The sequence below is a fragment of the Kribbella antibiotica genome, assembly GCF_004349055.1.
Taxonomy (GTDB): Bacteria; Actinomycetota; Actinomycetes; order Propionibacteriales; family Kribbellaceae; genus Kribbella; species Kribbella antibiotica.
Window position 1 is genome coordinate 1 of the sequence record NZ_SMKX01000001.1, and the last position, 57671, is coordinate 57671.

Consider the following 57671-nt stretch of genomic DNA (forward strand, 5'->3'; position numbering starts at 1 on the left):
GGTTAGGGGGCGATGGTGGGGAGGCGGAGGGTAAAGGTGGAGCCGGCGTCGAGGGTGCTGGTGACGGCGGTGGTGCCTTGGTGGGCTTCGATGAGGGAGCGGACGATGGGGAGGCCTAGGCCGCTGCCGCCGGTGTGGCGGTTGCGGGACTGTTCGGCGCGCCAGAAGCGGTCGAAGACCTTGGGGAGGTCTTCGGGGGCGATGCCGGCGCCGGTGTCGATGACGTCGATGACGACCTCGGGGCCTTCGCGGCGGGCTTTGAGGGTGACTGTGCCGCCGGCTGGGGTGAAGCGGAGGGCGTTGGCGACCAGGTTGCCGATGGCTTGCCGGAGGCGGACTGGGTCGGCGTCCAGCTCGATGTCGCCGTCGGTTGCCGAGGACAACGTGATCTCGGCGTGTTCGGCCTGGCTGAGGTAGGTGGCGACGACCTGGTCGAGGAGGAGACCGAGGTAGACGCGTTCGGGGTGGATGCGGAGGTTGCCGGCATCGGCGGTGGCGAGATCGCGGAGGTCGTCGATGATGTGCTGGAGTAGAGCGGCCTCTTCGCTCAGCGATGCGATGAACGCTTCGTCGGGTTGGGCGACACCGTCCTCGACGGCTTCGAGCCAGCCGCGGATGTTGCTCAGCGGGGTGCGCAGCTCGTGCGCGATGTCGCTGACCATTGCCCTGCGCAACGATTCGGTTGTGGCCCGGCTGTCGGCGAGCTCGTTGAAGGCAAGCGACAGCTGGCCGATCTCGTCCTGGCCGCGAACCTTGACCCGGATCTTCTCGTCGCCACCGCTCATCTGCCGGGACGCTTTCGTCAGTGCGCGCAACGGTTGCACCAGCCGGATCCCGCCGAGCACTGTGATCAGCACGGTGATCCCGAGGATCGCTGCCGCGACTCCCGCGATCCGCTTCTGATTTGCCGCCGACAGGTCGAAACCCGCCGACGCGCTACTCCCCGGTGCGCTCACAAACAGCAGTGCCAGAGGAGCGACGTACGGCGTGAGCATTGTTCGGCGTGCTGACAGTAGGCAGTTCTCGACGGCATCGGGCGTGGGGAGTGGTGGCACGACCTTCGGGGCACCGGCGGGTCGGACGGGCGACAGTTGCCCGCTCGGGATGGTCCAGGACAGGTCGGCCTGGAGTTTGATCAGGGCGACCGACCCGCGCGCGGTCAGGCAGGTGTTGACGTCCTTCTGCAGCCGCTCGTAGTACTTGAGCTGCGGCGCCTCGATGACGTTCAGGTTCGACGCGAGGCACCGGTCCAGGAAGTACGGCGCTGCGCCCTCGATCCGCGGTCGGCCGGTCGGATCGACGACGATCTTGCCCAGACCGGTGTCGTCCTGGATGCACTTGAGAACGCGCTTCGCCAGCATGTTGTACCGCGACTTCTGCTCCCGAGTCAGCGCAAAAGGACCGACCACGTGCGGGTCGATCTGGTCGCCGCCCGCCTCCGCAGCGGTCAGCGCGGAGTCGACTTGGAGTGGATAGATGGCAGCGGATTGCTTCCGGCTCGGCGGCACTGGCTTGCCGGCGATCGGGGTGCGGTCGCGTTTGCTGAGACTGATCTGCCGATTGGTGCTCTTGCTGAGCTCGTCGAGCAGGGGGTCGACTCCGTCCCAGCTGCGGTGCGTGGCGGCGTACTCGAGCAGGGTGTTGTAGATCTTTGCGTCGTCGGCCAAGGCCTGGCCTTGCTGCTCCTGGATGGCGACCGTCGTGCTGCGGGCCGCCAGCCAGGCCGTCGCGGCGATCGAGCAGAGCGCGATCAGGACGGCACCTCCCAGCAGCCGGACCAGAAGGCTTCGTCGCGCAGCCATGTCAGCCGTCGGTCAGCTTGTAGCCGACCCCGTAGACGGTCAGCAGCCGGACCGGCCGGCGCGGGTCCGGCTCGATCTTCTTCCGCAGGTTCAGTACATGGGTGTCGATCGTCCGCGTGGTGATGTACTGGTCGATCCCGTGCATGTTTTCCAACAACTGAGCCCGCGTGAAGACCCGATGCGGGCGCGCGGCCATGGTCGAGATCAGGCGGAACTCTCCCGGCGTACAGGAGATATGGGTGCCGTCGGCAAACAGTTCGTGGCGATCGAGATCAACCGCCACCTCACCGACCCGCAGAAGCGTGCTGGGCTCCGCGGTCACAGGCACCCTGGTACGGCGAAGGAGTGTGCGAACCCGGGCTGCCAGCTCCCGCGGGCTGAACGGTTTGGTCATGTAGTCGTCCGCGCCGAGGTCGAGCCCGAGCAGCATGTCGTCCTCCTCGGTACGCGCGGTCAGCATCAGCACCGGGATGTCGGACTCGCGCCGCAGGATCCGGCACACGTCGAGCCCGTCGACCCCGGGCAGCATCACGTCGAGGATGAGCAGATCGGGCTGCCGCCGCCGCACCTCTTCCAGTGCGGACCGGCCGTCGTGCACGACGATCACGGTGTGGTTCTCCCGCTCGAGATAACGCCGGACGAGCTCGGCCTGCTTCTCGTCGTCCTCGGCCAGCACGACCTGCGCACACATGACTTCGACTATAGGACGCCCTGCGCCGAAGATGGGTGATGTCGAGCGCACCAGGACACCTTCCTGACAATTGGCCGAGCCTGACAATTGGCCGAGTCTGATCATGGCGGTTAGTCGGAGGCCAGGGCTTCCGTTGGGGTGAGCAACGATGCGCGGACCGCGGGATAGACCCCGGCCAGTACGCCGACCGAGATCGACGCGGCGAGCCCGGTGAGCAGCGCAGAGGCCGGAATGACCACCGGCCAGTCCTGCGAATCGGCGTACCCGATCACGCCGACCACCCCGAGCGCCGTGCCCATCAGGCCACCGATCGCGCACAATACGACGGACTCGGTCAGGAACTGGCCGCGGATCTGTCTTCGGTTGGCGCCGAGCGCGCGCCGCAGACCGATCTCGCGGCGGCGTTCCAGGACTGAAATCACCATCGTGTTTGCGACCCCGATTCCGCCGACCAGCAGCGCGACCCCAGCCAGGCCGAGGAACAGTGTCGAGAAGGCGTTCTGGGTGATGCGCTTCGCCGCGAGCACCTCCGACGGCCGGCTGATCTGAACCAGACCAGGCTGTTCCGGACTCAGCGTCCGGCCCAGTACGGCGCGGACGTCCTCGACCGCGGTGTCGGTGGATCGGACGTAGACCACGGATGGCCGCCCGTCGAAACCGAGGTTGGTCTTGGCCGCATCCCAGCCGATCAGCACGGACTGCTCGACATCCGGCGCGAGCGGCGAGTTGGCGAGCACACCGATCACCGTGAACCACGTGTCGTTGAGCAGGATCCGGGGGAGTGGTTGCCCCGCGGGAAGACTCGTGATCCCCAACCAGGTCGCGGCTTTCGCGCCGAGCACGACCGTGGGGAACTTGTCGGTCGCCGGGGACAGAAACTTCCCGGAGTGCATCGTCGTGCTGAGCAGATTGAGTAAGTTTGGTGTCCCAGCCAGCACGGTGATCCCGCTGCTGTTGCTGGTGGCATCGATCTTGTCCGAGCGCCGCACACTCGCGTGGACGTTGGCCACGCCACTCACGTCCTGCACTGGCCCGATTCGCTCAGCCATGCCCACCGCCTCGACCGGCAGCCCAGGTGGCTTACCAGACTTGTCCGTTTCATCCGGTACGGCGGCCGCCCGGAGTAGGTCCGGTCCGAGCGTCGACAACTCGTCGAGCACTGCCTGCTGGCTGGAGGCCGGAATCCCGGTCACGACGATCATCGTGGCGATCCCGATGGAGATCCCGAGGGCGGACAGGGCGGCCCGCAGCGGTCGAGTGCGGACGCGGGTGAGCCCTAAGAGCAGCAGATCGGAGAGCGCCAGCCGGACCGGTTGGGTCAACTTGGTCATGCTTTCACCAGCTGTCCGTCGCGCATCTCCAGTTGGCGGGGGAGCTGGGCGGCGATATCGCGGTCGTGAGTGATGACGGCGATCGTCGTACCGGCGGCGTGGAGTTGGGTCAGCAGGTCGAGGACGGCGAGACCGTTGGCGGTGTCGAGGGCGCCGGTTGGCTCATCGGCCAGGACTACTGACGGGCTGTTGACCAGAGCCCGCGCGATGGCGACTCGTTGGCGCTCACCACCAGAGAGCTGGTGCGGATGGTGGTTCGCTCGGTGTGACAGGCCAACCTTGGCGAGTGCTTCCAACGCAAGCGGCTTCCGGGCGCGTCTCGGCGTCCCGGCATACAGGAGCCCGGTCGCCACGTTTTCGGTGGCGGTGTGGCCGTCGGACAGGTGGAACTGCTGGAAGACGAAGCCGATCGAGCGGCCGCGCAATGCGGACAGCTCGCGATCGGACAGGCTCACGACGTCATGGCCGCTGATGGCGACGGTGCCTGAGGTAGGCCGGTCGAGAGTGCCCATCAGGTTGAGCAGGGTGGATTTGCCGGAGCCGGACGGGCCGACGATGGCGACCAGCTCGCCTTGCTCGATCTGGAGGGAGACGTCGTCCAGCGCCCGGACGCCACCGGGATACTCCTTCACTGCGTTGGTGAGCTCGACGACGGCGGTCACGACGTGGTCACCACCTTCTGGCCTTCTGCCAGGCCGTTCCCGGTGATCTCGACGTTGCCGTCGGCAAACATTCCGGTCTGCACGCCGACCAGCGAGGTCGTCGTACCGTTCACCACCTGGACCGCGTACCCGCCTTCGCGCAGCGCGAGCAGCGCCGCAACCGGCACGACGAGGACGTCCTTCCGCGCGGGACCGGGAACGGTGACCTGCACCGGGCCGGTGTCGACACCCTTGCTCGCAGCCTGTTGATCGAGGGAGATCGTCGCGATCAACTGCGGCTTCTTGTTCCCGTCCGCCGGGCTGTCGCCGTCGGGTGGCGGGGTGGCGTCGGTGCTGACACTGCGGATCGTGCCGGTGCTGTTCTTGCCGTTCGGCAGGGCCAGCTTGACCTTCACGCCAGCCTTGATCCCGGCAGCATCGTCGGCGTCGAAGGGCAGTGTGACGATCTGGTCGGTCGCCGTGACGCCCAGGAGATCGGCCGCGGCCGGGTCGCCGAGGACAGCCTTGATCGAGTCGACCCGTACGGCGCTCGGCAGCACGACGACCGTGGTCGGGTCGATGACCCCGGTCGCTTCCTGGTCCAGCGACTTCTGCCACTCCTTGATCGCCTTGGTGGTTGCGGTGGTGAGCTTGTCGCTGGTGGTCTTCGGCAAGAATCCGAGGGCGGTCAGGTTCTCTTTGACCACTCGGATATCAGGTCCTTCGAGGGGTTTCCCGTTCGCCGGCGGGTTGCTCGGCGGCGGGCTCGCAGGCGGGTTTGCGGGTGGTGGCGTTGCCGCCTTGCCGATGGCGCGAAACAGCGGGGTCGAGCCGTAGAACAGGGTGACCGGCTTGTTGTCCACCCGGAACAACACGTCCCCGCGGTCCATCGCTGTGTTTGCCTTAGGTAACCAGGTGATCGTGCCGGTGGCATGACTTTTGATGGTCGAACTGCCGCCGTACCCGAGCTGGCCGGTCACCTCCCGGGCCTGGGACAGATCAGTCCGAGTGATCTCGACTGTCTGCGCCGGATCGGGTCCGTTCGCGGCAACCGCCTTCTCCGGCCGGTCGAAGTACCGGAAGCCTGCCAGACCGCCGCCGGCCACCACGGCCAAGGCCACGACAGCCGTGATTGCACGTCGCCGAGAGCTCACTTGCCGGCCACCTCGCGCTGGCACTCCGGCATCAGGTCCATCCCCTTCGTGATGGACGCCATGTCGTTGTTCTTGCCGCCGAGCGCCGGGCCGACGACGCCGGACGACCTGTCGGTCGACAGCTCGACGTACTTGACGCCCTTGTTCTTGAGGCACTGCACGACCTTGCGGCCGAAGTCGAGCGCATCCGGGTTCTTCGCGTCGATCTCCCAGGCCGGCAGCGGCAGCTTCGGTTCGCAGACCTTGCCGGCGGTCTTCGCCTTCGTCGGGTCGGTCGTCGGTCCGGAACCCAGCACGCCCGCCTCCTTGCGCTCCGCGAGGGCGTCGATCCCGTTGTCCTTCAGGCATTGCAGGTACGGCTGGATCAGCCGCCTGCGGTCCGCATCGGTCATGTCGATGCGCTCCCGGGGCCGACCGGCGTCCGGGTCCTTCGGGGTCGCCTTGGTGGTACTGGTCTTGCCCGGCGTCGGGGAGTCCAGCGTGGCGATGTCCGGCGCCTTGCCGCCGTGCGCCTGAGTGTCCGCCGGTGAAGCCGAACAGCCCCCGGCCAATACCGCCACGAGCGCGATCGGTGCCCACTGCAACAGTCTTCTGGTCGTCATATCTGCCACGATGCCGACCCAATGTCAGGGACTTGTCCGCGCGTGGTGCCGATCCCGTCCGGGCTACTTCGCTTCCACGCTCGCGAGCTTGACCAGCTCGTCCGCTGCGGTCTGGAAGGCGGTCTCGTCGACGTGGAACTGGGTCTGGAGGTAGGCCGCGGTGAGCTGCGCGATCGTGGCGACTCGCTGCGGATCCTCATCGGTGGTCTCAGCGGCGTCGTACCCCTGGATGCCACCGAGGAGGTGCTCGGCGCCGAAGACCGTCAGCAGGCTCTTGGGTGCCGGGGCGAGGTGGTAAGGGTCGGCGTGCCACTCCGGGCCGAGGTCGGTGAAGTGCTGGGAGTCGTCCTTGTCGCCGATGACGACCAGTGCTGGGGTGGTCATCGTGCTGAAGTCGATCGTGCGCGCGAAATCGATGGCGTCGGCCATTGGGCCGTTCAGTACGTCGCCTCGGCCGGGTGCGGCGAGGACGATGCCCTGCTTGATGCGCGGCTCGCGCAGATCCGCGATCTCGCCGGTCTCCGGGTCGACGATCTGCGCGCCGAGCAGCTGGGTAGTCGTGAATCCACCGAGCGAATGGCCGGCGACGGCAACGTGCTCACGGTTGACCCGACCGGCAAGCCCCGGCACGGCGTTCTCGATCGCGTCGAACTGGTCGAGGATCTGTGACATGTCCTCGGCGCGCGACCGCCAGAAGTACGGCGCTCCAGGCGCATCGGCGACCAGGCTGGTCAGCGTGCGCGAACTGAGGTGCGTCGGCTGGACGACGACGAAGCCGCGCGCCGCCCAGTCGTTGGCCAGCGGGGCATAGCCGTTCAGCGAGGAGAGGTTGTTCGCGAAACCGTGGCCGTGCGACAGCAGGATGATCGGCAGATCGGTACCGGTGGTCGGCGCGGAGACGCGAACCTGCAGGTCGACAGGGCGTCCGGGGACGGTGAGGATCACTGGGCTATAGGAGATGACGGGCATGATTCTTCCCTTCGGTGCATTACAGTGAGAAGCGGGACGTTGTTCCACTTACGATACGGAACGTTGTGCCGGTTATCAAGTGGGACAGTGTGCCGTTTATTCGATGGAAGGGAGTTGGGCTCGGTGGAGGCTGTTCGGGGCAAGCGGTCCGATGCGATGCGGAACGAGCAGAAGCTGCTGGCCGCCGCGGCCGAGATGTTCCTGGAGGCGGGTGTCGATGCGCCGATCCGGGAGATCGCGGCGCGGGCAGGTGTCGGTACCGGCACGATCTATCGCAACTTCCCGACCCGGGCCGACCTGGTGATCGCCGTCTACAAGGTGCAGGTCGAGGCCTGCGCGGAGGCCGGTCCCAGTCTGCTCGCCGCCCGGGAGTCGGCATTTGAGGCTCTGGAGGAGTGGGTGGACCTCTTCGTCGACTTTCTGGTCACCAAGCACGGCCTGGCCCACGCAATGCAGTCCGACATGAGCGGTTTCGAAGCCCTGCATGCGTACTTCCTCGAACGCCTCGTCCCGGTCTGTGGCGACCTACTGACCGCCGCCACGAAGGCCGATGAGGTGGTGTCCGACATCAAGCCCCTCGAGCTGATGCGCGGCATTGGCAACCTCTGCATCACCCGCGAAGGTGACCCCACCTACAACCCCCGCCACCTGGTCGACCTTCTGCTTCGGGGGCTCCAAGCTCACTGAGGTGGGCGGAGGAGGTGCTCGCCGGCCAGGTGGACGGCCTCGGTCCGGGTGCGCCCGGGGTGGTCGAAGGCGATGAAGTGGCGACCGATGGCGAGGGTGAAGGCGAGGATGCTGCGGGCCTCGATCTCGTCCGGGTCGGTGAGGAATGCGCCGAACATCGTGCGCAGGAAGTCCATCCGCTCGGTGTCGATCCGGCGGAGCCGTTCGGCGACTGCCGGGTCGTGCCGGGCCCAGGCGCGGACGGCGAGATCGATCTGGTGGACGTCCTCGGAGAAGGTGAGTTGGCCGGCGCGCCGGATCCGCATGGCCGCGTCGCCGCCCTCGGCCTCGACGTTCAGGAGGACCTCCCGGGTGCAGCGGCGCTCCCACTCGTCGAGCATCTCGGAGAGCAGCGCGGCCCGGCCGTCGAAGAACCCGTAGAAGCCGCCCTTGGTGACGCCGAGCTCCGCGGCCAGCGCCTCGATCCGGACGGCGTCCGGCCCGCCCCGGGCCAGCGCGGTCAGGCCGGCTTCGATCCAGCGGGTTCGCGGGGTCCGGGCGACGGCGGGAATGGTTCCTCCTCCATTGATGGCGGCGGATTTGTACGTTACCGTACAGATCAAATATACGGCGCCGTATAAACGAGAGGTGGGACCGTGACGCGACTCGATGAGGCCGCTCATATCGAGCTGACCTGGCGGATTCACGAACTGACCCCGGACTTCACGGTCGAGGACGTGTGGTCGTTCCGTACGCCGGGAGCCGGGCCGGACGACTTCCCGGTCATGCTCGCCGCGATGCGGGCAGCCGGTGGGCTCGGCAACCAGTCGGGACCCTCGAACTTTCTGATGGCTTTCCGCTGGAAACTGGGCGCGCTGCTGGGCTGGGACAAGCCGTCGGACGGCCTGGGCGCCCGGGTCGCCTCGTTGCGTGATCGGTTGCCGAGCGATCTTCGCGCGGCGTCCACCGGTCCGGATGACGCTCGGATACCGCTCAAGCCGGTCTACGAACTGGAGCGGGAGGCGGTCCGCGAACTGGCGAACAAGACGGTGCATGGCGTCATGCACCTCGGATGGGTGCAGGGAAGCGAGGGTGACTACGAGCTGCGGATGGCCGTGCTGGTCAAGCCCAATGGGACGTTCGGGCGGTACTACATGGCGGCGATCGCGCCGTTCCGCTACCTGATCGTTTATCCGGCGATGACGCGCCGCTGGGAGCGGGCCTGGCTCGACCGTGAGCAGTTGCTCGCGCACTAAATCGTTTGCAAAGAAAGTTTTGCAAAGGTAACTTTGCATCATGGAAGCACGGGCACCTGCACTCGGTACGGCGGCTCTGCGTGCGCTCGCGCATCCGCTGCGCGTGCGGATTCTCGACGAGCTGTCGATGTACGGGCCGCTGACGGCCAGCGGGCTGGGGGAGCGGCTCGGCGAGTCGAGCGGCGCCACCAGCTACCACCTTCGGCAGTTGGAGAAGCACGGGCTGGTCGCCGAAGACGCCGGCCGCGGTACGGCGCGGGAGCGGTGGTGGATGCGGTCGCCGGGCTCGATCACGCTGCCGGATGCACATCAGCAGCCGGAGGGCAGCGCTGATCGGCTGGCGACCGAGCTGATCGACCAGGAGTGGATGCGTCGCCGCGACGACAGCGTGCGCGAGTTTCGCGAACGCGGTGAAGCGGTCTTCGACCGCGAGTGGCTGGATGTCGCGTCGTTCGACACAGTCAATGTCCGCCTGACTGCCGAGGAACTTCACGAACTCGTCGCCGAGATCGATGCCGTCATCGGCCGTCGGCTCGGGGGTGCGGCGACTGCGGGTGCACGACCGGTGCAGCTGCAACTCAACGCCTTCCCCTTGGTACGCGGCGAAACTGACAAGGAGTAATACCGATGGACCCCTTCACGATCGCCGTCCCCGACGACGAGCTCGACGAGCTGCGCGCACGCCTGCGCCGGACCAGGTTCGCCGTACCGACGGCGAAGGATTGGGGTGCCGGCACTGATCCGGACTATCTGCGTTCGCTGGTGTCCTACTGGGCGGACGAGTTCGATTGGCGGGCGGCTGAGGCGCGGTTGAACGCCTACCCGCAGTACGTCGTGGACGGCGTCCACTTCGTGCACATTCAGCGTGACTCGACCAGACCGCCGGTTCTGCTCACGCATGGTTGGCCGAGCACCTTCGCCGAGCTCCTGCCGCTGGCTGATCTGCTTGACGTCGACGTGGTCATCCCGTCGCTGCCTGGGTTCCTCTGGTCCGAGCCGATCGACGGACCGACGTCGAAGGTGGCGATCGCCGAGCGATTCCACCACCTGATGACGCAGACCCTCGGCTACGAGCGGTACTTCGCGTTCGGCGGCGACATCGGCGGCTCGGTCTGCGCGTGGCTCGCCACGATGCATCCGGAGCAGGTCGCCGGTATCCACGTCATCCATGGACCGTTCCCCGACGACTGGTCCGAACCGATCACTACGGTCGAACAGGTCTGGCTGGACTCGGACGACGAGCGCGGTGACGAAGACGGCGGGTACGGCGCCATCATCGGCACCCGGCCGGACACGGTCGCGGCAGCGTTGCTGGACTCACCGTCGGGGCTGGCTGCGTTCATCCTCGACAAGCTGCATGCGTGGAGTGACAACCACGGTGACCTGGAGTCGCGGTTCAGCCGCGATGACCTCTGCACGATTGTCACGCTCTACTGGGTGACCGCGTGCATCGGTACGTCGTTCCGCCCGTACTTCGACGGTTCGCACAACGGGGACCGGCCGGTGATCGCCGTACCGGTGGCGGTCACGCAGAGCCAGGAGTGGAACATGCCGCTGTTCCCGCGGTCGATCGCTGAGCGCGCGGCCAGTGACATCCGCCGGTACCTCGCGCCGGCCGGTGGTGGGCACTTCATGGCGTTCGAGGAGCCCAAACTGGTGGCGAGTGAGCTCACTGCCTTTATGACCGACATCGAATGATGTATCGCCTGCACCTGTAGACGGTGAGAATGGCGGTCGTGCCGCCCCTGTGGAGCTTCGGAGTGCTGGGCCCGCTTGAGGTACGTCGCGATGCGGTCGCGATCGCGGTCCCGGCGGCGAAGCACCGGATCGTGCTGGCGGCGCTGGCGCTCCGGGCTGGTCAGACGGTGCCGGTTGAGCGGCTGATCGAGATGCTGTGGGACCAGGAGCCGCCCAGCGGCGCTCGGGCGACCTGTCAGGCCTATGTGATGCGGCTGCGGCAGACGCTGGGTGACCCGGACCTGATCCGGACAGCGCCGGGCGGCTACTGGCTCGACGTACCGAAGGAGCAGGTCGACCTGTTCCGGTTCGCCGAGTTGGTCGTACAGGTGCGTGAGACGCCGACTGCGCAGGGCCAGTCGGCGCTACTGCACCAAGCGCTGGCGGAATGGCGTGGGCCGGTGCTGGCCGACGTACCGTCTGAGGCGCTGCAGCGGGACGAGGTGCCGGCGCTGGTTGAGCAGCGCATGCTCGCTCTGGAGCAGCGGATCGAAGTAGACCTGGAGCTGGGCGCGCATGACAGGCTTGTGGGTGAGCTCCGGGCGCTGACGGCTGAGCATCCGTTCCGGGAGCGGTTCTGGGCCAGTCTGATGCTGTCGCTGTACCGGGCAAGCCGGTCCGCTGACGCGCTGCAGGTGTACCGCGAGCTGGACGCCATGCTGACCGCATCCCTCGGGCTGGGGCCGGGCGAACCAGTCCGCCGTTTGCACGAAGCCATCCTGCGCAAGGACCCCGCACTCGACCTGGATACAGCTCCACGCCCCAGTACGACGTTGCCTCCCGACATCGGGGACTTCGTCGGCCGGACCGAGGAGATCGCGCTGGCGACCGAACTGCTGGTGGAGCAGCATCCGACTTCGGCGCCGATCCTCGTCCTGTCCGGACCGCCCGGAGTCGGCAAGTCGGCACTGGCTGTCCATCTCGCTCGCCAGTTGCTGCACGAGTTTCCTGATGGCGTACTGCACGTCAATCTGCACGGCTACTCGATCAGTCCGGCGATGACGCTGACCCAGGCCTACGGCTACCTGCTCCGGGCCCTCGGTATCGCGTCCGAACGCGTACCGCTCGACCCGGCCGACCAGGAACTGCTTTACCAATCCCTGCTGACAGACAAGCGCGTACTGCTCGTCCTGGACAATGCAGCCGACGCCGACCACGTACGACGTTTGCTGCCGGCAGAACCGCGGTGCGCGGTGCTGGTGACGAGCCGCAGCGACCTGCGCGGTCTGACTGCGTTGCAGGGCGCACGGCGGGTTCGTCTGGACGTGCTGTCGTCAGGGGAAGCACGTGCACTGGTCGCGGCCATAGCTGGTCAGGTGATTGACCCACTAGCCGGTGACGAGCTGGCGAGCCTGTGTGGTGGTCTACCGCTCGCACTGCGGATCGCGGCGGCCAATCTGTCGAGTCGGCCGCGACCTGACGTTGCTGAGTACGTGGCAGAGCTGCGTGCAGATGACCGGCTGGCGGCGTTGGCGGTGGACGGCGACGAGTCAGCCGCGGTCCTGAGCGCGTTCGCGCCGTCGTACCGGGCTCTTAAGCCGGATGCGGCGCGGCTGTTTCGGCTGCTCGGTCTGGTGCCGGGAGTTGACTTCACTGCGCCCGTCGCGGCCGCGCTGCTCGACGTACCGGTGGGGACGGCTGGGCGGTTGCTGGAGCAGTTGAGTGCGGCGAGTTTGGTGCAGCAGTACGAGCCGCGGCGGTACCAGTTCCACGACCTGCTTCGGCTCTACGCGGTGACCACTGCGCATGATGAGGACGACGAGGTCGCGCGGACCGCGGCACTCCGCCGGGTCTATGAGGTGCTGCTCCAGACTGCTGAGGCGGCTGCGGAGTTGTTGCATCCGACGCTGCAGCGGATGCCTCGACCGGCGTCCAAGCGTGAGTCTTCGTTGGCTGATGATCTGGAAGCCGCAGCCTGGTTCGACGCTGAGCACCCGAATCTGATCGCCGCTGTGGAGCAGGCCACGACGGTGGCACCGGAATACTCCTGGCACTTGGCGGATGCACTCCGGGGATACCTGTCCGCTCGCCGCCTGGACGCGGACCTGCTCAGTACGACGGACACCGCGCTAGCGGCCGCCGTACTGGCTGAGGCGGATGGGGTGCTGCCGTGGCTGCGCAACAACCGGGGCATGTTGTTCTGGAGCCGCGGTGACTACCCGAGAGCCGTAGAAGATCTCACCATGGCGCTTGCGGAGCACAGCGTTTCGGGGGACCGGATTGGTGCTGCGGTTGCGATCGGGAACCTTGGAGTCGTCCATCTGGAACTGGGCGATCTGGATGCGGCGGTTGCCTTCTCCAGTGAGGCTCTGGCGACGAGTCGGGAGCTGGGGGAGCAGCGCCTTGAGGCGGCGTCGCTGGTTGTGCTCGGGACGATTCACCTGGAGCGCGGTGAGCTGGACGACGCCACGGCTTGTCTGACTGAGGCCTTGACGCAGTGCGGGCAGTTCGGCCTCGCACATACCGGAGCTGTTGCTCGCAACATTCTTGGTGGGGTGTGCCTTCGCCAGGGCCGGATCGGTGCTGCCTTTGAGCACCACCGGGCCGCACTGGTTGAGCTGCGGCGACTGCGTGCCCGCCACGACGAGGCGGAGGTGCTGCAGAACCTTGGCGCCACCTACCGGGAGGCGGGTGACTACGGGCAGGCCGTTGCGCACTGCGAGCGCGCGCTGCGGCTGGCGGTCGAGACTGGCAACCTGCGCTACAAGGCGGATGCACTGAACACGCTCGCGTCGGTCGAGCACCTCACTGGCGATACGAGGTCCGCAGTGGCCAAGCACGCGTCAGCACTCGAGCTGAGCCGCAGTGCGGGCTACCGGCAGGGCGAGATCACCGCACTGATCGGTCTCGGAAGGACGCTGGCCCCGGCGGACGGCGTACTGCATCTGGAAGCCGCACTGGAGCTGGCGCGGTCGACGGGGTTCCGGCTGCGGGAGGCGCAGGCGCTGTCTGTTCTCGCTGAGGTGGAGCTGGCGCTGGGGCGGTTCGAGCCGGCGGCATGGCATGGGGCCGGCTCGCTGGAGATGGAACGCGCGATGGGACTGGCCCGTGGGGTCGCCTCGGGGGTGCCGCCGGGGGAGGCGTCAACGCCGCGTCAACCGGACGTCACCGTCGGCGCGCAGGATGGGGATGTTTCAGCCCGCTGACGACAGGATTCCGCCCATGCAGAGTTTCTCCCGCCGCAGCTTGTTGGTCGGTACGGCGGCCACCGCCGCAGTGATCGGTTCGGGGCTGCCCGCGTCGGCCCGGACCAGCGGCACGACGTCACACCCGGAGCCGATCAACATCCGGGATATCCGCGCAGCGATCACCCGGCTGATCGGTCGCGACGACGTGTTCAGTATCCGGAAGCTGACCCCGCAGCCTGGCGAGGCCGACGCCTTCGAGATCGACACTTTCGAGGGCCGCGTCCTGCTGTCCGGTACCAGCGGGGTGGCGACCATCTCTGCCTTCCACTGGTGGCTCAAGTACGTAGCCGGCCAGCACCTGTCCACCAACGGCGACCGCATCTCACTACCGGCCACGCTGCCGCTTCCGACAGCCAAGATCCGGATGTCCACCGAGCTGACCGAGCGGTACGCGTACAACTTCACCGTCTTCGGCTACACGTCGCCGTGGTGGACCTGGTCGGACTGGGAGCGTGAGCTCGACTACCTGGCCGCCAGTGGCACCAACCGGGCGCTGGCGCTGATCGGGATGGAGCGGGTCTGGTACGACACGTTCCTCGACTTCGGGATGGACGAGCTCGCGGTGCGGCAGTGGATCGCGCAGCCGGCGCTGCAGCCGTGGCAGTGGTACGGCGAGACCACTGGGTACGACGAGAACGCGTCCGGGTACAGCGGTCCGGTGTCTGTCGACCTGATGGACCGCCGGGTCGAGCTTGGCGAGAAGATCGTGCAGCGGATGCGGTCGCTCAACATCACTCCGGTGTTCCCTGCCTTCACCGGTCAGGTCCCGGACCAGGCGTTCGCGGACCTGCACCCCGACACCCACATCCCGGCGCAGGGTGACTACGCCGGCCACCCCCGTCCGTACTGGCTCGACACGACCGAGGCGCTGTACGCGCCAGTCGCAGCGCGGTTCTACGAAGCGCAGACCGCGCTGTTCGGCAAGACGACGCACTACTCGGGTGACCTCTTCCATGAGGTCGACACGGACGGCCTCCCCGCCGTACTGGATGGTGCGAACCTGGGCGACGCCGCGAAGGCCGTGCAGGACGAGCTGGAGCGCGCCGTACCGGGTGCGACCTGGCTGCTGCAGGGCTGGCAGCACAACCCGCAGCTCGAAGTCCTCAACGCAGTCGACGAAAACCGGGTCATCGTGCTCGACCTCGACTCCGACGACTCGCGCAAGTGGGAGGACACCGAGGCGTACTGGGGTGTCCCGTGGTGCTGGGGAACCATCCAGAACTTCGGTGGCCGGCTGGGCATGTTCGGCAACCTCATCGAGCCCGGCCGCACCTTCCCCCAGGTCCGGACGGCGACCCGCCGCAAGCGCCTCGTCGGCAGCGCGATGGTGCTCGAGGGCACCCACAACAACCCGGTCGTCGCCGACCTCCTCGGCGAGATGACCTGGCGCCGTACGTCGGTCGACCTCGAGCCGTGGATCCTCGGCTACGCCAAACGCCGCTACGGCTCCGACGACCCACATGCCGCGGCGGCCTGGAAGATCCTCCTCCGTACGGCGTACTCGTATGCGTCGACCGGTCACTCGACCGGCGAGGGCCCGTTCGAGACGCCGTTCGCCGCGTGGCCGACGCTGAACCTCAGGTCGGCCAGCAACTTCGGTCCGAACGAATGGCGCTATGACCCGGCCGAGTTCGCGCCCGTTCTCGGCGAGATGCTGGCCGTGGCGCCCGCGGTGCGCAGCCTGCCGACGTACCGGTACGACCTGGTCGACGTCACGCGGCAGATCCTCGCCAACCGTGGCCGCCTGCTGCACAAGAAGCTGCGCGAGGCTTACGAGGCCGGCGACCGCCAGGGCCTCACCCGGCACTCGAACCGCTTCCTGCGCGCCCTCGACCTCTCGTCGCAAATCCTCGCCACCGACCGCAACTGGCTCCTCGGCCCCTGGCTGGAGTCGGCCAAGGCCTGGGGCGGCAACGCCGAGGAAAGCCACCTCCTCGAATGGAACGCCCGCTCGATCCTCACCATCTGGACCGAAAAGGCCCTAGGCGGTGGCGGCCTCCACGACTACGCCAACCGAGACTGGCAAGGCCTGCTGGGGTCCTACTACAAGCCGCGCTGGCAGCGCTTCTTGACTGCGTTGCCCGGGACCATCTCGACCGGAGTCGAGCCCGACCTGGAAGCCGAATGGGACCAGCACGGCCTCACCTGGACCCAACAAACCGAGACCTACCCCACCCAGCCAACCGGCGACCCATACACGGTTGCCTCCCAGATCGCGTCCGAGTTGGCAGGCGATCCGGTCTAACCCCTCAGTCTGTGGTGCCGAGCGTCCCCTGCGCTCGGCACCACGGGGCCTTCTTTGTACGCCGCCGCGCACGTGGGCAGGTTTCAGACCGCAGTAATAGTGACCGGTACGGCGCTCCCCAGCGTGTGACCGACTGGCGACGAGTTGCGGACCTTCTCGTGCAGGGCGGCGATCGCCTCCGGGTCGGCCGTGGACTTCAAGCGGACGGTCGCGGTGATGGAGTCGAAGCCCGCGTGACCTTCGGCCAACCCCAGGAAGACATGCAGGTCAATGTCGCCCTTGAGGTCGATGGTCAGCTCATCCAAGCCGATGCCGGCGACCGTGGCGTTGGCGGCGTAGCCGACGGCGAGGCAGTTGCCTAGGGCACCCAAGAGTTGTTCGACCGGGTTGGGGGCCTGGTCGCTGCCGCCGAGGGCCGGGGGCTCGTCGGAGGGGACCGGGTCGAAGGTGCGGATCTTGGCGGCGGAGCGGAAGGCGCCGTTCCAGGTGACGTGCGCGGACCAGGTGGTTTTGGCCTTCGCGGGGTCGGCCTGGATGGCTTCGACGAGAGCGCCGACGGCGGCGAGGTTGACGTCGTTGAGGGTTGCTTGCGCTTCAGTTGTCATCTATCTCACCTAATTTACTAGACATTGAGAACGCGCTCAGTTTGGCACGGCGGGAGTGGACCAGAGTGCGCGTATTACCTGGTGAGAGGGGCGGGCATGCCGTCAGTGAAGAGCTGACTGTCGAGGTGGTCCAACGCCACCCGGAGAGCGCCGAGCGCGACACTGTCGGCGCCGAGGCTGGAGGCGCGGATCTCGGGAACGCGGAGGCAGAGTCGGCCCAGCTCGCGTGCCAGTGGGTCGAGGATCAGGTCGGCGGACCGCGAGAATCCACCACCCAGTACGACGACCTGCGGGTCGAGCGTGAGCACCAGCGCCGCAGTACCGACCGCGAGATCCTTCACGTAGCGGCGGATCGCCGTACTGGCGTCGCGGTTTCCGGCGCGGGCCTCGGTGAAGACCCAGGCGGCACGGTCGTCGGCGTGAATCGACGACGGGATACCGGGGCAGTTCTCGATGTGCTCGGGTGCGGAGTCCCAGCGGACTGCTTTGAGGGCGCCGATCTCACCGGCGGCGCCGCCGAATCCGCGGCGGAGGGTGCCGTCGATGATGAGGCCGGCGCCGGTACGGATACCGGCCAGGACGTAGACGATGTCGTCGGCGTCTTGGGCGGCGCCTTGCCAGCGTTCGGCGACGGCGGCGAGTTTGCAGTCGTTCTCGACCAGGATCGGGCAGGTGAAACGGGCAGCCAGGTGCTCGGCGGGGGAGACGCCGGCCCAGCCGGGCAGCGGGGTGAAGAGGGTCGTGCGACCGGTCGAGTCGACCGGGCCGGTGACGCCGACGGTCACCGCCCAGATCTGCGTCGGACGCATCTTGGCCGCCTTCAGACACTGCGTGATCGCAGTGTCGACGGCGTCGAGCCGGGCTGCCGGGTCGGCGCTCGGCTCCACCGGCAGCCGGTGGCTGTGAACGACGTGGCCCTCGAGGTCGGAGAGCAGGACCAGGATCTTGTGGACACCGACATCGACACCGAGCACGTGGCCGGCCTCGGCGTTGAAGCAGTAGCGCCGGGCTGGGCGGCCGACCGTACTGCCGTCGGGCTCGACGACCTTGACCCAGCCGTCGGCGACCAGCCCGCGGACGACCACGTCGGTGCCGGGCCGGGACATCCCGACCCGGTCGGCGAGCTCGGTGACGGTGGCGGGCGGCTGACCGCGCATGGCGCGGACGACGCTGACCGAGTTCAGCTCGCGCAGCTTGCTGACGTCGGCTCCGGCCGGGTTGGTCACACGGGCTCCCTACTTACGCTGCAGTTCAGCGGAAGTTTAGCCGTCACGAGATCGGATACTGCTGACCCCGGTTCAGTGCGGCGCCGAAGTCGACGACGCGGCCATCCAAAGCCCAGCGATACCGGCCCTCCTGCACCACCGACGGCCGCTCCGACAAGTAGGTCGTCAGCCGCTCCAGCTCCTCCTGGCTGAGCCACGACGGCGGATCCGAGATCGCCTTGAATCCACAGATCGCCGAGAGGTCCTGCAACCACGACATCTGTACGTCGGTCAGCAGGTTCAGGCGGCTGCGGAAGTACACGACATCCGGGTCGACCTCGAGCAGCGGCGCATGCCAGAGCCGGTGCAGCGTATTCACCACCGCGTTGTAGGCCATCGCGTCAGAGGGATCTTCGCTGGCGTAATTCGTCCACAGGGGCGCCACATCGGGACCACTACGGAGCCCGTCGATCAGTCCGAGCGACGGCAGCAGCAACCCACCACTGCCGAGCAGATAGACCTCAGGCCCAGCCACCTCCCGGATCAGCGCAAGCGCATCCCGATACGCCTGCTCCCGCGGCGTACCAGACGCCCGTACGCCGGGAATTGCGCCGGCGTTGATGAAGTCGAGCTTGAGGTACGTGAATCCCCACTCGTGGACCACCCGATGAATGAGCGCCGCCAGGTGTTCCTGCACCCCCGGATGGGTCAGATCCAAAGCCCAGTAGCCAGTGCCCCAGTTATTCCCGGCAACCACCGGCTGTCCGTCGGCGGAGCGCAGTACATACTCAGGATGTTCACGCGCGACCGTCGAGGTCGGCAGCACGATGAACGGCGCGATCCACAGCCCGGGGCGCATTCCACCAGCTGTGATTCGTTCGGTCAGTGAACGCATGCCCGACGGGAACTTCTCGTTCGGCTCCCAATCGCCGACAGCCTGCTGCCAGCCGTCATCCACCTGTACGACGTCGAACGGCAACTCGGCCAGCTCCGCGATGTCCTTGGTCAGCGCCTCCTCGGTAATGCCCTCGTAGTAGGCGTACCAGGTGCACCACACGTTCCCGGCTCGCCGATTGCTGCTGCCAAGACGGGCAGCCAGCTGATCGGCGTACCGGGCGAAGACCTCTGCCTCGGGCCCGTAGGCCAGGAACCAAGGCGCGCCGTCGTCCTCGCACCAGCCGGCCAACGTGTCCTGGTCGGCGCTCAGGCGCGGCGTCCCGAGCCCGAGCGAACCGAGCAAGAGGACCTGCCCGTCTGAACCCTGCAGTGCGGCAACCGCTGAGGAGTGGTGACGCGAGGGGTCGTCCCAGCTGGTGTCGTCGGCAGTGAGCCGCCGTTCCGGATTGAGGATCCGTAACGGTGGTTCACTCAGTTGCCGCCACCCGCATGGACTCCACGAGTTCTGCCCGTGCCGATAGAACTCGGCATCACCGAGACCGTGCAGCACTGCCACCCGCCCCGGCGGCAGGATCAGGCCGCCGGGGACGGACGAGGGCGGTTCCGGGCCGGTCAGTTCCACCGCGAAGGTGCGGTCGGCCAGGTCGACGAGCAGAGGCATGGATCTCCCTTAGAAAGCAGCAGTGCTTAGCGGAACAGGTCGTTGACTTGCTGGTTGGCCTTCTTCAATGCCGGCTCGGGCTCAACCTGCCCCAGTACGACGGCCTGCATCGCGTCCTGCATGATCTGATTGATCTCGCTGCCGAAGTCTGTGATCGGCAACAGGAACGTCCCGTCGGGGCTCTTGGTGTAGTCGACGTAGACCTGGACGTCGCGCCCCGCGGCCTTGTGAGCGGCCAGCGCCTTGGCCGTCCCCGACTTGATCGCCGGGAACACGACCGCATTGGCCCCGACCACGTTCTGGCAGTCGGCCGATCCCAGGTACTGCACCCACTTCCAGGCCGCGTCCTTGTTCGGCGTCCCGGCCCACGCTGCGTCCGACAACCCGTTGATCGCGCTCTTCCGCACCCCAACAGGCCCAACCGGCAATGGAGCGAGCGCAAACTTCTGCTTAGCCTCAGCTCCGAGATACGTGTTGATCGTCCAGGAGCCGGCGATCGTCAAGGCGGCCCGGCCGGAGCTCATGATCGCGTCGATCCCCAGCGTCGACTGCTTGTCGAAGCGAGGCGCATATCCCTTGTCCACCAGCGACTTGTACCAGGCGATCGTCTCGACCAGCTTGGGGTCGTCGTACTTGTACTGCGTTCCCCAGGGGTTCTTGTCCAGATACGTGAAACCGTTCGCCGCCGCGAGCTCACCCCACCCGTTCTGCCCTTGCGAACCGTCGTTCCACTCCGGCTGGTAGCCGTAGACCTTCACCTTGCTCTTGTCGAACGCCGGATCGAGCCCGTTCCGCCCGGCAGCATCGATCGTGAGCCGGGCGATCGTCTTCTCGAAGGTTCCGCCGTCGCCGGGGTTCCACGTCATCGACGCAAGCTCGGCTGGTTTGATGCCCTGCTTCGCGAGCATCTCCGAGTTGTAGACGACCGCCTCGGTGTCCCAGTCCTTCGGCAGGCCGTAGCGTTTGCCGTCCTTGACCCACAGCTCCGCCAGCCCCTCTTGGTACTGGCCGAGGTCCACTTTCGCAGCATCGACGTACGGCTGCAGGTCGAGGATCTGCTGGCTCGAGACGAACTGCGGATAGTACGAAGCCTGGTTGGTCCAGACGTCCGGCGCGTCACCAGCGGCCAGTTGGGTGGTCAGGTTCTGCCAGTACTGCGCCCAAGCGGTCTGCGTGATCTTGATGGTGATGTCCGGGTTCGCCGTGTGGAACGCATCCGCACAGGCCTGGTACGACGCCTGCTGGTTGTCGTCCCAGAGCCAGTAGTCGAGCGTGACCGGGCCGTCGGCCGCCGCGTCGTCCTTCGCGCTGCAGGCGGTGAGCGCGGTCACCGCCAGTACGCCGGACAGGAGGGCCGCCCCCACCTGTTGTCTCGTGATCATCCGAGTTGTTCCTTCCAACTGCACTGTCCTCTTGCCAACCGAGCTGTCTCGACTAATGATGTGCCGCATCGAAAGTTTGTCAAGGGCAGATCGTAATCCTCTGGAGGTTCTCGATGCCATCTCTCGTGGCGCGGTTCGGTCGCGTCGCTCTCGCCCTGGTGCTCGGAGCGCTGCTGACAACCGCCCCCGCCCCAGCCACTGCCGCGCCTCAAGGCCCACCGCCTCGGCCGGCCGCACCCGCCGTACCGGATCCGGCTTTGACCGCTCATCCACTGACCGCGGCACCTGGTCCGGTGGACAACCCGCTGAAGGGATTCGCCCGGTTCTTCTCGACCGGTAGCAATCAGAACACCGGCTATCCGCACTCGCTGACCTGGTCGTACTTCGGTCTCTCCGAGGTCATGACGAACGCCACGAACTGCGGCAGCTACGACTGGTCGCTGGTCGACCAGGCGCTCAACGAGAGTGCGACGTACGGGAATCAGACCGCGTTGCGGTTCTACATGGAGTATCCGGGTGGCTCGGGCACGCATCCCGCCAATGCGATCCCGCACTGCTTCGACGGGCAGGTTGCCTATCGCAACAACGCGTACTGGAACACCACGAGCCCTGACTACGACAACGCCTACCTGCTGACGGCGGTGAAGAACTTCATCGCCGCGTTCGGAGCCCGGTACGACGGTGATCCGCGGGTCGGCTTTATCCACACTGGCATCGTCGGGTTGTGGGGCGAGTGGCACACCTGGCCGTACGACACCGACACGAGTGGCGACAGCTACCCGAACTACATGCCGACCGATGCCCACGGCAAGGAAATCCTGCAGGCGTTCGACAATGCGTTCAACACCACGAAGCTCGAGGTTCGCTACCCGGGTTCGGGTGGATCGGGTGCCAACAATCTGAACATCGGCTACCACGACGACTCGTTCTGCTATCGCGAAGGCAGTCCGCTCGCCGGGGTGACGCTGCCGGTCTCGATGGGCGGCGCCAGTTACTCCCAACTCCAGCACGCGCTCGATCAGGGTGTGGAGAACAAGTGGATCGGCCAGTCGATGGGCGGCGAAGTCCGGCCGGAGATCCAGGCGCAGGCCTTCGCCAACTGGCCAGGGGGCTCGGGTGACGTCGACAATATGAAGGCCTGTATCGAGCTGGAACACGCCACCTGGAAGATGAACGAACAGAGCTCCGGCTACAGCTCGACAGATCCGAATGTCGCCGCGGCGGTCCGGTTGATGGGCTACAACCTCGGCGTCACCAATGCCTACTACAAGAACACCGTCTCCGGTACGGCGAAGATCGGCGTCCAGATCAGCAACGACGGCGTCGCCCCGTTCTACTACCCGTGGAAGGTCACGCTCGGCCTGAAGAACAGCGCCGGTACGGTCGTCAGGTCGTGGGACACCCCGTGGGATCTGCGCACTGTCCAGCCTCGCAAGATCCGGGCGTTCCCGGACTGGGGAGTCGGCGGCGATCCGACGTACCGGGACTTTGGGTACGCGCAGTACTTCGACAGCACGGTCGACCTGAGTGGTGTTGCCAATAGCAACTACCAGCTCGTGCTGCGAGTCAAGAACCCGTTGGAGACCGTCAACGCCAACGCCAAGAAGCTCCGCTTCGCCAACGCCACCCAGAACGCCGACGGCTGGCTCGGCCTCGGCGCCATCACCGTCGGGGCCAGCGCTCCGGCCACCGGGTTCGTCGAGGCCGAGAACCCGGCCAACAGCCTGACCGGCGGAGCCGTCACCGCGACCTGCTCAGCCTGCTCGGGCGGTTCCAAAGTCGGCTACGTCGGGAACGGCGGCACTCTCGTCGTCAACAACCTCGGCACCGGTACCGCCGGGAGCCACACCCTGACCCTGTCCTACCTGACCGCCGAATCCCGTTCCGCCACCATCAAGGTCAACAACGGCGCAGCAACCAGTTACACCTTCGCCCCCACCGCCGACTGGAACACCGTCGGCACCCGCAGCATCACCGTCCCCCTCAATGCGGCTAATAACACCGTCACCATCACCAACCCGACTGGCTGGGCCCCGACTTCGACAAACTCGCCGTCACGCTCAACTAGCACCCCGCCCCGCACCTAACGTCCGAACGATCTCCGCGTCGTTCGGACGTTAGGTGCGGTTGAGGCCGGTTTGTGGACTCGTACTGCCGCTCCGCGGCAATTAGTTACCCCAAAGACCTGGTTGCTCGCCGCACCGGACAAGCCGGGCACGTTGCTTGGGGTTGCTCGCCGCGGCGGCCGCGTTACAGAAAGAGCTTGGCTGGGCCCGGTGGCTGGTTGAGGTACTGGCGAGGTCGGCGATCGCGTGACCGTTGCTTGAGGTGCTCGCTATGGCTGGGGTGGAAAAGCGGCGCCGGGTGGAAACTCCATGTCGCCATTTGCACAAAACGTTCCACCCAGCTCGCCAGGCGGGCTGGTCGGTGGGGCTGGGGAGCTTTACCCGTCATTCCAGGTCAGTTTCGCTCCCCAGCCCGCCCGGATACCCGACGAATCGAGCGCTGGGGAGTTCACCGGCGTATCCGCTGCCGTTTCGCGCTATGCGGGACTTTTTCGGGTCTATGCGCCGAAAAATTCACGCGTAGCGAGGGTTGCCGGGGTCAGCCGGGCACTGCAGGACCCCGCGCTGCCTTGCCAGCGCTTTTCACCACCACCAAGGGTCACTTTCCAGGCCTCCCCGCTACCGGCCGTAACCATAGCGAGTACCTCAATCGGCGGGAACGCGATCGCCGGCCTCGCCATCCCCCTCAGCCACGCGCCGGGCCCAGCCAAACTCTCACTGTAAATCGGCCGCAGCGGCGACCAGCCACAAGCCGTACCGACCCGGCCGCATCGCGGCGATACCCCAGCCCCTACTTCAGCCCAGAGAAGTTCAGCGACTCCACCAGCCGCTTACCCAGAAAGATGAGCAGCAGCAGTACCGGGATGACGGACAGCACTGAGCCGGCCATCAGCCCCGTCCAGTCCGGCGCGCGGTTAGGCGACTGCTGAAGGAAGACGCCCAGACCAACAGTAAGGACTCGAGTCTCCTCGCCCTTGCCCACCAGTAGCGGCCAGAGGTAGTCCTTCCAGCTCCAGACAATGGTGGTGAGGCCGATGGTGATGAGCGGCCCGCGACTCATCGGCAGCACGATCCGCCAGAACATCCCCCACGGACCGACACCTTCGAGCAGGGCGGCTTCTTCGACCTCGCGGGGGATCGACAAAAAGAACTGGCGCAGGAAAAACACCGCGAACGGTGTCATCAGCAGGCTCGGTAGGACGAGGCCAGGGATGGTGTTCAGTACGCCGAGTTGCTTGGCCAGCACGAAGTTCGGGAGCAGGGTGAAGATCGGCGGCACCATCAGGGCGGCGACGATGATGCCGAAGGCCAGGTCGCGGCCGGGGAAGCGCAGGCGCGCGAAGGCGTAGCCGGCCATGGCGCAGCAGAAGGTCTGCACTAGAGCGATCGAGCCGCTGTAGATCATTGAGTTCAGCGTGTAGCGCAGGAAGTTGATCTGCGCCCCGGAGCCACCGGCGGCTCGCGCCTCAGCCGCGTCGACGAGTCCGAGCACCCGGCGGAAGTTGATCAGGGTCGCGTGATCCGGCCACAACGAAGTGGAGCCGGCGTACAGGTCGGCTGCGGGGGTGAGCGCTGTCCGGACCATCCAGTAGAAGGGGAAGATCGTCAGGACGAGCGCCGTGGTCAGGATGATCCAGGCAACGACTCGGCCGGGCCTCAGGTTGGCGAACATGGCGTGGCTCCTAGGTCAGGTCCGAGCGGGATGCGCGCAGCATCCGCAGCTGGACGAACGTCAGCACGCCCAGTACGACGACGAGCACCATCGCGACCGCGGCTGCGTAGCCCATGTGGAAGTAGGTGAAGGCCTGTTGGTAGATGTAGTAATAGATGACGCGGGTCTCGGGGATGGGCGCTTTACCGCCGTAGACAACCGCGACCGTGTCGAAGATCTGGAACGAGCCGATCATCGACACGACCAGTACGAGCGCAAGGATCGGCCGGATCAACGGCAGCGTGATCGAACGGAACATCCGCACCTCACTGGCTCCGTCGATCGACGCGCTCTCGTAGAGATGCTGCGGTACCTGCAACATTCCGGCGTACAGGAGTAGTGCGGTGTAGCCGGTGTAGGCCCAACTGTTGACGAGGGCAACCAACGGCATCGCCCAGTTGGGGGAGTTGAAGGACACCGTCGTCCCGAGCAGGTGGTTGACGAATCCCAGGTCAGGGTCGAGCAGCCAGGCCCACAACAGGCCGATCGTCACGTTCGGAACGAGCCACGGCACCAGCAACGCAGCCCGCAGTACGACGGACCGCGTCAACCGGTGCATGAGCGCCGCGAGCCCCAGCGCGAGCAGAGTCTGGGACACGATGTTGACCACGACGTAGTAGCCGGTCACCTTCAACGCGTTCCAGAACTGCTCGTCGCCGATCAGCTTGCGGTAGTTGTCACCGCCAACGAACGTCGGTTCGTTGAGCAGGCTGTAGTCGGTCAGCGAGTACCAGACACCTCGCACTGTTGGGTACGCATAGAAGATCTGGAAGCCGGCAATTACCGGCAGCAGGAACAGCCATCCGACTCGACGGTCGTCCCGCCGCCTCACCACAGTCATGGGATAATGATGCGGCCTAGCGAAACTTTGTCAACAGCGAAGCGTAACGCGGGCCCTGTCGGTCAGTGGAAGTTCCACTCCGCGCGCGGGCCGGGGCCGACGGTCAAGGTGGAGTTGCCGATCTGCTCGACGTGGCGGGGCGTCGGGTGGTTCAGGCGGAACTGGACCTGCTTGAGGCCGGCGTCGGCGCGCTCGACGCGGTCCAGCCGGATGGTGGTGAAGTCGCTCTGGGCGATGATGCCGGTCGGCAAGGTGCGGAGCTTGAAACCGCCGGCGCGCAGGAGCGGCACGGTCGCGTCGAGATCCTTGGCGGTGACGCCGAATCGGATCAGCGTGATGTCGCGCATCAGGCGCTCGCGGTACAGGTCCGGCAGATACCGCTCGCGGCTGACATCACCGTCGTACTGGGCGGGCTCGGTCTTGCTGCGCGGATCGGCGAGATAGGAGGGCAGGTACTCCATCGCCCAGCCCCCGAAGGCGTCGTACGTCGTCTCAGCGAAGACCGCGTCGAACCAGGGGATCGGTACGCCGTCGCCGAAGTCGCGCGTCTGCTGGTATTCGAAGGGCTCGACCCCGGCCCGGCGCAGACCCGCGACGATCTTCGGGTAACCGCCTTGGCGGTCGGTCGAGATCGCGAGACCGGCGGAGCCCTCCGCGGCGTCCTGACCCGGCAGATCGCCGGCCGCGAACAACTCGAGATAGGTCTCGCGGCCCTTCAGATACCGGCCCTTCCAGGTCTGGCCGCCACCGGTGGTGGTGCGGACCTCGAAGTTCGCGAACTCACGCAGGTACGCCGAGTTCTCGATCGCATCCGCGGTCGGCTTGTCGAGGACGCCGTACGCGTGGTTGTAGAACGCTGTCACAGTCCCTCCGGCCTGGGCGGTCGGCGCCGTCAGCAACACTACGGCCGAGGCGAGGGCAGTCAGTAAGGTCATCGGGCGAAAGCTGCGCATGAGCGACACCGTAGATGCCATGTCATCGAAATTTCATGCACTGGCAGGAACATGCACTCATGAGCACCGCTTTGGCCGCCGTCGCCGCCGCCGCACTCCTCCTGATCCGGCTGGGCCTGTTCGTCGCCCTGCATGTCGTCCGCAGCGACTACAACCCCATTGAGCATGCCGTCAGCGACTACGCCGTGGGCCCGACCCGCCGCCTCTCGACCATCGCCGCCTGGGTTTGGGGCGCGGCCTGGGTCGCCCTCGCCTTCGCGGTCGACTCAGCATCGGCGCGGGTCTGGCTGCTGGTCCTGGCTGTGATCTTCGTGGCACTCCCGTTCATCCCGACCGATCTCGAAGGCACCCGACAGACCGTGATCGGGCGGGTTCACTACGTGGCGGCGGTCGCCTGGTTCGCGATCAGCTTCAGCCTGATGAGCACCTTCACGGACCGGTACGACGTCGCCGTACTGACCGTCTTGCGCTGGATCGCGCTCGTGTCGCTGGCAGCACTCGTGATTGCACTCGTCGTGCGCCCGCTTCGGCGCCGGTTCTTCGGGCTCTCGGAGCGGGCGTTCATCGTTGCGGTCAACCTCTTCTACCTGATCGTGGCGATCCTGACTGTGACGCGCTGACGGGTTCGGGTGGTCTGTGGCCGGGTACTGAGGGGCCATGGATGCGACTGAGCTGCTGGCGGCGACGGAAGGGTTGTCGAAGGCGTTGACGCCTGGCGACCTGGACCACACGTTGGGCCGGATCACGGCGGCTGCGGTCGAGGTGCTGCCTGAGGTCGAGTACGCGAGCATCACGGTCAAGCACGGTGATGGGCGGCTGGAGACGGTTGCGCCGACCAGCGACATCTTGTGGGGTGTGGACGCGGCGCAGTACGAGTTACGCGAAGGGCCCTGTTACCAGGCGGCGACGGAGCAGGTGCACATCCTGTCGCCGCACCTGGCCGAGGACAGCCGGTTTCCCCGGTACGCCGCCAGTGCGGTTGCGGCGGGGATTCTCGCGCAGGGCGGGCTGCGGCTGTTCGATGCGCCGAAGTCGCAGGGGGCGTTGAACCTGTACTCGACGAAGGTCGGTGCTTTCGAGGACATCGCGACGATCGGGGCGTTGTTCGCGCATCAGTCGGCGATGGCGATCGAGTACGCGCAGGAGATCAAGGACCTGCAGGACGCGTTGCGCACCCGGCGGACGATCGGTCAGGCGATCGGCATTCTGATGGAGCGGTACACGCTCTCCGACCAGCGGGCGTTCGCGTTCCTGGCCCGGCTGTCGCAGCAGCGCAATGTGAAGCTGCACCGGGTGTCGGCGGAGCTGGTCGCCGATGCCGAGCATGCGGCCGGTGAAGTCATCAGCAAGAGTTGATCACCTCGAGTCACGGCCGGGGAGTTTGCGGGTGTTGATGAAGTCCTGGGCGACGTCGCGGAGCTTGCGGTTGTTGTCCTGGGAGTAGCGCCGCAGGACCTCGAAGGCGCGGTCGCCGTCGAGGTTGTAGCGCTCCATCAGGATGCCCATCGCCTGGCCGATCAATTTCCGGGCATCGACGGCTTGCTGCATGGTCGCCTGATGGCGGGCGGCCGCGATGGCGATCGCTGCGTGCCGGGCGAGGATGTGCGCGATGGCCAGGTCGTCCTCGGTGAACGCGCCGGGTTTGGCGCCGTACAGGTTGAGGACGCCGCCGGCACGGCCGGTGACGGTCAGCGGGAGGTGGACCGCACTGTAGATACCAGCCGCGATCAGCCGGCTGGTCAGCTGTGGCGACCATCTGGTTTCGGTCTGAAGGTCAGGGATCGACAGCGCTGCGCGGTCGCGGATGGCGGTCAGCAGTGGTCCATCCCCGGCGTTGATCTGCTCCTGGTAGAGCTCGGCCAGCCGCGGATCGGTCGACGCCAGCACCTCGGGACGGCGGCCCTGGGCGATCAGCACTACGGAGGCGTACCGGCAGCGCACAGCGTGTAACGCGAACTGGACGACGGCCTCGACGGTCTTGTCGATCCCGTCGACTTCCTGCAGCTCCGTGGCCAGTCGGCTGAAGGCTTCGGCCGACTTGAGATGGTCAGACATGAAAGGGCTCCACACGCCTCGCGGCGGCAGCCACCCACCTTCCGGAGCGACCCGTCACTATCCTGCCTGATGATCGCGCTTCGCCGCACGTTGCCCCGGTCGGCCTGCCTAGGGCAACTCGCGCCCGCGGCACGAACTACAGTCAGAGCCGTGAATCCTGTCCGGCCCTTGGATGCGGCTGACCCGGTGCGGGCCGTGCTCGAGGCCCGGGAGCGCGGGGTGCCGATCGCGCTGGCAACGTCCGGTACGACGGATCGGCCGCGGTTCGTGGTCCGCGATCCGGAGTCGTGGTGGGCGTCGTTCCCGGCGTACTCGGAGCTGACCGGGGTCGGTCCCGGAGCTTCCGTCTGGATCCCGGGGCCCTTGAGCGCGACGATGAACCTGTTCGCAGCAGTGCACGCGGCTGCCGTTGGGGCTCGGGTTGTTGAGGATGCTGCTGACGCGACCCACGCCTGTATGACGCCTGCTCAGCTCGATCGGCTTGGCGGCGAGCTGAGGCCCGATGCGCTGGTGTGTGTCGCGGGCGCCCGGTTGGAGCAACGGTCAGCGGGTCCGCAGGTAGTCCACTACTACGGTGCGGCCGAGCTGTCGTTTGTGGCCGCGGGCAACCATGGTGACGACCTCCAGCCGTTCAAGGGGGTTGAGGTCGATCTGCGCGACGGCGAGATCTGGGTGCGATCGCCGTACGTGTGTCTCGGGTACGCCGACGGCGCAGCCGGCCCACTGCGCACCGACCGCGATGGCTGGGCGACGGTGGGTGATCGCGGCCGCTGGTCCGGTACGACGCTCAGTGTCCTCGGCCGACCTGGAACCGTCACGACCGCTGGGGCGACCGTGGTGATCGCCGAGGTGGAGGAGCAACTCGCGAAGGTGGCTCGGGGGCCGGTGGTTGTTTTCGGAGTCCCGCATGAGGTGCTCGGTGAAGTGCTGGCGGTCGCCGTCGTCGAGTCGGCGGATCTGACGCGGTTGAAGGCGTATGCCCGCGAGCACCTGCCGTCGTCGCACCGGCCGCGTCGTTGGCAGGTCGTCGACGAGTTGCCGTTGACCGCCGGTGGCAAGGTCGACCGAGCGAGGTTGGCCAGTGTCTGACCTGTTCATCACCCACGCGTTGCGGACCCCGATCGGTACCGCCGGCAAGGCCTTTCGCGACGTCACCGCCGCCGACCTGGGCGCCGCCGTACTGGAGGAGCTTGTTCGCAGGCTTGCCGGTGCTGACGTCGAAGACGTTGTCCTAGGCAACTGCATGGGACCGGGCGGCAATGTCGCCCGGGTGGCCGCCCTCACGGCAGGGATCGCCGACCAGGTCCCGGCGCTGACGGTGGATCGGCAATGCGCCAGCGGTCTGGCCGCAATCCAGGTCGCCGCCGCAGGCTCGCCGAGCGGGTACGTGCTGGCGGGTGGGGTCGAGAGCGCTTCGACCGCACCTTGGCGATTTTGGCCGCCGGCTTCTGGTGCGGACGCTGTGCGGTATGAGCGGGCTCCGTTTGCGCCGGTCGGACGCGATCCGGCAATGGGCGCGGCGGCGGATGCATTGGCCGAGATGTACGGAATCACTCGGGCGCGGCAGGACGAGTACGCGGCGCGGTCGCATGAGCGGGCCGCTGCAGCCCAGGGCGCTGGAGCGTTCGACAGCGAGCTAGTGCCGGTAGGCAGTCGCGCGACGGATGAGCGCATCCGGGCCGGACTGACGGCGGAGCGGTTGGGGAAACTGCCGGCGGTGTTTCGCACCGGCGGGACTGTGACGGCGGGGAACTCTTGTGGGGTTAACGACGGCGCGGCCGTGGTTGCGATGTCAACGGCCAGACCAGGACCGGCCCTCAAAGTCCTGGCTGCGGCTTCCGCGGGAGTTGATCCGGCGTTGCCAGGGCTTGGGCTGGTGCCCGCTGTGCAAAAGGTCTTGAAGACGGCTGGGTTGAGCCCGGCCGAGATTGACGTGTGGGAGTTCAACGAGGCGTTCGCCGGTCAGGTGCTCGCGTGTTGCGACGTGCTTGGGCTGGCCGACGAACGCGTCTGCCCGCAAGGTGGGGCGTTGGCGCTCGGCCACCCGTGGGGCGCGAGTGGCGCCGTACTGGCGGTGCGGTTGTTCACCCAGCTCGTCACACAAGAGGGCGGTCGGTACGGCGTCGCAGCGATCGCGGCGGGTGGCGGTCAAGGTGCGGCGATTCTGGTCGAAGCATGCCGCTGATCGAGTTCGCCGAGGTCACGCATGCCTTCGGCGACGGGCCCGCCGTACTGGAGGACGTGACAGTCTCGCTCCACGAGCGCCGGATCGGCATCATCGGCGGCAACGGCTCGGGCAAGTCCACCTTCGTCCGAATGATCAACGGGTTGGTCGTCCCCGAGGCCGGGACAGTCCGGGTCGACGGCGACAGCACGGCCAACCAGGCGCGCCGCATCCGCCGCAAGGTCGGCTTCTGTTTCACCAACCCAGACTCACAAATTGTCATGCCGACGGTCGCCGAAGATGTTGCCTTCGGCCTCCGTCGCCTGAAGATCTCCAAGACCGAAGTGCAGGAACGGGTTGCCGCCATCCTCGAGACCTACGGCCTGAAGCAGCTCGCCGATCGCCCCGCACACACGTTGTCCGGCGGCCAGAAACAGCTGCTGGCACTGGCTTCTGTCGTGGTCACCGAGCCCGAGGTGCTCATCCTCGACGAGCCGACCACACTCCTTGACCTGAGCAACGAACGCCGCATCCGGCGCGAGATCGAGCAGCTCGACCTGCAAGTGATCCTGGTGACGCACCACCTGCATCTGCTCGACGGCTTCGACCGCACGCTCGTCTTTCACCAAGGCCGTCTCGTCGCCGACGACCATCCCGATCAGGCTCGAACTACTTACCGAGCACTGATATGAGCGACCTGATGACGTACACCGCCGGTACGTCGATCATTCACCGCCTGCCGGCAGGTGCGAAGGTGCTCGCCCTGGCAGTCGTCTCGATCACCACTGTGGTCATCGAGCGACCGTGGTTGACGGCGGCTGCGCTCGCGTTGGCGGCAACGGCCACGGTGCTGGCGCGGCTGCCACGCAGACTGCTTGTCAAGCAGTGGAAGGCCTACCTGGTCGTCGTCGGTCTGCTCGGCGGCTACCAATGGTTGACCGACGGCCCGGCAAAGGCCTTCCAGGTCGCGGGCGGGCTGGCTGCGCTCCTCGCACTGGCCGGTGTGGTCAGCGCTACAACGCGCACCACCGAACTCCTCGAGCTAGCCGTCCGGTGTTCCACCGAGCGAGTCGGCATCACCCTCGCGCTCGGCATCCGCTCAGTAGCAGTCGTCTACGACCTCGCCCGCGACGTCCGAGCCGCTCAGCTGGCCCGGGGACTCGGCTTCAGTCTCCGAGCGTTCGCCGTACCGCTCGTGGTCAGATCGCTGCGTCAGGCCGACGGCTTGGCTGAGGCCTTGATTGCCCGAGGCTTCGACGACTGACGTCGCGGTAGCAGATCCGGTACTGCGCGATGCACGGCTTCGGCCACGACTGTCGCGACGACTGCCTTCACCGTGTCCCCAATCAGGAAGAACGCGCTCCCGGTGATCGCCTCGCCAAGGCTCAGATGAGCGCGCCACGCGGTCACCGGGATGCCGATGCAGTACAGCACCACGATCCCGCCGAACACGATGCTCGGTAGCCCGAACCACATCCGGTACGGCGCTCCGAACCGGTACACGAGCGTACCGATCACGAACGCGGCCACCGGGAACCCGATCACGTAGCCCGCGCTCGGCCCGGTGAACACCGACAATCCACCGCGGCCGCCGGACAGCAGCGGCAGTCCGATGGCCACGAGCGCCAGGAACAGAAGCATCGACAACCCACCTCGGCGCCCGCCGAGAATCGCCCCCGTGATCATCACGCCCAGCGTCTGCACGGTGACCGGCACCGGGAATCCGAACGGTGACACGCCCGGCACCAGGCCCATCGCGCCGACCAGACCAGCGAAGGTCGCGATCAACGCCAGGTCCCGGGTGCGCCTATCTGTGCTCATACCGTCATTGTGCCTGCTGCCGGTCCTGTCAAGAACTCGATCATGGAGATCGAAACGATAGGCGGCCTCGTCAGGAGTGCCTAGCTTGTCGGCATGGCGACGAACTGGTCCAGAAGAACTTTCCTTGCCACTGGTAGCGGCGCAGTTGCAGCAGCCGCGATCCCCAGTGGAACTGCCGCGGCAGCCACCAGCGCCGCCGCAGCCCCCGCGGCGGCCGGGCTCGCCGGGGTCGAACCCGACATCGAGTTGGCCAAGCTGTGGTGGCCGAATCCGCGCAACGTATGGACGCCGATCGGGTGGAAGGACCACCTGTTCCGGTTCAACGTCACCTACAACGGCAGCGTGATCGGAGCGCCGTCCCCGTTGGCGCGCAAGATCAAGGAATTCGCGGCGGACGACGAGCACGACGCCAAGTACTACAAGGCCGACCGGCTGCAGCTGGACATGACGCCGTGGGGCGGCCCGGCCTTCACCAAGAGCAAGAACGCCGCGCAGCCGATGCCGGACCTCTATCCTGGCCACTTCTACGTCTACCGCGAGGACCAAGGCCTCTACGGCCGCGGCCGGCAGAGCTGGGCCGACCACCCGACGCCGGTGCTGCAGACCGACTGGACCTTCTCCGAAGCAGGACTGGTACTGCGCCAGTCGGTCTTCGCCCACGCGTTCAACGGCGCCGATGTGGTGACCGGTGAGGAGTCGTTGTTCGCCTGGATCCGGCTCGAGGTGATCGCTGCGGATCAGCGCTTGGTCAATCCCGATCACGACTACGGGTTCGCGATCCGGGTCTGCCGCGCGTACTACTCGCAGGAGCTCCCGTACAACTTCCAGGACGGCATCGTGCTCACCGGCTTCCCGGAGCTCGCGCCGTTCACCTATACCCGCTGGACCAAGCCGCTGGCGGCCGGCTCGATGACCGGGTTCTCGATGTGGCAACCGCGTGGCCCGCAGCTCGGCGTACTGGCCCAGAACGGGTCGCCGGCGCCGGTGTTCAGCCAGAAGGACGCGGGCAAGACGATCTACAACATCGAGGCCAAACTCAAGCCGGAGGTCGGCGCGCGGATCGACATCCTGCAGTGCATGCGGCCGGTCAACGAAGAGCGCGAGTTCAATCCGGAGATTCTCCTCGGGTACGACGGCGCGCTCGCCGACTCGAACCGTTACTGGTCCCGCAAGCCGGCGACGGCCGCCACGGTGACCACGCCCGAGAAGTACGTCAACGAACTGGTCGCCAGGAACGTGCAGTTCTCCGAGGTTGTCGCGTCCAAGGTGCCCGGGCAGAACTACTCGACCTTCCTCACCGGCTCGATGGGGTACGACGTCCTGTGGACCACGCCGACATCGATGACCAGCCACATGTTCCTGTCCCTGCTGGGATATCACGACGTGGTCGCCAAACACCTCGAGCTCTATCGGGGCACCCAGGGCACGGTGAAGCCGCCAGGTCCGGACTACTATGTGAAGCATCCCGGGTACTACGCGACGCCGGACACCGTCACTGCCATCGACTGGCTGCCCGATCACGGTGCAGTGATGCTCGCGGTATCGACGCACGCGCTGATGACCGGTGATCAGGCCTTCATCGATACGTGGCTTCCGTCGCTGCTCAAGGCTTGTGACTGGATCAAGGATGCCTGTGCGCTGACCGCTCACGACGGTGTGAAGGGACTCCCGCCGGCCGGCGGCGCAAGCGACGAAGGCGGCTCGGTCCAGAGCATCTGGGCCACCGCGTGGATCTACAAGGGCCTGATCACGACGATCCGCCTGCTCAAGCGGCTCAACCATGCACGGACTGCCGAGCTGACGGCATTCGCTGCGTCGTACCAGGCCAAGGCCAGTCAGGCGTTGGACACGATCGGGTCCCAAGGCCCGAAATGGCGGCACCCGGACGGCAACGAGTACCCGATCTACTCGGCCAACTTCTTCGGTGCACCCGGTGTGTTCGGCGAGGCGATGCGGCTGGACGCCGGCGCGATGGTGATGGTCTGGTCGGGACTGCTGCCGGCCTCGGATCCGCGGATGGTCAAGTACTGCGACTACTTCCGGGTCGGTCCGAACGCAAAGCTCTGGAACGGCGGCTCGCGTAAGCATCCGCTGGATGCGCCGATCCTCGAGCACGAGATCTCCAGCTTCGAACCCATCTACAGCTGGAACATCTTCCACTCCTGGCAACTCGGCAACCGCGCGAAGTTCCTGGAAGGCATGTATTCGCTGGCGGCCGGTGGTGTCTCTCCGCAGACCTACATCCCGTTCGAGCACCGCGGCGGTATGTCGGCCTCACTCGGCACCCACGCCACGATCTTCACCCTGATGCGCCTTGCCGTGGTCGACGACGCGCTGTCCGAGTCCGACCTCAACCTGCTGCGGCTCTGCCCGATGGCCTGGCTGTCGACCGACCAGGACACCGTCTTCGACAAGATGCCGACCGTCTATGGCCCGGTCAGCCTGAAATTCCGTCGTACGGGCGCCACCGAGTTGACGCTGACCTGGACGGCCACGTGGCGCACGAAACCCCAGCGTCTGCTGGTCCACGCGCCGCCCGGTTTCACCGCGCTCATCGTCAACGGTACGACGTACGCCGTACCGGCTGAGGGGTATGTCGTCGTACCGGCTTAGGCACAACCCTTTCGGCCCTGCTGGTAAGGAGCGCCGGTCCGTCCCGGCGCTCCACGCCTCACAAGATAGTTGCTATCGGCAAGTTAGTCGCCGTCTTCAGGTCTGCTGGAAACGATTCCGCCCTGGCTGGGGCGGATCTAGCCTCGATCGACAGTTCAATCGATTGAATGAGGTGCTCCTGTGCGAGTTCGCAAACTCTCCCTGGCCGCGGCCGGCGGCGTCCTGCTGATCGGTGGCCTGACGGCAGTCCCGGCCTCCGCCGACCCACAGTGCCTCAGCGGCCAGGTCTGCTTCTACCGCGGCGGCAGCCTGCTGGCGATCAGGCAGCCGCTCTCGTCCTTTGTCTGTTCAACCGGTGGCATCTCGAACTGGGACATGATCCGCAACTACTCCAGCGTTTCGCAATGGAGCTACTCCGACGGCGGCTGCGACAACGATCCGCAGCTCATCGGCGCCGGCCAGACCCGCAGTGACCTTGGCGCAGACAACTCCTACAGCGGCGGCTGACCTCTTGCCCTGCTGGGTCAGAGAGTCTTGGCGAAGCAGCGGACGCCGGACTGGTCGACGTACTTACCCCACGGCTCGATATGGGCGTAGCCACTCGACTCGTACAGGCTGATTGCCTCCGGCTGGAGATGGCCGGTCGCCAGGCGCAGCACGGGATGGCCGGCCTCCTTCGCCACGTGCTCAAGGCAGGTCAGCAACACCCGCGCTAGACCGCGTCCACGAGCCTCCGGTACGACGTACATGCGCTTCACCTCGCCGTCGCCCGGATGCTCGCTGTCCGCCTCGAAAGCCTGTACGGCGCCACACGCGACCGCGGTGTCGTCGTCGAGCACCACGAGGTAGCGGGCGCCGTCCTTCACCTGCGAGCGGCCCTCGGCGCCGTACCGGCTGACGAGTTCGTCGAACGCGGCGAAGAGCAGACGCGCCAGTTCCGGGTCGTCTACGGGCCGTTCCTCGATCACCAAGTCAGTCGCCACGGCGCCTATTGTGCAGCACGACTCAGAGTCGGGCCGCGGCCAGCATCGCCTGGTAGACCTCGGTGTTGTCCTGGACCCGCGCCAGGCGGTCCGATCCGGGGCCGGCGGCGGTCAGGGGAGTGTCGGTGCCGCTGTGGCTGTTGGTTGTCCAGTCGACCCCGAACTTCAGGTTCGATCCGGGGACAGAGAAGGGGCCCTCCTGGCGAGGGTCGGTCTTCTGCTCGTCGGTGTCCCAGTCCTGGACGCTCAGCCCGCCGGTCTCGTGGTCGCCGTTGATGATGACCAAGGTGTCCGGGTGCTGGGCGACGAAGCGCATCACCTCGGCGACGGTGGTGTCGAGACCGCGGCCGGCGTCGATCACGCCGCGGGCGTTGTTGTCGTGGGACAGGCCGTCGATGCCTTCCTCCTCGAGGTAGAGGAAGAAGCCCTTCGGGTTCTTGGCGAGCACGTCGAGTGCCTTGCGGGCCATCTGCTGCAGGGGCACCCGCGGTGCGTACTTGCCGTCCGGGCCGTAGTCGACCATGTCTTCGTTGGCGAACAGACCCAGCAACCTGTTCGAGCGGGTCGTCTGGAGCTCGGCGGCGTTGCGGACGTAGGTGTAGCCGCTGCGCTGAGCCTTCTCTACCAGGTTGCCGTACGGGCTCTGGCTTCCCTCGTCCGGCTTGTCCGGGAACTGGCCGGGGTTGCCCTTCGGGAACCACCAGTTCTCGCCGCCACCGAGCAGGACGTCGGGCCGGACGTTCTCGATGTACTGCTTGGCGATGTCGCTCTGCATGTCCCGGCTGCGCACGTGGGACGCGAAGGCCGCCGGTGAGGCGCCGGTGATCGTCGCGGTGGTGACCAGGCCGGTCGACTTACCGGCCTGCTTGAACTTCTCCAGGATCGTCTCGACTGGCCGGCCCTTCGGATCCATGCCGACCATGCCGTTGCGGGTCTTCACGCCGGTGGCCAAGGCCGTCGACGACGCGGCGGAGTCGGTCACCAGCTCGTGCGGGTCCACCGAGGTGGTCCGCACCAGCCCCGCAACCGGGAGTTTGTTGAGCTCCAGTTCGCCGTACCGGCCCTTGAGAGCCAGCCGGATCAGGGCGCGCTGCCCGATCCCCATCCCATCACCCTGGATATAGATGATGTTCTTCGCGACGCGAGGACGCTTGTCCTCCTCCGGTCCCTTCGTCGTCTGGGCAACCGCAACCGCCGTGCTGCCGCCCAGGACCGTCAATGCCACCGCCAGCGCGAGACCGCGCATAGTGCCTCCTAGTGAGAAATGCCTAGTGAGAAGGAAGAGTGCCGACCCGTACGGCGCCGCCGGCCGCCTCGTCGTCGGTTCCGTACAGGACCTCGTCGCAGGAGCGTGAGAGGCAGGTCAGGGCCTCGATCTTGTGACCGGGGTAGCGGGCGAGCTCCTTGAGTGCGAGCCCGATCGAACCGTCCTTGCCGAGCTTGCCGGCCTGGTAGACCGCGGAATCGAACGGCCCGTTGTCACCCGGATCGGACGCCGAGGTAACGAGCACCCGGTTGTCTGCAGTGATCTCGAGATCGGAAATGTGCCGTACGTCGGTCGCCGGATACGGGACGCGGAACTCGACGGACTGCACCGGACCGAAGGTCGCCTTGGCGGCGTCGAACCGGGCCGAGTAGATCGTGGATGAGCGGGCGTCCTGCCCGCGGTCCGCCCAGACGGCGAACAGCCGGTCCCGCACCACCTTCAGCGCAAAGCTTTCGTAGTTGTCGCCCGGCTTGCCCGCCGGGACCTGGAAGGTGCTGAGCACCGTGAGCCGAACGCCCTTGAGCTGGAACACGAAACCCTTGCCGGCGCTGGCCAGCGCGACGTACACGCCGGCTTTCCCCGGTACGGGATCGACAGCCTCCAGATCAACCGGCAGCTCACCGGGCCAGACGATCTCCTGGACCTTGTCGTCGTCGAGCCGGATCGCCCGGTTCTCTCCGGTCTTCTTGTTGTCCCGCACTACCAGAACGTCGTCGCTGTCGCCCAGTACGGCGATTCCACTGACGCCTGCGGTCATGCCGTCGCCGATCTTCTGCCAGCCGTCATCGGCCAGCGAGGTGACCGCTTGAGCGATGCAAGGCAAGCCACCGGCGCGGAGTGCGTGGCCGCCGGTGTTGTCGTCGTCGGCCCAGACGGTCTGCTTGCGGCCCGCCGAGCAGGTGGGGGCGATCGCGAAACCTTCGAGGTTGTAGTTGCCCAGCTGGGCCGGGCGGTCGTAGGTCGCCGAGACGGTGAACTTGCCGTTGACGATCGACAGCGCTGCGCTGCGGCCCTGGCAGGAGTTGTCGCACGTCGACCAGAGCTGCCCGGCGGCCGGGTCGAACTCGAGATCCATGATCGCCGGGAATCCACCGGCGAACGAGGCCACGCGGGTGTAGGTTCCGCCGGACTGATTGAGCGCGTACGCGTAGACCGTGCCGTTGCTTTCCAGGCCGGCGAAGTACAACCCGGTGCCGTGGTTGGCGTACGTACTGGGCTTGTAGGCGGCCTTGGTGCGGTCGTCGCGGAAGCCCTTCGCGGTCAGGAACGAGTCTGGCACCCAGGAGATGGCTTCCAGTCCGTCGTTACTGTCCACCGCGGGCAGATCGCCCGTGAGATCCCATTCGGCAGAGGCATTGACAGATTTGGCGGTCGACCGAGGGTCGTAGCGCAGAACCTTCAGCGAGCTGTCGCCGCCACCGTCGCGCTCAGTGGCAACCACGAGGCCGTCCGGTGTCCGAACCACCGCCTCGGCGTCGGGTTCGCCGCTGCCGTTGCGATACTTCAGCGTCCGGGCGCCGACGGAATCCGGCTTCCACCGCGTGCCGTCCCGGACGAGCCGATAGAGTGTGCTCGGCCCGTTTTGCACGGCCCATAAGACATCTTGGCTCTCGAAGGACAGGCCGCTAAGATTCTCGCCGAAGACATTGCTGCCGTCGGCAACAGTGACGGTCGGTCCTCCCGGCCAGGCGGTGGCCGCTTGTGCAGGGGCAGTCATCACGGATGCGGACAAGGCCGCGACAACAACAGCGGACAGCGTCGTACGGCGAAACAAGGGCACGTCGCGCTCCTTCCGGCCAACGGGGGGCGGGGCTCGGGTGAACAGCAGCGGAACAATTAGTAAACTTAACTAACAGATTCCAGACTGTACCGATCCGGCCGCTGGCTGTCGACAGTCGCGCGGGGTTCAACCGAACGGATGAACGGTAAGTAGCTGATCGGCGCGGAAAAGATCCATCGGGTGGACGCGCTCTCACGCCGTGCCTGGCGAGGATGTGAGAGAAGGAAGACTCCATCAGAGAGGACCGCCACCATGGACGATCAAGGACTCAGCCGACGCACGATTCTCGGGGCAGGCGCCGGGCTGGGCGCGGCCGCCGTGCTCGGATCGGCGACGCGGGCCTCGGCGGCGACCGGTGCCGAGGAGACGCGGTCGCTGGACGAGCTGTACCGCGCGGCCGTGGCCGAGTCCGGGAAGCTGGTCATCTATGCGGGCGGTGACACTCCCACCCAGCAGCAGTTCATGGCGGCCGCCTTCCGGGCGAGGTTCCCCGAGATCGACCTGACCGTGGTCGTTGACTACAGCAAGTTTCACGACGTCCGCATCGACAACCAGCTCGCCACCGGGACGCTGGTGCCCGACGTGGCGCAGCTGCAGACGCTGCAGAACTTCGACCGGTGGAAGCGCGAGGGGCGGCTGCTGCGCTACAAACCGGCCGGTTTCTCCCGCGTGTACGACGGCTTCAAGGACAGCGACGCGGCCTGGGCCGCGATCGCCGTCTACAGCTTCAGTTTCTCGTACGACGCGGACGCGGCCGGTGCGGCTGCGCCCCGCGCACCTAGAGAGCTGACCGATCCGCGCTGGCGCGGGAAGATCGCCTCGGCGTACCCGAATGACGACGACGCGACGCTCTATCTCTTCAAGCGGTATGCCGAGGTCTACGGCTGGTCGTGGATCGCTCAGCTGGCTGAGCAGCAGCTCGCCTTCGCGCGGGGGAGCGACAGCCCGGCGAAGGCGCTTGCAGCTGGGCAGAAGACGATCGGTGTCGGCGGTTCCGGAGATCCGCGGGGGACCGGCCGGGTGCGCTGGGTCGTGCCGGCCAGCGATCCGTTCATGGCCTGGGGCCAGCGCGCTGCGATCTTTGCCGCAGGCCAGAATCGGGCCGCCGCCAAGCTCTACCTCAACTGGCAGCTCAGCAAGGAGGTCCAGCAGACCGCCTACAACGGCTGGTCGGTCCGGACGGATGTTACGCCCGGCACCGGTCTGCGACCGATCTGGACCTATCGCAACGCCAACCTGGACGGGTTCCCCGCCTTCATGGCCGACCGCGGCGAGGTCGAGCGTTGGCGCCAGACCTTCAGCCTGTACTTCGGCGAGGTCACCGGCGCCCCGAGCCCGGGCTGGCTGGGGCTTCACCCCGGCCGGTGATTGGTGACCGTCGATAGACTCAGCCTGCAGATGGCCGATGGAAGGGAGCCGACGTGTCCCGGAGCGTGGTGTCCCGGTTGGAGATGGCCATGCATGTGGCGTTCGCTCTGATCGTCGTCGGGTCGTTGATCCGGCTGTTCAGCATCAACAGTCCGTTGTGCCATCGGGTGCTGGTGCTGAGTGCGCTGCTGTCGGTGGGTTATGGGCTGACGGTCTGGGGTGGGCGGCGGCTCGGCCGCTGGCAACCGGTAGCGATCGCGATGATCGCCGCGGTGTGGTTGCTGGTGGCAATGACACTGCCCACCGCGTATGCGGCGGTCTACGCGTGGCTGACGATTCCGCTGGCCTGCCTGATCCTGCGGGCCCTCCCGCCGAAACCGGCGATCGTGGCGATCGGCCTTCTCACCGGGCTGCTGATCGTGACGATGTTCCGGCAGTCCGGGAACTTCGAGCTCTTCCTCCCGCCGGCCGCCGCGATCCTGACGACCGTCGCGCTGTATGCCGCTCAGCAGCGCGACACCGCCAGCCGTCAGCGACTGGTCGAGGACCTGGCAGACCTGCTCGACGAGCTTGCCGACACCCGCGAGCAGCTGAATGATCAGCAACGTGCGGCAGGTGCGCTGGCCGAGCGAGCCCGGCTCGCTCGCGAGATCCATGACACGCTCACGCAGGAGCTGGCCGGTAGCCGGATGCTCCTGCAGGCCGCCGATCGTGACTGGAACGCAGATCCGGTCAAGGCGCGACAGCGGGTTCAGGGCGTGGCCGAGACGCTGGGACAGAACGTCGTACAGTCTCGGCGGTTGATTGCTGACCTGACCCCGGCGGAGCTGGAGGACGGGAGTCTGCAGGCGGCGTTGACCGAGCTGTGCCGACGCGAGCAGCAGTACGGCGCCGCCGTGGAGCTTGAGGTGACGGGCGAGCCGCGGCCGATCAGCCCGGAGCTCGAGACCGCGCTCTTGCGGACTGCGCAGGGCGCCCTGGCCAACGTCCGCGACCACGCGGCCGCGGACCGAATACACGTCGTGCTGGACTGGCGGCTCGCGTCGGTTCGGCTGGAGGTGCGGGACAACGGGAGCGGTGCGGAGCCGACTCCGGGGCCCGCTGATCGTGGGTACGGGTTGCCTGGGCTGCGGGAGCGCCTGCGGGGGCTCGGCGGCACGCTCACGCTGGACAGCAGGCCAGGCCGCGGTACGGCGCTGACCGCCGACGTCCCCATCGGGTCCGCCGGATGAGGGTGCTCCTGGTTGACGATCACAAGGTGGTCCGCGCCGGTCTCCGAGCGCTGCTCGAAGGTGAACCGGGGTTCGAGGTGATCGGGGAGACCGGCGATGGCGAGGAAGCCATCAAGCTTGTGCTCGACCTGCAGCCGGATCTTGTGCTGATGGATCTGCGGTTGGAGAAGGGTGCGATCGACGGGGTCGAGGCCACCCGCCGGATCGCTGCGATCGCGCCGGCGGCGAAGGTCGTCGTACTGACCAGTCATGGGACGCGGACGGACATTGCGTTGGCGCTCGCGGCTGGTGCTCGGGGTTATGTCCTCAAGGCCGGGCCGCCGGATGAGCTGTTCCGTGCGCTGAGGACGGCGGGTGAGGGTGGGACGGGGATTGCGCAGGAGGCGATCGGTCTGCTGGTCGACGAGGCGATTGCGCCGACGTCAGAGCTGAGCGATCGGGAGATCGGCGTTCTGCGGTTGCTCGCTCTGGGGCGCAGCAACCGGGAGATCGCGGCCGACCTGCTGCTCGGCGAGGCGACGGTGAAGACGCATCTGGTCCGCATCTACCGCAAGCTCGGTGCGGCGAACCGGGCCGCCGCCGTCACCGAAGCCGTCCGCCGGGGAATCGTCGATCCAGGCTGAGGTCCCGGGATTCCGGAGAATTTTGACCGGCAACGGAATGGGTCAGTCGGTCAGGCGGTTGAGGACTGAACAACCTGATCGCACCACTCTTGTGGAGGTACCGCTCGTGAGTAACGCCGATATCGTCATCGCCGCCATTCGCTCCGGTTACGACCGGCTGGCGGATGTGGTGAAGAAGCTCGACGACGACGCGCTGGCCGGTCCGTCCGCGGCGACCGAGTGGGACATCGCGCAGGTGCTGAGCCACCTGGGCAGCGGCGCCGAGATCTCGACCAACACTCTGCAGCTGGCGATCGACGGGCAGCCGCCGGCGGAGGGAGATTTCAATCAGACCGTCTGGGCGCGTTGGGATTCGTCGTCGCGCCGCGAGCAGGCCGATGGCTTCCTGGAGTGGAACGACAAGCTCATCGCGCTCTTCGAGTCCTTGGACGCCGACCAGCGCGAGAACCTTCGGGTCGAGCTGAGCTGGCTTCCCGCCCCGATCGACGTGGCCGGTTTTGGCCGGATGCGGCTCAGTGAGCTCACCCACCACTCGTGGGACGTCCGCAGCGCCACCGACCCGGACGCGACGCTCGACGCGGCCGCAGTCCCCGAGATGCTGCAGAACTCCGGCAACCTCAGCTGGATCAGCAAGCCGGCCGCGCTGAACGGCGAAACCGCCGTGCTGGCCGTCACGACGACCGACCCCGAGACCACGTTCACGCTGCGTCTCGCCGACCCGGTCACCATCGACGAGGCCCCGGCCGACCAGCCCGGTGGCACGCTGACGCTGCCCGCCGAAGCTTGGCTGCGCCTCGCCGCCGGCCGCCTCGGCCCGGACCGTACGCCGGCCTCGGTCGAGCTCACCGGCCCGATCACCCTCGACACCCTGCGAGGAGTCTTCGCCGGCTTCTGAGGTTTAGAGTCGACCGCATGGTTGACGCTGGCAACGATCTCTCGGCGGGGCTGAACAGCCGTCATGTGACGATGGTGAGCATCGCCGGGGTGATCGGAGCCGGCTTGTTCGTCGGCTCCGGTACGGCGATCAGCAAGGCCGGGCCAGGTGTTCTGATCGCCTATGCCTTCGCCGGAACGCTCGTCGTACTGGTCGCTGTCGCAAGCTGCCTGAACTCCGCGCTCTACACGGCCTCCCGGATGATCTACTCGTTCGGCAAACGCGGCGCCCCTAACGTCCGAACGATCGGAGGGCGGGTCTCCGATTCTTCGGACGTTTGCCGGGGCTGGGGAGTGTTGCCTGTCGATTCCGGTGCGTAGCGCTCCCCAGCTCCCGCCGGACAGCAGTGCGCAGCAACCCGGAACAACCTGACCTGACGGTGAGAGCCACCAAGGCGGGTCACCTAACCGGCCTCGTCATCATCGACCGAAACCACAGCCCAGCAACCCAAGCAACAAAGCACGCGTTCGCAGACCTCGCCAAGCAGCTCAGCCGCTGCGGCGACCAGCCATCCCCAGACGTCACCGGCCGAGCACACGACCTGCACCCGCTCGAACACCGACAACCACCTGACCGCGCTCAAGGTTCCCGCCCCCAACACGCATTGCGCGGCTCAGGAACCGGGTGCCGAGGCGAAGTCTCGCCGTACGACGGTCTTGCCGAAGCTCCCGTTCTGATCGGGGGTGGCACGAGGGTGGCTTACGCTTCCGGCGTGGCCACCCCTCGCGCTGAGCACCTTGCGCCGATCGCACTGCAGATGTGGACGTTGCACGAAGCTGCAAGTCAAGATCTGTTGGGCGTGCTGAGTGAGGTCGCGGCGATCGGCTACGTTGGCGTGGAGACCTACGACCTGTACGGCCAAGCCCCGAAGGCGGTCCGGGCCCGCCTCGCTGAGCTCGGGCTTGAGCTGTGCAGCTCGCACGCACCTTTCCCGGCGGGGGAGCGGGCGACCGAGATTCTTGATCAGTACGCCGAACTGGGGGCAGGCACGCTGGTGTGGAGTCTTGAACCGGCGGAGTTCGCCTCCGTCGACGGCATCAGGCGCGGGGCGGAACGGATCAACGAGGCCGTGGCGAACGCGGCTTCCTACGGTCTGCGGATCGGGTACCACAACCACTTCGCCGAGTTCCGGAACGCGTTCGACGGCCGATCGGCGTACGAGATCTTGCTGGCCGAGCTCGACCCGGCAGTCGTTCTGGAGCTCGACACGTACTGGGCGCAGACGGGCGGGGCCGACCCGGCTGCGCTGGCTGCGTCGCTCGGCGACCGGCTGGAATACATCCACCTCAAAGACGGACCTGCTCAAGGAATGGACGACCAGATGGTGCCGTACGGCGAAGGAGTGGTCGACATCGACGAGGTGGTGCGCGCGAACCCCGCGGTCCGCTGGAATCTGGTCGAGATCGACCGCTCCGAGCGCGAGATCTCCTGGTTGCTACGTGACTGTAACGACTATCTGGTCGGGCGCGGTCTCGGATCAGGCAAGGTGGCTGCATGAACGACAAGGCAACCGAACTCGCTCCGCCGCGGCTGGCCGGCGAACTGCTCGGGCTTCCGAACCGGATCACCCTGGCCCGCACCGTCATCGCGATGGGCTTCGCAGTGGTCGCCTACAAGGTCGGTACGCCGATCTGGCTCTTCATCGCGTATCCGATCTACTGGTTCGGTGACTCGCTCGACGGTGCCGTCGCCCGGTGGCGCAACGAGGAGACCATCTCGGGCGCGGTCTTCGACGTTGTCTGCGACCGGGCCTGTGCGTTCTTCCTGGCCGGAGCGTTCCTGGCGGTCTATCCCGACGTGCTCGGACCGCTGGCGTTGTTCCTGTTCCAGTTCGGCGTTCTGGACACGATGCTGACGCTGTCGTTCCTGCTCTGGCCCGGCTGCATCAGCCCGAACTACTTCTTCCGGATCGACAAACCGATCTACAAGTACAACTGGTCGATGCCGGCCAAGGCCCTGAACACCGGCGGTGTAGTCGTGTCCCTGGTCCTCGGCCACAACTTCGGCATCATGTGGCTCGCCTACATCGTCGCGTCGGCGCTCCTCGTCCTCAAGGTCGTGTCGCTGACCCGCGTGCTGCGCATCCTCACCGGCCGGGTCGCCGCCGCACCGGCGACCTGATCGGCAAAGCCATCTCAAGAAGGTTGTGAAAAGGACCCCTCGACCACCGGCAGCGCGTAGTCCCAGAGCCGGTCGGCCGCCTCGGGGTCCACAGCCCACTTCGCCACACCGGCCTGGACCTCGGGTCCGCCGTCCACGACCGGCGCCTCCTGGTTGTTCTCGAAGTAGCCTCCGGTCACGCCGTCGAGCAGCGGTGAGGCTGCCAGCATCGTCGTCGTCGCGGCACCCTGGTCAGGCGTCTTGAAGAAGTCCTGGGTGATCAGGTTGCCGTCGGCATCCATAGCGCCGAGTGCCTGCATGGTCGCGTCCGGGATGTGGCGCGCCAGCTTGGTGTGGATGAACCCGGGGTTGGCGGCGTTGGCGGTGATGCCGTCCGCACCCCACTTCCGGCCGATACCGACCGCGAGCAGTACGTCGGCCGCCTTCGACTGGGCGTAGGCCAGGAACGGGTCATACGGCCGCTCGGCGAAGTGCGGGTCGTCGAAGTCGAACCCGGTCTGCAGCTGGAGGCCGGAGCTGAGCAGGACCACGCGCGCGCGGCCGGCTGCCTTGAGGGCCGGGTACAGGCCGTTCACGAGCGCGAAGTGACCGAGGTAGTTGGTCGCGAGCTGCAGCTCCCAGCCATCGGAGTTCTTCTGGAGCGTGGGCAGCGCCATGATGCCGGCGTTCGCGACGACTGCATCGAGGGGGCCGTTCCACCCCTTGGTGAAGGCGTGGACCGACGCGAGATCGGCGAGGTCGATGGCCGCGGCGTCAACCCGCGGGAACTCGGCCAGCAGCGGGGCCGCGTCGTCCGGGTTACGCGTCGCGATGGTGACCTGGGCACCGGCGCCCGCAAGCGCGCGCACAGTGGCGGCGCCGAGGCCTGAGGCCCCGCCGGTGACGATGAATCGCCGGCCGGTCAGGTCGACACCGGCAAGCACCTCAGCCGCGGTGGCCCGCGGTCCGAACGGGAGAACGAAGGGAGACATGGGAGCTTCTTTTCTCGTAGCCGAACACTCTGTCGTACAGAGTGTACGGCAAGCCCAAAACGAACAAACACACCCGAAAGATCAGATCTATTCCCGATCCTTGGGTGATAGATCCGCTTGATCTTCCCAAAATGCCGAGTTTCTGTCAGGGTTTGCGCGTCGATTGATCTGAACTATCCGTCCAGATAGGTGCCGCCATGCCGCGTTCCGCTCGCCGGCTTCTCGCCGTGCTGGGCAGCCTCGTGCTGCCTGCTGTGCTACTTCCCGTCGTTGCTGAGGCAGCGACCGTCACCACCTTGTACGTCGCTCCGTCGGGCGGGGCCGGTTCCGGGACCCTGGCCCGGCCGTTCGGGTCGCTGGAGCAGGCGCGCGACCAGGTTCGCAAGCTCGCCAAGAACCAGCGCGCGGACATTCGCGTCGTACTGCTCGCCGGTGACTACCAGCGGACCACCACGTTCCAGCTGACCAGCGCCGACTCCGGGCGGAACGGGCATCAGGTGATCTACCAGGCGCAGCCCGGCGCCAAGGTGACGGTGAACGGCGGCCGGCTGGTGACCGGCTGGACGCTCTCCGACCCGGCCAAGAACATCTACAAGGCGCATGTCGGCGCGATCGACTTCCGTCAGCTCTATGTGAACGGCGAGCGCCAGCAGCGTGCTCGTGGGCGCGAGAATCCGCCTGGGTGGTCGAAGACTGCGACCGGGTACACGGACAGCACGCAGAGCATGGTCGGCTGGAAGAACCAGGGCGAGATCGAGGTGAACAGCCGCTGGGGCTGGATGCACTACCGCTGCCCGATCCAGTCGATCGCCGGGACGGCGGTCACGATGCAGCAGCCCTGCTACAAGAACGCCAACCTGCACCAGGGTGAGGAGATCCAGAACCCGACCTGGATCGAGAACGCCTACGAGCTGCTCGATACGCCGGGGGAGTGGTATCTCGACAAGAGCACCGGCGACGTCTACTACGTGGGTGACCCGTCGACCAAGACCGTCGTGGTCCCGCAGGTGCAGGACCTGGTCAACGTCAGTGGGACGATCGCGAACCCGGTACAGAACATTCGGTTCGACGGGATCACCTTCTCCTACTCGACCTGGCTCGACCCGAGCAGCGACGACGGCATGGTCGAGGGCCAAGCCGGCTTCCGGATCAACGGGCCGAACTGGCGCGACTTCGACCACTCGCGGTTGTACTGGGAGAAGACTCCCGGCGCGGTGAACGTGGGCTACAGCCGGAACATCTCCTTCACCGGTAGCACTTTCACGCACCTCGGCGCGGTCGGGCTCAACCTGAACACCGGCTCGCAGGGGACCACGATCAAGGGCAACATCTTCCGCGACATCGCCGCGACCGGCATCCAGGTCGGTGGCACCGACATCATCGACCACCACCCGGACGATGTCCGGGCGATCACCAAGGACAACCTGGTCAGCAACAACCTGATCACCAAGGCTGCGGCCGACTACTCCGGTTCGCTGGCGATCATGGCCGGCTACACCGAGCACACCGTGATCGAGCACAACACGATCCGCGACCTGCCGTACAGCGGGATCTCGCTCGGCTGGGGCTGGGGCAACACCGATGTCGGCGGGGACACGAACTACCCGGGCAACTTCGGGATCCCGATCTACGACACCCCGACCACCGCGAAGAACAACATCATCCGCGACAACTCGATCAGCGACATCATGAAGCGCCAGGCCGACGGCGGGGCGATCTACACGTTGAGCATGCAGCCCGGGAGCGTTGTCTCCGGCAACTACATCAAGGACACCCCGAGCCCGGCGTACGGCGCGATCTACCACGACGAAGGTAGTCGCAGCTTCACCACCACCGAGAACGCGTTGTGCAATGTGCAGGCGTTGTGGCTGTTCCTCAATCACGGGCTGAACATCGATGCCCAGCGAAACTTCACCACCCAGCCGCGCTCGGCGACCCAGGCCAACACCATCGACTCGACGATCGCCAACAATCCGGTGGTTGCGGGCTGCGAGCAACTTCCGGCCTCGATCGTCAACAATGCCGGGCTGGAGGCGCCGTACCGGTCTCTCGACCCGCAGCCGGCGCCGACCGACCGGATCGCGCCGACCGCGCCCGGCAAGCCCGTCGTACGGACGAGTTTCCCGACCATCGCCGAGCTGAGCTGGCCGGCGTCGACCGACCAGACCGGCGTCACCGGCTACTCGGTTTATGCGAACGGCAAGCTGGTCGGCGCCTCACAAGGTGCATCAGCGCGGATCACCGGTCTCGTCACGGGACGCAGCTACACCTTCACCGTCACTGCGCGCGACGCCGTGGGCAATGAATCCTGCGTCAGCTCAGCAGTTGCCGTCACCATTCCGGCCAACGAGAACATCGCGTTGAACAAGCCGGTGACCGTGTCTTCGTTCTCCGAGCCGAACGTCCGGGCCCTGGCCGTCGACGGGAAGCTGTCCACGCGGTGGGCGCAGGGCCTCGGTCAGCCTGATCCGTCGTGGCTGCAGGTAGACCTTGGAGCCCAGTACGACGTGAGCGGCGTGATCACGACCTTTGAGCTCAGCAACGGATATCGCTACAAGCTCGAGATCTCGTCGGACGGTAGCGACTGGATCACCTTCGAGGATCACACGGGTACGGCGACGACGCAGGCGGACAACTATGCGTCCCTGCCGGTCTCTGTCCGCGGTCGCTATCTCCGGCTGACGGTGGTCGGCTCGAACTTCAATGGCGGCAGCATCTACGAGATCGCGGCGTACGGAAAGCTCGCGACCGTGACGCCCGATCAGCAGCCGCCGGCCGCGCTGCCGAAGCCGACGGTGAACGTTCTGCTGCCGACGACGCTCGACCTCAGCTGGCCGACCGGTACCGACAATGTTGGCGTGACCAGCTATGTCGTCTACCAGGACGGCCAGAAGATCGCGACCACTCCGCTGAACCAGCTGCGGGTTGATGGGCTCGTGGCGGGCTCCAGTCACAACTTCACGGTGGTGGCTCGCGACGCCAACCTGAACGCGGCCCCGGCCAGCCCGGCCGCTGATGTCACCATGCCGGCTGAGGCCGGGCTCGCGGTCGGCAAGGCGGTCACGGTGTCCTCGTTCTCCGAACCGAACGTTCCGGCCCTGGGCGTCGACGGGGATCTGAACACGCGGTGGGCGCAAGGGCTCGGTCTGCCGGATCCGTCGTGGTTCCAGGTGGATCTTGGCGCGGCGACCTCGGTGAAGAGCATCGTGACGAACTTCGAGCTGCCCAGCGGGTACAAGTACAAGCTGGAGTATTCGCTGGATGGGACGGCGTGGTCGATGTTCGACGACCACACTGCGGTGGCAACGACTGTCCGCCGAAACCCGTCGATCCGTACGGCGGCCGTCCAGGCGAGATATGTTCGGCTCACCGTGGTCGGCTCGAACTTCAGCGGTGGCAGTATTTACGAACTCCAGGTCTACGGCGGCTTCTGAAGGGCAGTGCATCGATGAGCGACGTCCCCACCTATCGGCCGGGCTATGAGGTGGTGGCCGAGCAACTGCTCGCCTACATCGCCGAGCAGGGGCTCCGGCCGGGGGACCGGCTGCCCACCGAGAAGGGGCTGGCCGAGATCCTCGGTACCGGTCGATCGGTGACCCGCGAGGCGCTCAAGGTCCTCGCGGCGGTCGGGCGCGTCGCCGTACGGAAGGGTGCGGGCATCTACGTGTCCGTGCCCTCCAACCCGGCAGCGGACAGCCAGGTCGGGTATTTCCAGCCGACCGACCTGGCGCATGTCGCGATGCTGTTCGATCACCGGCGGCTGGTCGAGGCGGAGTCCGCGCGCCTCGCCGCGACGCTCGCTCGGCCGCCGCTGGTCCGCGCGATCATGGCTGCCGCCGAGGCATCGGTCGCGGCGCATCAGGATCATGCTGCCTTCCGGGAGCAGGACCGATTGTTCCACGATGCCGTGGCTGAGGCCTCCGCAAACGTCTTCCTGCAGGCTGCGGTCACGTCGTTGCGCGACTTCAAAGAACAGTCCGACCGGTTGCTTTTCGCCGGTGGGCTGCCCGGCTCGCTCGAAGTCGCTGCGCAGCAGCACGTGCACATCGCTGAGGCGATCGCGGCAGGTGACCCCGACCAGGCGCGTACGGCGATGGTTCAGCACATCGACACCACCCAGTCCCAGTTCGAAGAACGGATTCGGGACCGGCTGAAGGCAGCACCGCAGTAGGTACGCAGGGCGGATCTACGTAATTCTCGCCGACGCGGGAGCGGGCCGGGCGCTGCGAGGCTTCAGGCATCAAGTTGATGACCGGAAGCACGGAGAGGAACGCCCGATGATCTACCACGGCAACCGACTGACCCTGAAGCCCGATGTGGCCCCCGAGCAGGTCGAGGCGGCGCTGGAAAGCCTGCGGAACCAAGGCCGGTCGATCCCGGCGGTGAAGTCGTTCATCGTCGGCCGCGACTACGGCGGTGAGTACGAGTGGGCCGCGACCTTCGTCCTCGAGGATCTCGAGGGCTACTGGGAGTACCTGATCCACCCGGCCCACCTGAACACCGACCGCATCGGCCTGCCGCTGGTCGACAAGTTCGTGTCGTTCGACATCTGCGACGAGGAGGACCCCGAGGTCGGCGCCAAGATCGCGGCCCTGCACCAGCGCCGCTACGACACCATGCCCGACATCAGCAAGCTCGTCGCCAACCTCGGCGAGTACGTCGGCAGTGCACCGCCGCGGAGCTGAACGTCGTACCGGTGCTCGGCCGGCCGCCTACGCGATGACGATCTTCGCGGTCTTGGTGACGCTGAACTCGCCCTTGCCGCCGCCGCAGAAGTCGATCTTGTAGGTGAACGTGTAGGTGCCGGCCTTGGCGTAGGTGTGCGGGTCGGCCGGCTCGTACGTCTGCGTGCCGGTGTGCTGCTTCTTCGCGCCCTGACAAGTCACGCCACCACCGTCAGCGCCACCCGGCTCGGACCCGTCACCGAAGCTGTAATCCGAACCCAGACTGAGGTCGACGAACCCCGTCCCCACAGGTAGCGGCTGCTGGTCGTCAGCCCCCAGCGGTACGACGATCGTGCCGGCGACGGTCACCTTCAGCGTCATCACCCGTCCCTTGACGACAGGTGCCAGCGTCACCTCCGCCCCAACCTTCGCCGGAACACTCGGTGTCGTTGTCGGTGCGACAGTCGGCGTACTGGAGTTGCATGCAGCAACAACAACCGCAGCCAGTAGCGCGGCCCCGAGAATGGTCAGCTTCGGAAGAGATCTGAAAATCGCCACGGTCGAGGGTAGCGCCGTCGCGCCGGAAAGGGGCCTATCGCAACAATCGGCGCGTCCGGTACGGCGGTGCCGGTTGCTCGCCGCACCGGACAAGCCGGACACGTTGCTTGTGGTTGCTCGCCGCGGCGGCCGCGTTACATAAAGAGCTTGGCTGGGCCCGGCGCGTGGTTGAGGTACTGGCGAGGTCGGCGATCGCGTGTCCGTTGCTTGAGGTGCTCGCTATGGCTGGGGTGGAAAAGCGGCGCTGAGTGGAAACTCCTGTGCGCCATTTGCACAAAACAATCCACCCAGCGACCTCGGGGGCTGGAGTGCGGGGTTGGGGAGTTTTACCTGTCATTTCGGGTCAGTTTTGCTCCCCAGCGCGGCCGGATGCCTGACAGGTCGGGCGCTGGGGAGTTCTATCGGCGTATCCGCCTGCCGTTTCGCGCTACGCGGGACTTTTTCGGGTCTATGAGGCTGTCGCAAAATGGGAGATGAAAACGATGTTCATCCCTGAGGTGCCAGAGCCATCGAATACGCCCTGGTCAGAGAGTTGCGACCTCGCCGCCTAATCGTGGTCCCCTCCACTTGGGCACCAAAATCGGCCAATTTGTGCGCGGTTCTCCCCACCGTGCCCAAGTCGAGCCCCATTTCGCTACAGCCTCTATGCGCCGAAAAATTCACGTGTAGTGAGGGTTGCCGGGGTCAGCCGGGCACTGCAGGACCCCGCACTGCCTTGCCAGCGCTTTTTACCACCGCGGAGGGTCACTTTCCAGGCCTCGGAGCTACCGGCCGTAACCATAGCGAGTACCTCAATCGGCGGGAACGCGATCGCCGGCCTCGCCATCCCCCTCAGCCACGCGCCGGGCCCAGCCAAACTCTCACTGTAAATCGGCCGCAGCGGCGACCAGCCACAAGCCGACGGGCCCGGACGCATCGGAGTGCGCGTTCACCCAACCCCCGAAAGCAATCTCGTCCGGAAGGACGAACCCCTCCAACTTCCGGACGAGATCAGCGTTTCACGTAGTCCGGATCGGCCCTCCGCGCGTCCTACAGTACGTCGGTGTTCGCCCCACCCCGGAGGTTTCGATGCGTCGCCCAGCAACCCGCACCCGCCGATGGTTCCGACGCATCGCCGGCTGGCTGCTCGGTTCCTTCTTCGTGGTGGTGATCGGCGCGGTAGTGGCGTTCTTCGTCGGCTATGCCCGGACCGGCGTACCGGATGCGAACGAGAAGTTCGAGGCGAACACGACGGTCGTGACCTACGCCGACGGCAAGACCCAGGTCGGCTCGTTCTTTCAGCAGAACCGCAAGTCGGTGCCGTTGGCACAGATCCCCAAACACGTGCAGGACGCGGTGATCGCCGCCGAGGACCGCAGTTTCTGGACGAACCCCGGTGTCTCGTTCCCCGGCATGGGCCGCGCGGCGTTCGCGATTGCGCGCGGCAAGCAGTTGCAGGGCGGCTCGACGATCACGCAGCAGTACGTGAAGGTCATGTACCTCAACCAGGAACGCACGATGTCCCGCAAGCTCGACGAACTGTTCATCGCCACGAAGATCAGCCGGACCCGCGACAAGGAATGGGTCCTCGGCAACTACCTGAACACGATCTACTTCGGTGAAGGCGCGTACGGCGTCCGCGCGGCCGGTCAGGTGTATTTCGGGGTCGATCACCCGAAGGACCTGACGGTTCCGCAGGCGGCGTATTTGGCGACCGTGCTTAACAACCCGACGCGGTTCGATTCCGACGACCCCGCTGCGGCCGAGCGAATCCTCGGCCGCTACCAATATGTGGTCAACGGCATGGCCGAGATGGGGACCATTACACCGGCCCAGTCAGCGCAGTACCGGAAGGCTTTGCCGGTCCTGCACAAGAAGCCCAAGAGCAATCGGTACGCCGGTCCATCCGGCTTCCTGCTCGAGATGACGCGCCGCGAACTGGCGAAGTACGGGTTCGAGGGTGATCGGCTCAGTGGTGGTGGATTGCGCGTGGTCACCACGTTCGACCACCAGTTGCAGGCAAAGGCAGTCGCGGCCGTGCGCGACGTGCCGATCCGGGGCTTGCAGATCGGGCTGGCTTCGGTGCGCCCAGCCACTGGCGAGGTTGCGGCGGTCGTGGGCGGTGCCGACTTCCTGAAGAGCCAACTGAACTGGGCCACCACCAAGGCACCGCCAGGCGCGCTCCTTCGTCCGTTCGCGATCCCGGCCGGTCTCGCCGATCGCAGTGGCGCCTTCGAGGTTCCCTCCTCGGAAGGATCGCTGAACAGGGCGTTCTTCCAGCTCGTCGACTCCAAGCGCGGCCCGCTGATCGCCGCAGCAGCCGAGGCCGCCGGCATCCCGCGGATCCCGCCGACGGATCGACAGGCTCCCGGGCTGGGCCCGGACGCGTTGGCATCCCCGCTCGACCTGGCATCGGCGTACGGCGTCTTTGCCGCGGACGGCCGCAAGGTGACGCCGCACGTGATCAAGGAGGTGCGTGACGCGCACGGCAAGCTGCTGTGGTCGGCGGCGACGCAGAAGGGCCTCGAGCCGGCGCAGGTCTACCCGGCCGCGGCTGCGATTCTGACCGCCAAACTCGTGGGCGGCAGCAAGGCGACAACGGTCAATGGCCTCAGCATCGAGAAACGCAAGGCCAACCTGAAGTGCCGCTGCCGCGCCAACAAGGGCCTCCAGCCACTTGCCTCCTGGCACGTCGGCTATAGCTCAGACCTGTCGACCGCCATCGTCTACCGAGCCGGCAAACAAGGTGAGTCAGCGCTGCCCCTCGATAATACGAAAGAAGGGCCAACGCTGACCTGGTTCAGGTATCTCGGCGGCTTGGCCGTCCCCGCCTTGCGCTAGCTATTTCAGGCGGTAGGCCTGAATGAGCGTCTGGTCGACCGTGCTGCCCGTCGTACCGGTGAGCTGGGCGCGAAGTGAGACGTAAGTGCTCTTCGGGGTCGGGAAGACCGCGACGAAGGTGCCGTTCGGACGGCGGACGACAGCCGCGCGACGCCACGACTTGCCGTTGTCACCGGAATACTGGAGCTGCGCGGATTCAGGTGCCGGTACGCCGTCCTGTGCGTCGGCCTGGAATGGCAGCACGGTGACCGGCGTCCGTCGTACCAGGTTGGCAGCGTTGACCGCGGGACGGAAGCGGACGGTGTACAGGGGGAGTGCGGTCTCAGCGGCGTTCGCTTGCGACCGGAAGGTCCAGGCGACCGAGGCGCGGGAGGACAGCGGCGACCAGCTCGGCCGGGAGTAGTCAGCCGTCAGCCGGTAGTTGGCGGCTTTAGCGGGCAGATCGAATACCTGCATCCCGAGGAAGTCGGAGGATTGGGCCAGGCGGCCGTCGCGGTAGAGCTTCATCGACTCGGTGTCGAGTGGTGAGGAGCCTGGATTACCGTCCTGGTCGGTGGCGGGCATCAGATCGAGCTCCATCCGGTCAGCTTGCCGAACGGCGCGGCCGAATCCGCGCCAGCTCGGGTAGAAGGGCGCAGCGTTCCAGCGTCGGCCCTCGGCGGCGGGCCGCTCGAACGTGCTGAGCTCGGCGGCGCGCTTCCCGTCGTACTCGGAGAGGCTGGTGTCCCAGCCCGCAGGGTCCATGTACTGCGTCACCGTGCCCGCACCGCGGAACCGGAACTCGGCGAACGCCCCGCCGCCTTTGGTGTCACCCGTCCCGATGGTCTTCAGCAAGGGCCGGTCAGAGACCCTGGTGTGCTGGGAGACCACCTTGGTCAGCTCGGCGTCGCGGACGGTCCGCTCGTACCCGGTCGGGAAGCGGCCGGGGATCTTCCGGCGCAGGTTGTACATGTACGGCGTATCGGCGAAGTCGTGTTTCGGCCCGGGGACCGCCCAGTGCGAGCTGACCTGGGTGTTGATCGTCATCCCGGCGGGGGTCGGTCCCACCTGGGCGGTGAACAATCGCTTGCCCCGCTCGGTGTTCGCGGTGTTCCCGACACCGGTGTCGTCGTACGACGCCAGGTAGCTGACGTCGAGGACGACCTCGCGGGCCGTGCTGCGCGGGACCCGGGTCGCGATCTGGCGGGCCACCCGGGTGTCGGCGAGGACCGTTGTTGCACTGCTGATCTTCAGGCTCGGTTGCAGGAGTTTGTAGACGTCGCCGGATTTCGTGACCAGCTGAGTGTCCAGCAGATAGTTGCCCTTCGGCCGCTGGATGCTGATCCGGCCGTTCTTGACGGTGAAGCTCTCCGGGTCGCCGGTCGAGTCGATCGGCGCCAGCCAGAGCTCGGCCTCCTTGGCCGGCTTGCCGTCCGGCCCGATGACCTGCACGGTCAACTGGTACTGCGCCGCCCGCTCCAGCGTTGGCTGCTGGGCCGACGCCGAGCCGCCCACGCCCAGCAGCAGCCCGGCCGTCGTGGCCGCGATCCACCATCTCCGCATGTCATCCTCCAGTGAAAGTTACCTGGGCTGACGTCGATGGGCCGGAGATGGTTGATGATTCGACCCTGGTGCAATCCCTGTCGTCAGACCTTTGCGGGGGCCGGCGCGGCGGAGGAGTGGTGCTCGACGATCAGCCAGCGGCCGTCGATCTTCTCGTAGACGTAGGTGAAGCGGGCGTCGACGGTACTGCGGGTGCCGTCCTTGGCGGTCAGGGCGAAGCGGTAGTTGCCGCTCCGGGTGGCGTTGCGGTCATCGAGGATGCGGACGTGCGACTCGGTGATGGTTCCTTGGGGGTGCTTCGGGAGGAAGTCCTGGCTGAAGTACTGGGTGATCTGCTCACGGTTGGAGCGGATGACGGGGCTGAGGGTCGGGAGCAGGATGCCGTCGGCGGCGTACAGGTCGGCCACGGTGGTGGCGTTGCCGGTGGCCAGGGCGGAGTTCCACTGATCGAACAGGCCGGTGATTTCCTGCTCGGTCGGCCGGGCATCGGTGGAGCTGCAACCGGTGGCTGCGACCAGGGCCGCGGTGGCGAGGACGGCGGTTACGGCGCTGCGAGTGCTGAGGGGCGATCTCATGACGACTCCTTGTCAGGCGGCCGGTGGGAAGTCCACCGGGACACCTTCAAGACTGCAGTTGCCGACAGCAACGACAGGTCAGCGGAAGGTCGTCGTACGGGTAGTTCTTGGTCAAGAAACTGCACGTAGGTTGAGGTGAACGGCGAGACCGCCGCCGGGGGCCGGCGCGAGATCGGCGTGGCCACCGTCGTGCTCGATCAGTTGTTTCACGATGGACAGGCCCAGGCCGGTGCCGGTGCCGGGCGGGCCGGCTCGCCAGAATCGGTCGAAGGCACGGGCTCGTTGCGCTGCGGTCATCCCTGGGCCCTGGTCGCTGATCACCAGCTCAACGGCAGGACCGGTACGACGTACGTGGACTGTCACCCGGCTTCCAGCAGGCGACACCGCCAGCGCGTTGCTGAGAACGTTGTCGAGGATTTGCTCAAGGGCACCTGGAGTGGCGGTGATCCAGCACGGCCGTTCGATGTCCAGAACCAGGGCGACGTTTCGTTCGGCGAGTGCCACCGACCAGGTCGAGACGCGCAGGTCGACCAGTGCGGACAGGTCGATCGGGCGCGGGGACGCTGTGGTCGACTCGGCTCGGGCCAATGCGAGCAGTCCCTCGACCATCCGGCTCATCCGGTGGATCTCTGCGTCGACGGTCTCGAGCCGTCGGCTCAAGGCCGGGTCATCGGTGGTGTCGCGGACGTTGTCGAGCGTCAATTGCATTGCTGCCAACGGTGTCCGGAGCTGGTGCGACGCGTCGGCGACGAAGGATCGCTGGGAGCTGAGCAGCGCATCCGTCTGACGGGCGCTGTCGTTGAGCGTGCGAGCGAGCCTGGTGATTTCCGGCGGGCCCTTGGTCGATGCGCGGGCCGAGTAGTCACCGTCGCCGATGCGGCGGGCGACCGCGTCAAGGCGGTGCAACGGTCTGGCGAGGGTGGTTGCAATGACGACTGCGACAGCAGATGCCGTCAACAAAACCGCGGCGCCGACGA

General features: G+C 66.6%; 52 protein-coding genes (1 of these 52 running past the window's edge). 26 read left to right on the plus strand and 26 right to left on the minus strand.

What is annotated here, in order from left to right:
- Positions 1 to 2 precede the first annotated feature (2 nt).
- From E1263_RS00005 to E1263_RS00030, 7 genes are all read right to left on the minus strand, one after another.
- Entirely contained in the window at positions 3 to 1802 is a 1800-nt protein-coding gene (locus tag E1263_RS00005; RefSeq protein ID WP_132163920.1) for a sensor histidine kinase, read from the minus strand.
- Position 1803: 1 nt separating this feature from the next.
- Entirely contained in the window at positions 1804 to 2493 is a 690-nt protein-coding gene (locus E1263_RS00010; protein WP_132163921.1) for a response regulator transcription factor, read from the minus strand.
- 110 nt (positions 2494 to 2603) lie between these two features.
- A complete protein-coding gene (locus E1263_RS00015; RefSeq protein ID WP_132163922.1) occupies positions 2604 to 3824 on the minus strand; it encodes an ABC transporter permease in 1221 nt (406 codons plus the stop codon).
- Positions 3821 to 4486 (minus strand): ABC transporter ATP-binding protein, encoded by a 666-nt coding sequence (locus tag E1263_RS00020; protein WP_132163923.1) that lies wholly within the window; start codon positions 4484 to 4486, stop codon positions 3821 to 3823. Before E1263_RS00020 ends, E1263_RS00015 begins: the two co-directional genes overlap by 4 nt.
- The gene (locus tag E1263_RS00025; protein WP_165956398.1) at positions 4483 to 5619 is read right to left on the minus strand and encodes a peptidoglycan-binding protein; all 1137 of its coding nucleotides are present in this window, start codon (positions 5617 to 5619) and stop codon (positions 4483 to 4485) included. The genes E1263_RS00020 and E1263_RS00025 overlap by 4 nt, the downstream gene beginning before the upstream one ends.
- Positions 5616 to 6221, minus strand: coding sequence for a hypothetical protein (locus E1263_RS42510; RefSeq protein WP_165956399.1), 606 nt, complete (start codon positions 6219 to 6221; stop codon positions 5616 to 5618). The genes E1263_RS00025 and E1263_RS42510 overlap by 4 nt, the downstream gene beginning before the upstream one ends.
- Positions 6222 to 6284: 63 nt before the next feature.
- Positions 6285 to 7190, minus strand: coding sequence for an alpha/beta hydrolase family protein (locus E1263_RS00030; RefSeq protein WP_132163925.1), 906 nt, complete (start codon positions 7188 to 7190; stop codon positions 6285 to 6287).
- Between the two features lie 123 nt (positions 7191 to 7313).
- Here E1263_RS00030 and E1263_RS00035 point away from each other — a divergent pair, with 123 nt between their 5' ends.
- A complete protein-coding gene (locus tag E1263_RS00035; RefSeq protein WP_238161002.1) occupies positions 7314 to 7877 on the plus strand; it encodes a TetR/AcrR family transcriptional regulator in 564 nt (187 codons plus the stop codon).
- On the opposite strand, the gene E1263_RS00040 is transcribed toward E1263_RS00035, so the two are convergent.
- Complete coding sequence (locus tag E1263_RS00040; RefSeq protein ID WP_238161003.1) at positions 7871 to 8479, minus strand: TetR/AcrR family transcriptional regulator; 609 nt, start codon at positions 8477 to 8479, stop codon at positions 7871 to 7873. The two genes, E1263_RS00035 and E1263_RS00040, sit on opposite strands and share 7 nt — an antisense overlap.
- 33 nt (positions 8480 to 8512) lie before the next feature.
- Here E1263_RS00040 and E1263_RS00045 point away from each other — a divergent pair, with 33 nt between their 5' ends.
- The 5 genes from E1263_RS00045 to E1263_RS00065 are packed head-to-tail and all read left to right on the plus strand — an operon-like array spanning position 8513 to position 16282.
- Positions 8513 to 9112: a DUF2867 domain-containing protein gene (locus tag E1263_RS00045; protein WP_132163928.1), complete on the plus strand. Its 600-nt coding sequence runs from the start codon at positions 8513 to 8515 to the stop codon at positions 9110 to 9112.
- A gap of 40 nt (positions 9113 to 9152) precedes the next feature.
- Complete coding sequence (locus E1263_RS00050; protein ID WP_132163930.1) at positions 9153 to 9734, plus strand: helix-turn-helix domain-containing protein; 582 nt, start codon at positions 9153 to 9155, stop codon at positions 9732 to 9734.
- Between the two features lie 5 nt (positions 9735 to 9739).
- Complete coding sequence (locus E1263_RS00055) at positions 9740 to 10810, plus strand: epoxide hydrolase family protein (RefSeq protein ID WP_132163932.1); 1071 nt, start codon at positions 9740 to 9742, stop codon at positions 10808 to 10810.
- Positions 10811 to 10848: 38 nt separating this feature from the next.
- The gene (locus E1263_RS00060) at positions 10849 to 13995 is read left to right on the plus strand and encodes an AfsR/SARP family transcriptional regulator (protein WP_165956400.1); all 3147 of its coding nucleotides are present in this window, start codon (positions 10849 to 10851) and stop codon (positions 13993 to 13995) included.
- A 16-nt stretch (positions 13996 to 14011) separates the two neighbouring features.
- Complete coding sequence (locus tag E1263_RS00065; RefSeq protein ID WP_165956401.1) at positions 14012 to 16282, plus strand: alpha-N-acetylglucosaminidase; 2271 nt, start codon at positions 14012 to 14014, stop codon at positions 16280 to 16282.
- Between the two features lie 83 nt (positions 16283 to 16365).
- Here E1263_RS00065 and E1263_RS00070 read toward each other — a convergent pair whose 3' ends face one another.
- From E1263_RS00070 to E1263_RS00085, 4 genes are all read right to left on the minus strand, one after another.
- Entirely contained in the window at positions 16366 to 16887 is a 522-nt protein-coding gene (locus E1263_RS00070) for an OsmC family protein (RefSeq protein WP_132163938.1), read from the minus strand.
- Positions 16888 to 16961: 74 nt separating this feature from the next.
- Positions 16962 to 18113 carry an ROK family transcriptional regulator gene (locus E1263_RS00075; protein WP_238161004.1) on the minus strand — a complete coding sequence of 384 codons (1152 nt, stop codon included), beginning with the start codon at positions 18111 to 18113 and terminating at the stop codon, positions 16962 to 16964.
- A 43-nt stretch (positions 18114 to 18156) separates the two neighbouring features.
- Entirely contained in the window at positions 18157 to 19650 is a 1494-nt protein-coding gene (locus tag E1263_RS00080) for a glycoside hydrolase family 36 protein (RefSeq protein ID WP_132163940.1), read from the minus strand.
- A gap of 26 nt (positions 19651 to 19676) precedes the next feature.
- The gene (locus E1263_RS00085) at positions 19677 to 21032 is read right to left on the minus strand and encodes an ABC transporter substrate-binding protein (protein WP_132163942.1); all 1356 of its coding nucleotides are present in this window, start codon (positions 21030 to 21032) and stop codon (positions 19677 to 19679) included.
- A gap of 113 nt (positions 21033 to 21145) precedes the next feature.
- On the opposite strand from E1263_RS00085, the gene E1263_RS00090 reads away from it, so the two are divergent.
- The gene (locus E1263_RS00090; protein ID WP_132163944.1) at positions 21146 to 23119 is read left to right on the plus strand and encodes a DUF4832 domain-containing protein; all 1974 of its coding nucleotides are present in this window, start codon (positions 21146 to 21148) and stop codon (positions 23117 to 23119) included.
- A 769-nt stretch (positions 23120 to 23888) separates the two neighbouring features.
- Here E1263_RS00090 and E1263_RS00095 read toward each other — a convergent pair.
- The 3 genes from E1263_RS00095 to E1263_RS00105 form a co-directional block, all read right to left on the minus strand.
- Entirely contained in the window at positions 23889 to 24770 is an 882-nt protein-coding gene (locus E1263_RS00095; protein WP_132163946.1) for a carbohydrate ABC transporter permease, read from the minus strand.
- Positions 24771 to 24780: 10 nt separating this feature from the next.
- Positions 24781 to 25650 carry a carbohydrate ABC transporter permease gene (locus E1263_RS00100; protein WP_132163948.1) on the minus strand — a complete coding sequence of 290 codons (870 nt, stop codon included), beginning with the start codon at positions 25648 to 25650 and terminating at the stop codon, positions 24781 to 24783.
- 62 nt (positions 25651 to 25712) lie between these two features.
- Positions 25713 to 26603: a DUF5829 family protein gene (locus tag E1263_RS00105; RefSeq protein WP_202868643.1), complete on the minus strand. Its 891-nt coding sequence runs from the start codon at positions 26601 to 26603 to the stop codon at positions 25713 to 25715.
- 59 nt (positions 26604 to 26662) lie between these two features.
- On the opposite strand from E1263_RS00105, the gene E1263_RS00110 reads away from it, so the two are divergent.
- Together E1263_RS00110 and E1263_RS00115 are read left to right on the plus strand one after the other, a co-directional pair.
- Positions 26663 to 27223: a DUF998 domain-containing protein gene (locus tag E1263_RS00110; protein WP_132163952.1), complete on the plus strand. Its 561-nt coding sequence runs from the start codon at positions 26663 to 26665 to the stop codon at positions 27221 to 27223.
- A 37-nt stretch (positions 27224 to 27260) separates the two neighbouring features.
- Complete coding sequence (locus E1263_RS00115) at positions 27261 to 27959, plus strand: GAF and ANTAR domain-containing protein (protein WP_132163954.1); 699 nt, start codon at positions 27261 to 27263, stop codon at positions 27957 to 27959.
- On the opposite strand, the gene E1263_RS00120 is transcribed toward E1263_RS00115, so the two are convergent.
- A complete protein-coding gene (locus tag E1263_RS00120) occupies positions 27960 to 28658 on the minus strand; it encodes a GAF and ANTAR domain-containing protein (RefSeq protein WP_132163956.1) in 699 nt (232 codons plus the stop codon). It lies immediately after the preceding gene.
- Positions 28659 to 28808: 150 nt separating this feature from the next.
- On the opposite strand from E1263_RS00120, the gene E1263_RS00125 reads away from it, so the two are divergent.
- Genes E1263_RS00125 through E1263_RS00140 form a run of 4 tightly spaced genes read left to right on the plus strand, consistent with a single transcriptional unit; the run spans position 28809 to position 32086 of the window.
- The gene (locus E1263_RS00125) at positions 28809 to 29747 is read left to right on the plus strand and encodes an AMP-binding enzyme (protein WP_165956402.1); all 939 of its coding nucleotides are present in this window, start codon (positions 28809 to 28811) and stop codon (positions 29745 to 29747) included.
- The gene (locus E1263_RS00130; protein WP_202868644.1) at positions 29740 to 30843 is read left to right on the plus strand and encodes a thiolase family protein; all 1104 of its coding nucleotides are present in this window, start codon (positions 29740 to 29742) and stop codon (positions 30841 to 30843) included. The genes E1263_RS00125 and E1263_RS00130 overlap by 8 nt, the downstream gene beginning before the upstream one ends.
- On the plus strand, positions 30834 to 31514 hold the full coding sequence (locus tag E1263_RS00135; RefSeq protein ID WP_132163960.1) for an energy-coupling factor ABC transporter ATP-binding protein: 681 nt from the start codon (positions 30834 to 30836) through the stop codon (positions 31512 to 31514). Before E1263_RS00130 ends, E1263_RS00135 begins: the two co-directional genes overlap by 10 nt.
- Positions 31511 to 32086: an energy-coupling factor transporter transmembrane component T family protein gene (locus tag E1263_RS00140; protein ID WP_132163962.1), complete on the plus strand. Its 576-nt coding sequence runs from the start codon at positions 31511 to 31513 to the stop codon at positions 32084 to 32086. Before E1263_RS00135 ends, E1263_RS00140 begins: the two co-directional genes overlap by 4 nt.
- Here E1263_RS00140 and E1263_RS00145 read toward each other — a convergent pair.
- A complete protein-coding gene (locus E1263_RS00145) occupies positions 32035 to 32643 on the minus strand; it encodes a biotin transporter BioY (RefSeq protein ID WP_132163964.1) in 609 nt (202 codons plus the stop codon). The two genes, E1263_RS00140 and E1263_RS00145, sit on opposite strands and share 52 nt — an antisense overlap.
- 93 nt (positions 32644 to 32736) lie before the next feature.
- Between E1263_RS00145 and E1263_RS00150 the strand changes: the two genes are divergently transcribed.
- On the plus strand, positions 32737 to 35256 hold the full coding sequence (locus E1263_RS00150; protein ID WP_132163966.1) for a hypothetical protein: 2520 nt from the start codon (positions 32737 to 32739) through the stop codon (positions 35254 to 35256).
- 180 nt (positions 35257 to 35436) lie between these two features.
- Positions 35437 to 35763, plus strand: coding sequence for a hypothetical protein (locus E1263_RS00155; protein WP_132163968.1), 327 nt, complete (start codon positions 35437 to 35439; stop codon positions 35761 to 35763).
- A gap of 17 nt (positions 35764 to 35780) precedes the next feature.
- Here the strand turns inward: E1263_RS00155 and E1263_RS00160 are convergent, their stop codons facing one another.
- The 3 genes from E1263_RS00160 to E1263_RS43100 are packed head-to-tail and all read right to left on the minus strand — an operon-like array spanning position 35781 to position 39286.
- Positions 35781 to 36239, minus strand: coding sequence for a GNAT family N-acetyltransferase (locus E1263_RS00160; protein WP_238161005.1), 459 nt, complete (start codon positions 36237 to 36239; stop codon positions 35781 to 35783).
- Positions 36240 to 36261: 22 nt separating this feature from the next.
- Complete coding sequence (locus E1263_RS00165; RefSeq protein ID WP_132163969.1) at positions 36262 to 37485, minus strand: alkaline phosphatase; 1224 nt, start codon at positions 37483 to 37485, stop codon at positions 36262 to 36264.
- Between the two features lie 22 nt (positions 37486 to 37507).
- Positions 37508 to 39286: an SdiA-regulated/phytase-like domain-containing protein gene (locus E1263_RS43100; RefSeq protein ID WP_202868645.1), complete on the minus strand. Its 1779-nt coding sequence runs from the start codon at positions 39284 to 39286 to the stop codon at positions 37508 to 37510.
- Between the two features lie 252 nt (positions 39287 to 39538).
- On the opposite strand from E1263_RS43100, the gene E1263_RS00175 reads away from it, so the two are divergent.
- The 5 genes from E1263_RS00175 to E1263_RS43970 all read left to right on the plus strand — a co-directional run bounded on the left by E1263_RS00175 (position 39539) and on the right by E1263_RS43970 (position 43763).
- Positions 39539 to 40654: an ABC transporter substrate-binding protein gene (locus E1263_RS00175; RefSeq protein ID WP_132163971.1), complete on the plus strand. Its 1116-nt coding sequence runs from the start codon at positions 39539 to 39541 to the stop codon at positions 40652 to 40654.
- A gap of 53 nt (positions 40655 to 40707) precedes the next feature.
- On the plus strand, positions 40708 to 41886 hold the full coding sequence (locus E1263_RS00180) for a sensor histidine kinase (protein ID WP_132163973.1): 1179 nt from the start codon (positions 40708 to 40710) through the stop codon (positions 41884 to 41886).
- Positions 41883 to 42509, plus strand: a complete 627-nt coding sequence (locus E1263_RS00185; protein ID WP_132163975.1) for a response regulator transcription factor — start codon at positions 41883 to 41885, stop codon at positions 42507 to 42509. Before E1263_RS00180 ends, E1263_RS00185 begins: the two co-directional genes overlap by 4 nt.
- A gap of 106 nt (positions 42510 to 42615) precedes the next feature.
- The gene (locus tag E1263_RS00190) at positions 42616 to 43404 is read left to right on the plus strand and encodes a maleylpyruvate isomerase family mycothiol-dependent enzyme (protein ID WP_132163977.1); all 789 of its coding nucleotides are present in this window, start codon (positions 42616 to 42618) and stop codon (positions 43402 to 43404) included.
- A 17-nt stretch (positions 43405 to 43421) separates the two neighbouring features.
- Positions 43422 to 43763, plus strand: a complete 342-nt coding sequence (locus tag E1263_RS43970; protein ID WP_132163979.1) for a hypothetical protein — start codon at positions 43422 to 43424, stop codon at positions 43761 to 43763.
- A gap of 83 nt (positions 43764 to 43846) precedes the next feature.
- On the opposite strand, the gene E1263_RS42515 is transcribed toward E1263_RS43970, so the two are convergent.
- Positions 43847 to 44002: a hypothetical protein gene (locus E1263_RS42515; protein ID WP_165956403.1), complete on the minus strand. Its 156-nt coding sequence runs from the start codon at positions 44000 to 44002 to the stop codon at positions 43847 to 43849.
- Between the two features lie 153 nt (positions 44003 to 44155).
- Here E1263_RS42515 and E1263_RS00200 point away from each other — a divergent pair, with 153 nt between their 5' ends.
- Together E1263_RS00200 and E1263_RS00205 are read left to right on the plus strand one after the other, a co-directional pair.
- Positions 44156 to 44941: a sugar phosphate isomerase/epimerase family protein gene (locus tag E1263_RS00200; protein WP_132163981.1), complete on the plus strand. Its 786-nt coding sequence runs from the start codon at positions 44156 to 44158 to the stop codon at positions 44939 to 44941.
- Complete coding sequence (locus E1263_RS00205; RefSeq protein WP_132163983.1) at positions 44938 to 45564, plus strand: CDP-alcohol phosphatidyltransferase family protein; 627 nt, start codon at positions 44938 to 44940, stop codon at positions 45562 to 45564. Before E1263_RS00200 ends, E1263_RS00205 begins: the two co-directional genes overlap by 4 nt.
- 14 nt (positions 45565 to 45578) lie before the next feature.
- On the opposite strand, the gene E1263_RS00210 is transcribed toward E1263_RS00205, so the two are convergent.
- A complete protein-coding gene (locus E1263_RS00210) occupies positions 45579 to 46535 on the minus strand; it encodes an SDR family NAD(P)-dependent oxidoreductase (protein WP_132163985.1) in 957 nt (318 codons plus the stop codon).
- A gap of 197 nt (positions 46536 to 46732) precedes the next feature.
- Between E1263_RS00210 and E1263_RS00215 the strand changes: the two genes are divergently transcribed.
- The 3 genes from E1263_RS00215 (at position 46733) to E1263_RS00225 (ending at position 51220) form a co-directional block, all read left to right on the plus strand.
- Positions 46733 to 49969: a discoidin domain-containing protein gene (locus E1263_RS00215; RefSeq protein ID WP_132163987.1), complete on the plus strand. Its 3237-nt coding sequence runs from the start codon at positions 46733 to 46735 to the stop codon at positions 49967 to 49969.
- Positions 49970 to 49983: 14 nt separating this feature from the next.
- Positions 49984 to 50706 (plus strand): FadR/GntR family transcriptional regulator, encoded by a 723-nt coding sequence (locus E1263_RS00220; RefSeq protein ID WP_132163989.1) that lies wholly within the window; start codon positions 49984 to 49986, stop codon positions 50704 to 50706.
- Positions 50707 to 50812: 106 nt separating this feature from the next.
- Complete coding sequence (locus E1263_RS00225; protein ID WP_132163991.1) at positions 50813 to 51220, plus strand: Dabb family protein; 408 nt, start codon at positions 50813 to 50815, stop codon at positions 51218 to 51220.
- 27 nt (positions 51221 to 51247) lie between these two features.
- Here the strand turns inward: E1263_RS00225 and E1263_RS00230 are convergent, their stop codons facing one another.
- Positions 51248 to 51757 (minus strand): hypothetical protein, encoded by a 510-nt coding sequence (locus E1263_RS00230; RefSeq protein WP_132163993.1) that lies wholly within the window; start codon positions 51755 to 51757, stop codon positions 51248 to 51250.
- Between the two features lie 1068 nt (positions 51758 to 52825).
- Between E1263_RS00230 and E1263_RS00235 the strand changes: the two genes are divergently transcribed.
- On the plus strand, positions 52826 to 54577 hold the full coding sequence (locus E1263_RS00235; protein WP_132163995.1) for a transglycosylase domain-containing protein: 1752 nt from the start codon (positions 52826 to 52828) through the stop codon (positions 54575 to 54577).
- On the opposite strand, the gene E1263_RS00240 is transcribed toward E1263_RS00235, so the two are convergent.
- From E1263_RS00240 to E1263_RS00250, 3 genes are all read right to left on the minus strand, one after another.
- The gene (locus tag E1263_RS00240) at positions 54578 to 56119 is read right to left on the minus strand and encodes a hypothetical protein (RefSeq protein ID WP_132163997.1); all 1542 of its coding nucleotides are present in this window, start codon (positions 56117 to 56119) and stop codon (positions 54578 to 54580) included.
- A gap of 83 nt (positions 56120 to 56202) precedes the next feature.
- The gene (locus E1263_RS00245; RefSeq protein WP_132163999.1) at positions 56203 to 56694 is read right to left on the minus strand and encodes an SgcJ/EcaC family oxidoreductase; all 492 of its coding nucleotides are present in this window, start codon (positions 56692 to 56694) and stop codon (positions 56203 to 56205) included.
- 111 nt (positions 56695 to 56805) lie between these two features.
- On the minus strand, positions 56806 to 57671 hold the 3' portion of the coding sequence (locus tag E1263_RS00250) for a sensor histidine kinase (protein ID WP_132164001.1). Its footprint extends 457 nt past the window's final position; only the last 866 of its 1323 coding nucleotides appear in the window; the start codon falls outside the window, past its right edge — the gene reads right to left on this strand; the stop codon is at positions 56806 to 56808.

Coding starts and splice junctions, on each gene's coding strand:
- E1263_RS00050 (WP_132163930.1), top strand. CDS start 9,153: ATGGAAGCACGGGCACCTGCACTCGGTACGGCGGCTCTGCGTGCGCTC.
- E1263_RS00245 (WP_132163999.1), bottom strand. CDS start 56,694: ATGAGATCGCCCCTCAGCACTCGCAGCGCCGTAACCGCCGTCCTCGCC.
- E1263_RS00005 (WP_132163920.1), bottom strand. CDS start 1,802: ATGGCTGCGCGACGAAGCCTTCTGGTCCGGCTGCTGGGAGGTGCCGTC.
- E1263_RS00055 (WP_132163932.1), top strand. CDS start 9,740: ATGGACCCCTTCACGATCGCCGTCCCCGACGACGAGCTCGACGAGCTG.
- E1263_RS00220 (WP_132163989.1), top strand. CDS start 49,984: ATGAGCGACGTCCCCACCTATCGGCCGGGCTATGAGGTGGTGGCCGAG.
- E1263_RS00015 (WP_132163922.1), bottom strand. CDS start 3,824: ATGACCAAGTTGACCCAACCGGTCCGGCTGGCGCTCTCCGATCTGCTG.
- E1263_RS00175 (WP_132163971.1), top strand. CDS start 39,539: ATGGACGATCAAGGACTCAGCCGACGCACGATTCTCGGGGCAGGCGCC.
- E1263_RS00030 (WP_132163925.1), bottom strand. CDS start 7,190: ATGCCCGTCATCTCCTATAGCCCAGTGATCCTCACCGTCCCCGGACGC.
- E1263_RS00145 (WP_132163964.1), bottom strand. CDS start 32,643: ATGAGCACAGATAGGCGCACCCGGGACCTGGCGTTGATCGCGACCTTC.
- E1263_RS00240 (WP_132163997.1), bottom strand. CDS start 56,119: ATGCGGAGATGGTGGATCGCGGCCACGACGGCCGGGCTGCTGCTGGGC.
- E1263_RS00090 (WP_132163944.1), top strand. CDS start 21,146: ATGCCATCTCTCGTGGCGCGGTTCGGTCGCGTCGCTCTCGCCCTGGTG.
- E1263_RS00080 (WP_132163940.1), bottom strand. CDS start 19,650: ATGCCTCTGCTCGTCGACCTGGCCGACCGCACCTTCGCGGTGGAACTG.
- E1263_RS00135 (WP_132163960.1), top strand. CDS start 30,834: ATGCCGCTGATCGAGTTCGCCGAGGTCACGCATGCCTTCGGCGACGGG.
- E1263_RS00010 (WP_132163921.1), bottom strand. CDS start 2,493: ATGTGTGCGCAGGTCGTGCTGGCCGAGGACGACGAGAAGCAGGCCGAG.
- E1263_RS00225 (WP_132163991.1), top strand. CDS start 50,813: ATGATCTACCACGGCAACCGACTGACCCTGAAGCCCGATGTGGCCCCC.
- E1263_RS00105 (WP_202868643.1), bottom strand. CDS start 26,603: ATGCGCAGCTTTCGCCCGATGACCTTACTGACTGCCCTCGCCTCGGCC.
- E1263_RS43970 (WP_132163979.1), top strand. CDS start 43,422: ATGGTTGACGCTGGCAACGATCTCTCGGCGGGGCTGAACAGCCGTCAT.
- E1263_RS00070 (WP_132163938.1), bottom strand. CDS start 16,887: ATGACAACTGAAGCGCAAGCAACCCTCAACGACGTCAACCTCGCCGCC.
- E1263_RS00215 (WP_132163987.1), top strand. CDS start 46,733: ATGCCGCGTTCCGCTCGCCGGCTTCTCGCCGTGCTGGGCAGCCTCGTG.
- E1263_RS00210 (WP_132163985.1), bottom strand. CDS start 46,535: ATGTCTCCCTTCGTTCTCCCGTTCGGACCGCGGGCCACCGCGGCTGAG.
- E1263_RS00185 (WP_132163975.1), top strand. CDS start 41,883: ATGAGGGTGCTCCTGGTTGACGATCACAAGGTGGTCCGCGCCGGTCTC.
- E1263_RS00065 (WP_165956401.1), top strand. CDS start 14,012: ATGCAGAGTTTCTCCCGCCGCAGCTTGTTGGTCGGTACGGCGGCCACC.
- E1263_RS00115 (WP_132163954.1), top strand. CDS start 27,261: ATGGATGCGACTGAGCTGCTGGCGGCGACGGAAGGGTTGTCGAAGGCG.
- E1263_RS00140 (WP_132163962.1), top strand. CDS start 31,511: ATGAGCGACCTGATGACGTACACCGCCGGTACGTCGATCATTCACCGC.
- E1263_RS00150 (WP_132163966.1), top strand. CDS start 32,737: ATGGCGACGAACTGGTCCAGAAGAACTTTCCTTGCCACTGGTAGCGGC.
- E1263_RS00095 (WP_132163946.1), bottom strand. CDS start 24,770: ATGTTCGCCAACCTGAGGCCCGGCCGAGTCGTTGCCTGGATCATCCTG.
- E1263_RS00085 (WP_132163942.1), bottom strand. CDS start 21,032: ATGATCACGAGACAACAGGTGGGGGCGGCCCTCCTGTCCGGCGTACTG.
- E1263_RS00100 (WP_132163948.1), bottom strand. CDS start 25,650: ATGACTGTGGTGAGGCGGCGGGACGACCGTCGAGTCGGATGGCTGTTC.
- E1263_RS00120 (WP_132163956.1), bottom strand. CDS start 28,658: ATGTCTGACCATCTCAAGTCGGCCGAAGCCTTCAGCCGACTGGCCACG.
- E1263_RS42510 (WP_165956399.1), bottom strand. CDS start 6,221: ATGACGACCAGAAGACTGTTGCAGTGGGCACCGATCGCGCTCGTGGCG.
- E1263_RS00165 (WP_132163969.1), bottom strand. CDS start 37,485: ATGCGCGGTCTCGCGCTGGCGGTGGCATTGACGGTCCTGGGCGGCAGC.
- E1263_RS00110 (WP_132163952.1), top strand. CDS start 26,663: ATGAGCACCGCTTTGGCCGCCGTCGCCGCCGCCGCACTCCTCCTGATC.
- E1263_RS00205 (WP_132163983.1), top strand. CDS start 44,938: ATGAACGACAAGGCAACCGAACTCGCTCCGCCGCGGCTGGCCGGCGAA.
- E1263_RS00235 (WP_132163995.1), top strand. CDS start 52,826: ATGCGTCGCCCAGCAACCCGCACCCGCCGATGGTTCCGACGCATCGCC.